The following is a 57,671-nucleotide window of genomic DNA, read 5'->3' on the forward strand; positions in this document are numbered from 1 at the left end:
GTAATTTTACAAGCAACAGTTTGTTTTCCGTTTTCGGTAAATTTAATTTTGAATGGACTGTTGGTAGTAACCGTTTTCCATTTTTCGTTTTCGTTGGCCTGGATGGCTATAGCCTGAATGCTTCTTTGAGTAGTATTGAAAATTAAATGGTCATTCAGGATGAAAGTAACGTGTTGACTTTTAGCTTTGGAAAGTAAAGGAGCCATCAAAGTAATGCTGTGCTTTTCCAAAGCGTTTTGGGTATTCGGTTTGACCTCAAACTGTTCGTTGCTGTTAAAAAATACATCGCCGTTTTCCATGGCTGTTTTGCTGATTTTTTCAAAATCAGTTATTAAGATACTTAATGGAATTTGTTGTTGTGCGAATCCTTTGTTAGCGGCTTCCCGGAGCGTTTCCAATTTTGGCAAGCGCTGCAAGAAATCGGCACGTTGCATCTCATGATACACCTGTAAGAAATGGCTGGACGTAATCTCTGATTTTCGCTGCTCAGTAGCGTTAGAAATGCCAAATACACGGTCGTAGAGTATTTGAGTCTCACTTTTATCTTTCAGCAAATCATAGGTTTTGTCTTGAGCGAAAGTCAAGCACGAGATAAGCAAAGAGAATAGTAGTGTAATTTTTATTTTCATAATGGTTGGTTTGTTGGTTTTGACACCCGAATATACAAAAAATTAACAATCAACAACATAAAAAAAGTCCGAGTATAACCCGGACTCTTTTTTTTCAGTTCTCTTTATGCAATTATTCGCCTAAAAAAGGATAGCGATAATCAGCCGGAGTCACAAAAGTTTCCTTAATGGTTCTTGGGGAAACCCAACGCAACAAGTTTTGCATCGAGCCGGCTTTGTCATTCGTTCCCGAAGCTCTGGCGCCTCCAAAAGGCTGCATTCCTACTACGGCTCCGGTAGGTTTGTCGTTAATGTAAAAGTTTCCGGCGCTGTTTTGCAAGGCCAAAGCAGCTTCTTCTATGGCATAACGATCTCTGCTGAAAATGGCTCCCGTTAGCGCATATTCCGACGTTTCGTCTACCAATTTCAGGGTTTCAGACCATTTGGAATCTTCATACACATAAACGGTTAATACCGGTCCGAATAATTCGGTTTCCATGGTGGTGTATTTCGGGTTCGACGTTAAAATGACTGTCGGTTCTACAAAATACCCTTTGGATTTGTTATAATTACCGCCAAAAATCACTTCGGCATCAGCATCTTTTTTCGCTTGGTCAATATACTTGGCTAACTTATCAAAAGAGCCTTCATGGATTACGGCTGTGACAAAGTTGGAGAAATCTTCTGGACTTCCCATTTTAATAGTGGCCAGTTCTTTGCCCATTTCTTCTTTAATGGCCGGCCACAACGATTTCGGAAAATAAGCACGTGACGCTGCCGAACATTTTTGACCCTGGAATTCAAAAGCACCGCGAATGGTATTGGCTACCACTTGTTTTACATCGGCACTCGGATGTACCATCACAAAATCTTTACCACCGGTTTCACCCACGATTCTCGGGTACGTTTTGTAGGTATGGATATTTTCTCCGATTTTTTTCCAGATTTCTTTGAATACAAAAGTGGAACCGGTATAGTGTACTCCGGCGAAATCGGGATGCGTTAAAATGGTGTCGGTAATCATCACAGGGTCGCCAAAAACAACATTTATGACACCATCGGGAACGCCGGCTTCTTTGAAAACATCGATAATAACTTTGGCCGAAAAAACTTGACTGTCACTGGGTTTCCAAACAACGGTATTGCCCATTAAAGCCGCACTGGCCGGAAGGTTGGCCGCAATAGCGGTAAAGTTAAAAGGTGTAATGGCATACACAAAACCTTCCAACGGACGATATTCAACGCGATTCCACACATCGGAAACCGATTTGGGTTGATCGCTGTAGATTTGTGTCATGAATTCAACGTTGTAGCGCAAGAAATCGATAAGCTCACATGAGGCATCAATTTCGGCTTGGAAAATGGTTTTGGATTGTGCAATCATAGTCGCTGCGTTGATTTTTGCACGGTAAGGTCCGGCAATTAACTCAGCGGCTTTTAAAAAGATGGCAGCTCTTTGTTCCCAGGCCATATTTGCCCATTTTTTTCGGGCTTCCAATGCAGCAGCGATGGCTTGCTCAATATGTTTTTTTTCGGCCAAATGGTAGGTGCCAACCACATGTTGATGGTCGTGCGGAGCCGACATGTTTCGAGTATTTCCGGTGCGAATTTCTTCGCTGCCGATATAATTGGGAACATCGATGGTTTCGTTCCACATTTTTTGGTACGCTGCTAATACGGCCGCTTTTTCGGGTGAATTAGGAGCGTATGATTTTACAGGTTCATTGACCGCTTTCGGGACATGAAAAAATCCTTTTGGCATATTTTAGAATATTATAGTGTTAGACATCTTAGAATTTTAGATAATCAGAATCTAAAAAACTGACACAAAAGTACAAAGGAATTTCCGATTTCTTAATACGGGGAGTCAAAGATTAATTTGTAGAAACCACACTTTAATTTAAGGCAAACGGTGCGCTTAACTTGAAAGTCGGCACAATTACTTTGAATGTTTTAGTAGTTGTAAAATTAATCATGTTGAAGTACCCGCTCATGGCACCGAAAGGAGAGGAGAGCAAACAGCCCGAATTGTAAGTGTGTTTTTCTCCCGGCTTGAGTACCGGTTTTTTACCGATGACTCCTTCGCCATCCACAATTTCCTTGTCGTTGAGCGAGTCGAGGATTTCCCAATGACGGGAATTTAACTGTACGGAGTCCTTACTGTGGTTTTCAATGGTGATTTCATAACTAAAGGCAAAATGAATCTTGTAGTTCTTGAAGTAGGTGCCTTCAAAACTAGTTAAAACAGAAATTTTAATGCCTCTTGTTATTTGCGAAACCATGTAGTATTCATTCGATTACGTTGTCAAATTTACAAAAAATACGAAACGGTAGGTGAATTAGATGTTAATTTTTCTAATTTGTAGTGTCTATCGAACTGGCAATTCCCTTACCGATGACACGATCAAATCGCTGATTGTTTTCGCGGTAGTACACCAAAGCAAAGTAATTGTTTTCTGTTTGGTGGAAATTACCGTCAATGGCATTTTCTTCGTCTATTTTTCCGTTAGCATCGGCAATGACGTATTGGTAATTGGTAAATCCTTGTTTGATCATGAGGGCTTTCTCGTACACCCCTTTTTCGGCATTGTACTCCATTTTATTTTCCTCGCCAAGGGCATAATTATTAAACATACCGTTGACATAAATTGATTTTTTACCATAATAATTCGGTGCCGAAAGCGTAAAGAAAACCCAAGCATAATCGGCTTCAATCTCATTGTTTTGCGCACTGATGTTTTTGACGATGAAATTGCCGTTAATGTCAGGATAGTAAGTGTACGGCATATTCGCTCTGGCTTCGTTTCGATACAAATGTGCATTGTAAATTCCACCGTTAGAATCGATACGCGCTATAGTATTATTGGCTGCCCGGATGTCTTTGTTTTCAAAAAATAAAAATTCGTTTCCGGCCCAGAATTGGGTTTCGGCATCGTACTTATAAATCAAATCGTTACCAATGGTATACTGCGGTTTGATGTTGGTAATGGCATTGTCGAATTTGCCGTTTTGCAACAATAGTACTTTGACATTTTGTAGTGGACTTTGAAAGTTAATGGTGGCCGATTTAATGGCAAAATCCAAATTGTGTTTTTGGTTTACTACCGCTAAGTTTCGCGTTCTTCTGACTTGCATCGGAACCGATACTAACTCTTCATACAAGATAAATTTTCTCGTGAAAACCACTTCTTTGTCATCATTTAAAATTTTAATCACATAATTACCGCTCACTCTGAACTGGGTGAATCGATTGGGAAATGAAACCCTATAATGCGAATACAATTGCAGGGTAGTTAATGAGTTGGTATAATCTTGAATTCTTTGATCATCAAAACCGTTAATGTATTCTTGCTTCACTAATTGCGAAGGTTGCCAATTGTAATCGCAGTGGGTAATGGTGTAAAAATAATTCGCTTCGTTGCCATACAAATCATCAAATTGCAATTGGAAACTGTCGCCTAATCGAAAAATCGGAATCGTATTTTGTCCGTTCTGAACAAAACTGATTGTTTTAATATTGTAAGGAGGAACAATTTCTTTTTCTACTTGAGAAAAAGATACAAAGGAAAAGAGTGCTAAACAAAGGGTAAATATTCTTTTAATCATAGCATATAGTTGAGAATAGTAAAGATACTAATTATTCTGAACCAAGATTATGCCAAAAGCAATAATTATTTGAAACAAACCGGAATAATTTCACCTTTAGCCAAGCAGTATTTTTCTACTAACTCGGGAGCAATTTTGTGGGTATAATCTTCCTCAACTACTTTAAACCCGATACTTCTCAATTTGTCGAAATAATCTCTGCCGTATACGCGAACGTGATCGTATTGCCCGAAGATTTTTGCCCGCTCTTTTTGGTCGGTGATACTGTCATCCGAAAAAGTTACCGCTCTCGACAAGTCTTGCGGAATTTGGAAAATTCCCATACCGCCGGGTTTCAACACGCGGTACAATTCCTTCATGGCTTTGGTGTCATCCGGAATGTGTTCCAATACGTGGTTGCACAAAATAATATCGTATTGGTTGTCTTCAAAAGGCAAGTTGCAAATGTCGGCTTTTACATCGGCCAGCGGTGAAAGCAGGTCGGTTGTAGTATATTCGATGTTGGGTTGCTTTTTGAAACGTTTGTAAAATTCTTGTTCCGGAGCAAAGTGCAATACTTTCTTTTTTTCTTTAGCCGTAAAAAAATCGGTTTCATTTTGCAAATACAACCATAACAAACGGTGTCTTTCTAAGGAAAGCGTGCTGGGAGACAACACATTGTTCCTTTGGGTTCCGTAACCGTAAGGCAGAAACATGCGAAAGCTTTTGCCGTCAATCGGATCGGTGAAACGATTGCCTTTCAGCAAAAAAGCCAATATCGGCCGTACCACAATACTCAATCGTATTAGTATTGGTCGCGGGATAGTATTAAGGATGAATTTGAACAGTTTTTTCATTAGAGTGCTAAAGGTTTTTGACGAAATTCGTCTTCTTCATTACTTTCGATACCTAAAGCTTTGTAGATGTACGCAAAGGTCGAAAGCAATTCCGGCTTACCATTTACCAAGGCTACATTGTGTTCAAAATGGGCACTTGGTTTTTTGTCGGCAGTTACTATGGTCCAACCATCTTTCAAGGTTTTGATGTTGCGACTTCCCATGTTAATCATCGGTTCGATGGCGACCACCATGCCTTCTATAAACAATTTGCCGCGCCCTTTTTTACCGTAATTCGGCATTTCTGGGGCTTCGTGCATCACGCGTCCTAAACCGTGTCCGACTAATTCTCGCACTACACCGTAGCCATGCGCTTCGGTGTATTTTTGAATAGCATTCCCTACATCTTCCACGCGATTCCCGATTTTAAATTCGCGAATGCCCACATACAAGCTTTCTTTGGTAACCTGCAATAATTTTTTAGTCGCCGGTACTACTTCACCGATTTCAAATGTATAGGCGTGATCCCCATAGAATTCGTTTTTCAAAACACCGCAATCTACCGAAACGATATCGCCTTCTTCAATCGGACGATTGGTGGGTAACCCATGAACTACCTGCTCGTTTACACTGGTCAGCAAGGTTGACGGACAACCGTACAGTCCTAAAAATCCCGGAACCGCCTGGTGGTCACGGATAAATTGTTCGGCTAATTTGTCGAGATGTAACGTTGTAACTCCCGGTTTTATTTCGGTGGCTATCATGCCCAGGGTTTTGGAAACCAGTAAGGCACTTTCGCGCATCAATTCAATTTCTTCTGCGGTTTTTTGAATAATCATCTGCTGTAATTTAACATTTGCATCGGGTTTGTCGCCGTGAATGCGGTTGCAAAAGTAATTATTTTACGCTTATTTATTCAGGATTGGCCATGATTTTAAACAGCTTGGCATTCGAATCGAAGTAGCGGTTTTCGATTTGCAGTTTCGATAATTGGGCAGAAACCAAGTTGTTTTCTCGTGCATTGATTAAGAAAATAGAGCTTTCTCCAAACGAAAACAACCGTTCTTCCGACGTCAGCATCGTACTGTAATCTACGACCAAATTGTCTATCAATTGTTTTTGTTTTTCCAACGAATTGATTTCGGTTTGTTGCGCTTTAATTTTGTTTTTTAACGAAACACGCTCCAAATCCAAATCGAATTTTACGTCTTGTACCTTGAACTTAGCCAATTGCAAACTACCGCGCTCTTTTCTTAAAAACAGCGGGAAGTAAAAGTTGACGCCGACTTTATAATCTTGCAAGCGATAGTTGTCGAAGTAACTGGGTTCGGACAAATACGAATAGCCCAAGTCGATTTTGGGCAGCAACATATTGGCCTTGAGTTTTCGCTCTACTTCAAGCATTTCAATTTTTTGTTCCAAAGCATTGATTTTCGGATGGTTTTCCAAAGATGGATTGTCCAACATCAAGTCGTTGGTGCGTAGGGTTTCTTTAATGGTCAACGCCAAATTTTCCTCCGGAATGATGTCGTCTTGCAATTCGAGCGGTACATTGTTTTCCAACCACAGGAAGTTGGCCAATTCCAATTTGGCTTTGGCCAGTTTTAGCTGTGATTCCTCCAAACTCAATTTTCTGTTTCTAACGATAATGCCGGCTTCCACACTGTCAATAGCGGGTTTGTCACCTTGTTCAATCGATTTGGCAATGCCTTGGTAACGGATGTTGGCATTGTTAAGATAGGTTTGATATAGCGTGACCTCGTTGTAGTTTCGCTTCCAATTGAAATACGCCACCGAAGCATCATACAAGACCGAAACCGCCGTCAAGTTTCGCTCAGCCTGACTCAATTTTACCTGAATTTTGGCCTTTCGCAAATCGGCCATACGCTGATTAATGAACAACCCTTGTCCCAGCGGAACCGAAATACCCAAAGAAGTTAAGCCCTGGTTAGGCACGGTGTTTTCGGGGTTGAGGTAAATGCCTTCGTTATTGTCGAATCCGGCTTTGATTTCCACGCCGTACCATGTTGGGATTTTAAAACTACTGTTTAAAATCGAATAGTATTCGTTGTCTTTGAATTTTTTTTGTTCAAAATCGACTTCAATCTTCGGGTCGAAGCCACCACGGGCCATCATCAAATTGGCTTGTGCCTGATTGATTTCCAAGTTGGCACTTTTAACCAACGGATGGTATTTTTTGACATACCCCAAAAACTCATTGTAGGTGAGCTCTTTAAGGGAGTTTTGACTCCAAGCTGAAAATCCGAACAATAAAAAACCTATGAGAATCGATTTCATTATTTTTTATCTTTTGGAATATTGTTTTTAGGTTGATAGTAATTTGGAGGGAATCCGTTGAGGGTTCGCCAAATTTCAAACCAAACCGGGACATTGTCGAGTAAAGCCAAGGTTTGCGCACCCGAACCAATGCTGATTTGTTTCGGCCACGGCTCTTCGTTTTCATCGGGCGCTATTAATACTCGAAATTTCCCGTTATCACTGATGAAGTTTTCGATGGCTACAATTTTGCCGCCGAAAGTACCATAAGACATGTTCGGCCAACCCGAAAAAACAATGGTCGGCCAACCGTCGAACCAAACCCGTACTTTTTCCCCTTTGTGTAACAACGGTAAATCGGTGGCAGAAACAAAGGTCTCTACAGCAATGTCGTATTTGGCCGGCATGATGCTTACTATTTGAGTACCTTCTTTAATGGTTTCCCCAATTCCCGATTGCAACGCACGGTTTACGTAACCGCTCTGCGGCGCTTTGATGTAATACATCCCGTTTCGAATTTGGTAATTGGTGTATTGGTTTTTGAGTTTGTTCACTTGGGCTTTAGTGTCGTACTGACTGCTGAGTGCCGTAAATTGATCGCTTCGGGCTTTTTGTTCTTTCTCATTGTATTCGGCTACAATACGATTTACTTCTACTTTAGCATTAATCAATTCGTTTTCGCTGGCCAATAATTTGTTTTCCTGCGTGATAATTTTGGCTTCGGTTTCCTGTAATTTCAAGCGTTTTTCTTCTACATCGGTCATCGGTTTCAAGCCTTCTTTATTGAGTGCCAACGAGCGATTGAATTGTGTAGTGGCAATTTTAATTTGCGTGCGCACGGCCACCAAATCCATACTGTCGCTCTTTACTTTCAGTATCGATTGTCTGATTTTATTCGTGGCCTGTTGCAGTTTTAATTGCCGCTCATTTCGGATGGCTGCGATTTGTGCCTCCAACGAAGTCACTTTCCCTCCGTAGGATTGCTCGGCCAGTTCTTTGGCTTTGAGTTGGCTTTCGGTATTTTGCACTAAATTCGGATCCAGATAATCTTCTTTGGTCTCTGAAATAAAAAGAATAGTATCCCCTTTTTGTACAAAATCACCTTCTTTAACATACCATTTTTCAATTCTGCCGGCTATGGCAGAATGAATGGTTTGCGGTCTTTGATCGGGCTTTAAGGTGGTTACCGCACCCGACCCGGAAATGTTTTGTGTCCATGGCAAAAACAAAATCAGCAAGCCGAACAGCGAAACACCGGCAATAATTTTATTCAAAACTTTATAGTGCGGGCGATTACTCAGCGTTTTGTAAGTGCTGTACTTTTCTATGCTTTGACCGATACGATTGTTGTTAGAAATGTTAAGCATTTGGATTATTGTTTAGTATCGTTGATAATTTTTCCGTCGCTCATGGTAATCTTACGAGTACATTTTTGTTTCCAATAGTCGTTTTTAGAGGAAACAATTAAAGTCCATTTGTTCTCATTTGAAGTGATAAAATCAATCACTTCCTGAGCCGCGTCGTTATCCATTTTATCTAAAGCGTCTTCATAGAATAAAATTTTAGGACGATTGATAATACTTCGTGCCAACAGAATTTTTTGGGCGTTGGAAGAAGACAGTTGTTTGCCTTCCGGATAAATTTTGGTATCCAATCCTTTCGGTAACGATTTGATGAAATCACCCAGTTTGACGCTTTCAATGGCCCATTTCAAATCTTCTTGAGAAATCAATGGGTTATTGAAAGTGATGTTTTCCAAAATGGTTCCTTCGAATGGTGTTTCGCCGGTGATAATGGTGCTGATTTGCGAGCGATACTGCTCCAAATCAATTTTTCTATAGGTGTCATCGTTGATGTAAAAGGAACCGGAATTGGGTTTTATGAGACCGGAGAGAATTCGGATAAGCGTGGTTTTTCCGGAGCCGTTATTACCTTCTAAATATATTTTTTCGGATTGCTCAATGGTCAAATTGATTTTTTCCAACACATAATCGGTAGCATCCGGAAACTTGTAGCTTAAGTTCTCGGCCGCCAATTGAATATTGGTGTAACAATAATCGGCCGGTTTAGTGGTGGTTTCCTCTATTTCCAAATCGGTTATTTGCCCGATTTTTTCCACAGCAGTCAATACATCGTATAAGGTTTCCAAACCAATTACAATTTTTTCTACCGAATTAATGACCAATAAGATAATGATTTCTGCTGCCACAAATTGACCGATATTCATTTTTTGGTTTAAAACCAAATAACCGCCAATAAGCAATAATCCTGCAGTGATGATGATTTTAAAGACAATCAGTTGGGTAAATTGCCTTTTGATAACACTGAAATGTCTTTCCCTTTGAATCAAGTATTCCGAAACCAAACGATCGTTTTTGGTTAAGGCATAATCGAAATTAGATGCTTTTTTAAAACTGAAGTTGTTGCGTGCCATTTCTTGCAACCAGCTCACCACTTTATACTTGAATTTGGATTCTTTTAAACTACTGGACAGTCCCGAATTGTAAGAGAATTTGAAAATAATGTACAACAAAATGATTAGAAAAACGCCAAAGAAGATAAAAAACGGATGGTATAACGATAACAAAATTATACCGAAAGCGATTTGCAATAATGCCGAAGAAAAATCAATCAATAATTTCGAGGCGCCTTTCTGAATCGTTAAAGTGTCAAAAAAGCGATTGGCCAATTCCGGCGGATACTGATTGTGTAAAGCTTCAAATTTTATTTTAGGCAATCGAAATCCAAATTCAAACGAAGCGCGAATGAATATTTTTTGCTGTAAGTTTTCAGTGATACGCAATTGCATCAGCGATAGGATGCCTACCAAAGCAACCCCGGCTATTACGATAAAAACCAATACAATCCAGGACACGCTTACTCTGCCGGACTGAATTAAGTTGATAATGGCCTGAATGCCGAGTGGTAAAGACAAACTGACCAATCCGGCGAAGATGGCATAAAACAATACCTGAAGGATGTCTTTCCTGTCTAGTTTGAGCAGATTTATCAATCTTTGTGACGCTGTGAGTGCCATATTATTTGCTTAAGATTTTTTGAGCCAAATCAATATAAAACTGGGTTGGCGAATTGTTTTCATTACAATTGGTGATTGTTTTTAAATGGTCTTTCAGAAAGTGTTGGTGCAACGAACCTTCCACTATAGAAGAAGCCAAACTTTTGGCATAACCGTACTCCGGATTGACTTCTTGAATGATGTCAATAATTCGGTTGATGACACGCTTGTATACCAAAAAGAAGCCCTCTTTATTTTCTTCGTCGACTTCTTTCGTTAGTAACGTTTTGGTGAATTCGGCAATGATGATTTTGTTTAAAACCGATTCATTGATGTGCAAGGTAGCCGAATCATCTTCAATTTTTTCAGTGACTATCGTAATGGCTCTTTTAAGCTTTTCCATGGCATCGTTGATATTAGTGGTGGATAACACCATACGGTATTCCATCCATCCCCAATACCAAGAAGACAAATAAAGCAATAACTTGTGTTTGTTTTCAAAATAGCGATACAGCGAGCTCTCATTAGAACCAATCCGCTCCCCCAGTTTTTTAAAGGTGAAATCTTCAAAACCAATTTCATCCATTAACAAAATACTTTCTTGGATGATTTTTTTTCCCAAAGCAGAAGTCTCCGGATCTTTTACGTAAATCTTTTCGTTGACTTGAATCTTTAAGTTGGATAATACCGAATTCATGGTAATATATTTTTATGCAAAAATAATAGTAAAACTATTAATATTGAAATTTTAACTTTTATTTAAATATATTTCAACCCTGCTTTATGAGAAATGTCATATTTTTATAAGGATTTGGGGAATAATTTTGAACAAAATTTTAGTTATGAGCAAATATGTTACCGCTGCGGAAGCAGTCCAAGTAGTCAAATCAAACGACAGAGTGTATGTTCAAGCCGCTGCGGCCACGCCGTCTGTATTAACCAAAGCCTTAGCCGAAAGAGCTTCCGAACTCCGCAATGTGGAAGTTTGTCACCTGCATACCGAAGGCCCGGCGCCCTATGCCAATCCCGATTTAGCCGAAAGTTTTCACGTGAACTCCTTTTTTATCGGAGCCAATGTGCGCCACACCTTAAAAGCCGGGAACGGTTCCTACACGCCGGTTTTTTTAAGCGAGTTACCGCATTTGTTTCGCAAAAAAGTTTTGCTGATAGATGTGGCTTTTATTCACGTTTCACCACCGGATAGACACGGCTATTGCTCGCTGGGTGTTTCCGTTGAAGCCACTTTAGCAGCCATTGAAAATGCCAAAATAGTTATTGCACAAGTCAATCCGCAAATGCCGCGAACCTTTGGTGACGGTATTCTGCACGAATCCGAAATCGATTATTTAGTCGATGTCAACGAACCTATTTTCGGTCACGAGCCATCGCCTTTTTCCAAAGAAGAAGAGAAGATTGGCGAGTACGTGGCTTCTTTAATTGATGACCGAAGTACTTTGCAAATGGGTATCGGTTCCATCCCTAATGCGGCGTTAAGCAAATTAAAAAACCACAAAGATTTGGGATTACATACTGAGATGTTTTCCGACGGCGTTATCGATTTAATTGAAAGTGATGTTATTAATTGTAATTACAAAGGTACCTTGCGCGGTCGAGTGTTAGCCACTTTTTTAATCGGTTCGAAACGACTGTACGATTTTGTGAGTGACAATCCGTTTATCGAAATGAAAGAATCTTCCATGGTCAACGACACGGCTCGTATTCGTAAAAACCCAAAAATGGTGGCTATCAATTCGGCTATAGAAGTCGATGTCACCGGTCAGGTTTGTGCCGATTCCATAGGAGCACACATGTATTCCGGCGTAGGCGGTCAAATGGATTTTATCCGCGGCGCTTCACTCAGCGAAGGCGGAAAAGCCATCATTGCACTACCCTCAATCACCAAAAGAGGCGAGAGCCGCATTGTACCGTACCTCAAACAAGGCGCCGGCGTAGTCACCACGCGTTCTCACGTGCAATACATCATCACCGAAAACGGCATAGCTGATTTGTATGGCAAAACCCTAAAACAGCGCATTGACGAGATGGTGAAAATTGCCCATCCAACCCATCAGGAAAACATCGAAAGAAGTTATTATGAAATGTTGAAATAAAAAAAGCCCCGAATCTTCGGGGCTTTTTTATAGTCTTACTAAAAGTGATTTTCCGGTCATCACTTCCGGTTTCGGAATGTCCATCAATTCTAAAACGGTTGGCGCAATATCCCCTAAAACACCGTCATGCACTCGAATATGGTCTTTGTCGACTAAAATAATCGGCACCGGATTCGTTGTATGTGCCGTGTTAGGGGAGCCATCCGGGTTAATCATGGTTTCGCAATTGCCGTGGTCGGCTATGATGATCGTGGTGTAATCGTGGGCTAAGGCAGTTTCGACAACCTCTTTTACGCAAATATCGACGGCTTCACAAGCTTTAATGGCCGCTTCCATAACGCCGGTATGGCCTACCATATCGCCGTTGGCAAAATTCAAACACACAAAATCAACTTCGCCTTTTTCCAATTCCGGAATCAAAGCGTCTTTCAACTCGTAAGCACTCATTTCGGGTTGTAAATCGTAGGTGGCTACTTTGGGTGAATTTCTCAAAATACGGGTTTCCCCTTCAAACGGCACTTCGCGTCCGCCCGAAAAGAAGAACGTAACATGCGGATATTTTTCGGTTTCGGCGATGCGAATTTGTTTCTTTCCGGCTTTCTCCAATACTTCGCCTAAGGTTTCGGTGATGTTGTCTTTGTCGTAAATTATGTGTACGTTTTCATACGTATCGTCGTAATTGGTCATCGTTACGTAATACAAAGGAAGCTTGTGCATGTTCTGCTCGTGGAAATCTTTTTGGGATAAGGCTTCGGTTAATTCCCGACCTCTGTCGGTTCTAAAGTTGAAGAAAATCACCACGTCTTCGTTTTGAATCGTAGCCAAAGGCTGGTTGTTGGCATCTACTTTCACCAAAGGTAATATGAATTCATCGGTAATGTTTTCAGCATAACTGTCGGCGATGCTTTGTGCCAAATCCGTAGTGTGTTTTCCGATACCATTCACCACCAAATCGTAAGCCAATTTTACCCGTTCCCAACGTTTGTCTCGATCCATAGCATAATAACGCCCTACCACCGAAGCTATTTTTACTGAAGTATTTTCGATGTATTTTTCTAGGTCTTCAATATAGCCTTTGCCCGATTTCGGGTCTACGTCACGGCCATCGGTAAAGGCATGAACAAATACGTTGGTTAAGCCAAACTCCTGAGAAGCTTCAATCAAACCAAGCAAGTGGGACGTATGCGAATGCACACCGCCATCGGAAACCAATCCTAAAAAGTGTACGGTTTTGTTATTTGCTTTGGCGTATTGAAAAGCATCTACTAACGGTTTTTCCTGCGCCATGGTTTTGTGGGCAACCGCCAAGTTGATTTTGGCCAAATCCTGATACACGATTCTTCCGGCGCCGAGGTTCATGTGACCGACTTCGGAATTACCCATTTGTCCTTCAGGCAATCCTACATTAAGGCCATCGGTTCGGAGTTGGGCATTTGGATAGTGTTTGTATAAACTATTAATAAACGGTACGTTAGCATTGTCAATGGCGGAAACTTTCGGGTCGGGCGATTTTCCCCAACCGTCTAAAATCATCAGGATTACTTTCTTGTTCATGAGTAAAATTTTACCCGACAAAGATAAGGGATAAAATTGATTTTTTAGAAGCGCTCTCTCGTTTTGGGTTTGGTAAACGAATTGTAAAAACGCGAATTTTTGACCGAATTGTAATCGATAAAATAACGAACACTGATGGAGAAAACATGGTTCAGATTCTCATTATTTACCGCGTCGCGGAGATTGGATTCAAACTGGCGGCTGAAATCACGACTGAATAAAAAGGAATTGTTGCGGTACAAAACAGAGACCTGACTGCCCGGGGCAAACCACCAGGAATAGGTTAAGTCCAAATTCCACAAATTGAGGTTGGAGTTTCGGTTTTCAGTATAGGTGGTATTTTCCGTAAATCCGCCATCATCTTGCAAGGTAAGGATATCATGATTAGTCACAAACGACCAGTAATGGCGCACATTCAGATTAAAATTCATTTTATTGTTAATCGAATATTTACCTTGCAGCGTGTTGGTGTAGGTAATTCGGTTTCTTCGGGCGAAAATGGTATTGTCGTTTTCATCAAAAGCAATCCATCCGATATTGTTGTTTTGTCGGTTAAATGTAAAATTGTAAATTAATGCCAATCGGTCGCTGAAACGGTATCTCGGACTAAAAACAAAACCATAATTAATGCGTCCTTTTTCGTTGAATTTGGTCACAAAGGGATTGATGTCGATGGCCCACTTTCGATTGTAGTTACTTGAAAAATAAACGTACGCATTGTAGTTATCCGGAATCATTACAAATTTCTCTTCGTTAAAAGAGCGCGGCTCATAAAAATCGTATACTTTCAAAGGGCTGATAGTTGCCCCGAAACCGAAGTAGTCGTTTTTTTTATCGGTCGTGTTAAAATTCAAACGCGAGTAACCCGATTGAATGCGGCCGGTTCTATTGTCAAATTCTGTGTAATTGTTTAAGTTGGCAAAAAAAGTATTAAAAACGCTGTTTGGCTTTAGAATACGGTAGCTCGAGTTAAAATACAATCCGTGATAGTGGGTTTGAAAATTAATACCCAAGTCGTTATTGTCAAAATCGTCTGAAGCATAAACGCCGCCAAAACTATGACGGAATTTACCACTGGTTTCTCCAAAGTTTAAATAAGCACTAATCCCTTTTTTGTCTTCGAGGTCAAAGTGATTGTTCACATAACTGTATTTAATATTCCCCGAAACATTGTAGGTGTTTTTCTTGGTGTTCAAATCCCAAACCAAAGCCGAAACATTGGCATCACGGAACTCTCCGTTGCGCGTGACATTGGTGTTAACCAAAGAAACCGAAGAATTTTTGCGAAAACGTTGGTCGAGTACGAATACATTGTAATTGGTTAAAGGCGATAGCGTTTCGAGTCGGGTAGTGTTGGTATCGTTGTTCTTAATATGGACGCTGGTTTTCTCGGAAACGGCATTCAACACGCCAATACCCAACCCGCTTTTGGTTCGCCCCGATACTTTTAAAGCGTTGATAAGTTTAATGGTACTCGGTAGGTCAATCACTGTTTCGTTATCGGCTACCGTCAAATTATCCGGGGTTTCCCCGATTCTTCGGGAGTACAATAAATCACCTTTGTTAAACAGGTCAGTTCCTTCGGTAAAAAACGGTCGGTTTTCGGCAAATTGTTGTTCAAAAGCGGTAAGGTTTAATTCCACATTGTCAAACTTCGTCTGACCAAAGTCGGGAATCAAAATCGCATCCAAGGTAAAAGCATCGTTAATACCGTATTTAATATCCATACCGCCGCGAAATTCCCCGAAGGTTTTCTGGGAAGTATTAGCGTACAAATACTGAGAAGCATAGGGAATCAAAAACAATCGTGTAGGGGTTTCAATATTTTCTATGCCCTCTAAAACGCCGGCTTGTACGCTTTCGTTTTCAATTTTTCGATCCAACAACGACCAGGAATACTGTTGGCGATCCCGACGAATTTCCCGGTAAAAATTCAAACCCCAAGTTTGTTTTTTTTCCGACGGAAAACGCAATGCTGCATAAGGAATACGCATTTCAACGGTCCAACCGAAGTGGGTAATTTCCACATGACTGTCCCAGATGGCATCCCACGAAAAATCTTCGCCATACGCTTCCGTATACATCCCGTCTTGTTGTACTCCGGCCGCACTCACAAAAAACCGAAACTCTTGTTGACCGTCGTTGTATCCGTTGATAAGAACCCCAAAATGATCGGCGACCGAAAAATCATCGCGTAAGGTAAATTCTTTTAAAATTTTATCCGGTTCATCATCGTACAGCGTAGCCGCAATATAAACAGCACTGTTGTCGTAAATGATTTTGACTTCCGTTCTTTTTTCCTGAGCTATGGGTTTGCCGTTGTTGGGTTCAATCATGATGAAGTCGGTGGCGATATCGGCATTAGCCCATGAAGCTTCCGTAAACCTGCCGTCGATAACAATCTTTTCCGAAGTGCTTTTGGTGAAAAGTGTTTTCTTCTGACCCACAACCACACTTGAAAAAAGCATAGCGAAGCAGAAAAAAAAGTAAGAAAGTTTCGACATCGGAGTTTTCGTTTGACAGACAAAAGTAACCATTTAATTCAGATTTGCAACTTCAAGAGCGATAAAACAACTTGATTTTAATGGATTTAAACGGCTTAAAATTGGCTTAATAAAATTAGAATTATTTGGTTTTGGGAAAATATAATTTATATTTGTCCAACCCGAGTCTAATTTTAAACCTATAGATTTCAATGAATTATAAAGTTTTCCCCGTACTGCTTTTCGTGCTGTTGATGTCTTTCAGCACTGTGCCCGATAAAACAATTCCGACAATTTATACCAATACAAAAGCGCTTCATTCCGTGGACGGCAATAGGTCTGTTTACAATCAAATTGATTTTAAGTCGTTTTCTATGCCGAGTTTTGAGAGTTTCAATTTGGCGCTGGATGGTTTTCATTACCTTAAAGAAAAAGGAATTATTCAAAAAAATATTTTGACCATCGTAGATTTCAGTTTGTCTTCCAATACCAAAAGATTGTGGGTCATCGATTTGGATAAAAGTGAAGTACTCTTCAATACTTTGGTGGCACACGGCAGAAATACCGGAGAAGAGTTTGCCAAAATATTTTCCAACCAAGCCGAATCCTTCCAAAGCAGTTTGGGCTTTTATGCTACTGCCGAGGTATACAATGGTAAACATGGCTTGTCTCTTAAACTAGATGGGTTGCAAAGAGGTTTAAACGACAATGCGCGCAATAGAGCGGTGGTAATGCATGGTGCCGATTATGTGTCGGAGTCCTTTATCAAACAAAACAAAAGATTGGGCAGAAGCCAGGGTTGTCCTGCCGTTCCGGTAGAAATGAATCAAAAAATTATCAATGTCATCAAAGACAAATCGTGTTTGTTCATCTACCACCCGTCGGCGACACAACAAATCGTGTCCAAGCTAGCGGTCTAATCGTTTCCACATCACATAGTGCTTTCCGATATTGGGGATTTCAAACGAATCGCCAATAATTTCATAGCCTAATTTTCGGTAAAAATCCACGGCGCTTTCTCGGGCGTTAAACCAAATGATATCGGTGGCACCTTGCCGCAATACCGTTTCACAATGTTGTACCAACAGACGTCCGTAGCCTTTTCCTTGTTGGTTTTCCAATACCGCCATTCCTCTGATTTGCACCTGATTTGGGTTTTCAAACGCAGCATTTTGTTGTTCAAAAAGCGAAATAACGCCTTTCAATTGATGGTTTTCATACAAGCCGAAATGATGTGTGGTTGCTAAATCATCGCCGTCAAACCGGCAACTCTCCAAGGGTTTTCCACGCCGCAGTACCGGATGTCGCACTTCAAAAGTGTCTTGAGCCGTAATTTTTAGTATCGTTGGCATATGCATTTGGGGTAACTGAATGGTTTTCTATATGTTATCGGTAACATTATTTTCTTCGATAATTTTTTTTCAAAAAATTTGCATCAAAGTAAACTTATTCTATATATTTGCACTCGCAATGCGGAAGTAGCTCAGTTGGTAGAGCTCCAGCCTTCCAAGCTGGTTGTCGCGAGTTCGAGCCTCGTCTTCCGCTCTAAGAAAAGCCTTAACGAAAGTTGAGGCTTTTTTTATGGGTTTTAGGGCGTTGCCCTGAAACACGTTCAGGGCCGCGCTTTCCGCAGTACAAGCCAGCCTGCCGGCAGGCTGGGTACAAGCTGCAATCGCTAACGCGGGTTTTACTTTATCCAAGACAAATCGCTGCCGGTTTCTAATTCTGTAGGCATTTCATCTTGCCGGAACAAGCGGGCGCTTAAATTTCCTTTCAATACTATCTCTTCGCCGTTTACTTCCAACCAACTTCCCTCACGCAAACCCAAAACCGGAGTCCTATTGTACTCATGAAATTCCTTAATACGCGTTTCGCGGGTTTCACCCATATGCTTGCTTTGGGCATCGGCATCCAAGTAATGCGGATTCAAATTAAAGGGTAGTAACCCCAACGTTTTAAAACTCGGCGGATACACAATCGGCATATCATTGGTGGTTTGCATGGTTAATCCGGTAATATTGCTGCCGGCGCTCGTGCCCAAATAAGGTGTGCCTTGATTCAAAACGTCAGCTAAAACTTCCATTACACCGTTTCGGTACAATTCGTTAACCAATACAAACGTATTGCCTCCACCGGTGAAAATTCCTTCCGCGTTTCGAATGGCTGCTTCCGTCCCGAAACTTTGGGATTCAAATTCGTGTAACCCTTTAACCGATTTATTTATTTTGGCAAATGCCAAACGAACATTTTCGGTATAACCGTCATGCGAAATGCCACCCGGTCTGGCATACGGAATAAACAGAATTTCTTTGCATGAGCTGAAATGCTTTTCCAATTCGGGTAATAAATAGTCAAGATAGGTACCGCCGTAAACAGTAGAGGTGCTGGCAATAATTAGTTTTTTCATTTTTCCGATGATTCTCCTCCAAAAGTACTGTTTTTCCCGCATTTATTTAACATAAAATTACCAACTCGTTGGCATTTATTTGGGAACAACCTCTTATACTTTTACTCGGAACAATGGCCACTATGAAATCTTTTGCACGGGTAACCTTTATCTTTTTTTCTTTTCAGCTGGCTTGGGCGCAGAATCATGATGAGAGCGTGCTCAAAGGCAAAGCAGTCGTTTCCGATGTGGATTTGAAAGGTATCTATATCATCAACCTTCGAACCGAAGCCACCACCAATACAGAATCCGAAGGGTTTTTTACCATAAAAGCGGCGATAGGCGATACGTTAATGTTTTCCGCCATTCAGATAAAAGGAAAGAAAGTAGTGCTTACGGTCAAAGATTTTCAAACCGACTTGGTTCTGATTCCCCTGGAACCGATGATTAACCGTTTGGATGAAGTAATTGTCAAGCAATACAAAAACATCAATGCCGTAGCGCTCGGGATTATTCCGGCGAAAGCCAAACAGTACACGCCGGCCGAACGAAAGTTGCGAACGGCTTCGGGTGATGGTTTTGACGAAAATACCGACGGTACTTCGGGTGGTTCGGTTGGCCTGGATCCGTTATTCAACTGGATGTCGGGACGAACAACCATGCTCAAAAAAGAGTTGGAAGTCGAAAGAAAAGAATCGCTCTTGCAACGATTGGAAGCTCAATTCGGGGTTGATTACGTTGTTCAAAAACTCAAAATCCCGGCCGATTATGTCAAGGCATTTTGGTATTTTGTGGTGGAAGATTCCCGATTTGTTCGAGCATTTATGGCTAAAAACAGCGCCATGACTAAATTTGTACTCGCAGAATTAGCCGCAAAATATTTGGAATTGCAAAAAACAGAGCCTAATTAGTATTATTTTTGAAAGCCACTAGGATGTTGTTGCTATGAGAATCAAATTAGTAGTGTTTCTTTTTATCCTGCCAGCCATCGGATTTTCGCAATCGGATGAATTGGTTTTATTACGAGGTAAAGTTATTTGTCCTATCAAAGAGCTGGGCGAAATCAATATTTTCAATCTTCGTTCTGAGTCGGGCACCACATCCGACACCAACGGTAATTTTACTATTTTCGTTAAGGCAGGCGATACTTTGCAATGCTCCGGCTTGCAAGTGGAAACCAAAAAAACAGCTTTGCAAAAATCCGATTTGGCCAAAGCGCTTTTTGTCATACAATTGGTTCCTAAAACCATTAATCTCGATGAAGTAGAAATCAAGGACTACGGTCATATTAATGCCGTTTCGCTGGGGATTTTAGATAAGCCGGCCAAAAAGTACACGCCGGCGGAGCGAAAATTAAAGACAGCAACCGATTTGGATGCCACCGCTAATGCGGGTTTGATGGCAGGCGGATCCATCGGTTTGGATCCTATTTTAAATGCCATTTCAGGACGCACTGCCATGCTCAAAAAAGAGCTGGAAGTAGAGAAAAAAGAGCGCCTCATGCTAAAAGTGGAAGCGCAATTTAAACCGGAGTATTTTACCGAAAAATTAAAGATTCCGCAGGAACATGTAAAAGGATTTTTGTACTATGCCGTAGAGGACGAAAAATTGGCCAAGTACATCAACGCCAAAAACAAAGGATTGGCACGATTTCGATTAGGCGAATTAGCCACACAGTACCTAACCTTTTGGCAAGAATCTAAAAAGTAAACTATGAAAAGAGGAATAACTATTTCAATTTTGATGGTGTTGTTTGTCGGATTGTCCGCAGCAGCGATTCATCAGTTTTACGTGGCGATTTACCAAATAGATTTTGTTCCCGAAAAAAAACGACTCGAAATAACGGCTCGTATTTTTGCGGATGATTTAAATGAGGCCTTACAATCGGAATACCACAAAAAAACGGATTTAGGAACCAAGGATGAATCTGTCGAAGACGTCGCCTTGCTCCAAAAATACCTGAGTGATAAATTCAAAGTTTTCGTTAACAAAGAACAGAAAGTTTTTAAATATCACAGTCATGAAGTCGAAAGCAATGTAGTGATTTGTTATCTGAGTGTCAGAGATATTTCAAAAATAACCAGTTTGAGTATCGAAAATACCGTTTTGATAAAGCAGCATCCCGAACAACAAAACATCATCCAATACCATAACAAAGGCAAGAAGCAAAACCTTTTGTTGACTTCATCAACCACTAAAGGAATGTTAAAATAAAAGGCATATTCTCCTCAGAATTAAATTTATTTTACATTTATAGCTTTAAAAAAGTAGCTATGAATACTATGACTAAAGTTTTTCCAATTTTAGTATCGTTGATTTTTGGGGTTGCTCAAGCACAGGAAACTTCAAAAACATCCAAAACGGAAGAAAGAAATCCCGACAAGTTTAAACAGATGTACGATCTGTTGGCCACACCCAATATGTATCGCACGGCAGCCGGTGCGCCGGGACCGGAATACTATCAGCAACAAGCCGATTATAAAATTGATATCGAACTCGATGACCGAAATCAAAAATTATACGGTACCGAGACCATTACATATACCAATAATGCCAAGGAGTCACTCGACTATTTATGGTTGCAGTTGGATCAAAACGAAAAAGCCAGAAATTCCAATTCTCCTTTAGTGGAAAGCAATAAAACCGATCCGGCCATTTCAGCCTCATCGTTTTCAAGAAGATATCTGGAAGAAGATTTTGACGGCGGTTTCAAGATAGAATATGTCAAAGATGCACATGGCAATCCCATGCGGTATACCATCAATCAAACCATGATGCGTATCGAGTTGCCAAAAGTTTTAAAACACAAAGAAAAAATTTCGTTCTCCGTAAAATGGTGGTACAACATCAATAATTACATAATCGACGGCGGTCGTTCGGGTTATGAACATTTTGAGAAAGATGGTAATAATCTTTATATTTTGGCTCAGTTTTATCCGCGAATGGCGGTGTATAATGATGTAGAAGGCTGGCAAAACATGCAGTTTTGGGGTTCAGGTGAGTTTGCGTTGCCCTTCGGAAATTTTGAAGTCAACATCACCGTTCCTGCCGATCATATCATGGAAGCAACCGGAACCTTGCTCAATCGCAATGAAGTATTTACTCCGGAACAGGTAAAACGATATGCCGAGGCTGAAAAATCGTTTGACAAACCGGTAATTGTGGTGACACAAGCCGAAGCCGAAGCGGCCGAAAAAGGGTTTTCAGATAAGAAAAAAACCTGGAAATTTAAAGCCGAGAACGTACGCGATTTTGGAATTTCCACGTCCAGAAAATTCATTTACGATGCGATGGCGGTGAAAACCGGCAGTACTACATCGATGGCGATTTCCTTGTATCCCAAAGAGGGCAATCCGTTATGGGGCGAATATTCAACCCGAATGGTAGCACATACACTCAAAAGTTATTCGAGTTATACCTTTGATTATCCGTACCCGAAAGCGGTTTCGGTCAATGCCCGTGATCAAGGTATGGAATACCCTATGATTTGTTGGAATTTTGGGCGCCCCGACGAAAACGGCAAGTATTCCGACAATACAAAGTATGGTATGTTGGGGGTGATTTGTCACGAAGTAGGGCATAATTTTTTCCCGATGATTGTGAATTCCGATGAGCGTCAATGGACTTGGATGGATGAAGGCTTAAATACGTTTATGGAATATTTGGCGGAGCAATCGTTTGACCCTAAATTTCCCTCGCGTCGCGGACCGGCCAAAAATATTATTCCGTACATGAGCGGCGACCAATCGGGCTTAGAACCCATAATGACCAATTCCGAAAATCTCAGACAATTTGGGAACAATGCCTATGGTAAACCGGCTACAGCCCTGAATATTTTACGCGAAACCATCATGGGACGTGAGTTGTTCGATTACGCTTTTAAAACCTACGCCAATCGTTGGAAGTTCAAGCATCCGACCCCTGATGATTTTTTCAGAACCATGGAAGATGCTTCGGCAGTCGATTTGGATTGGTTTTGGCGCGGTTGGTTTTTTACCACCGATTACAACGATATTGGGATTAAAGAAGTAAAAAAATATTTTGTCAGCAATGAATCGTCAAGAGAAGTGAGCGATTTTATGAAAACCCGTCGTCGACGTGATTCTAAGCCCGGCGCCATGGTATACATGATTGCGGAAGGCAGTCCCGATTACAAGCCGGAGTTGAATAAACCCTTCAAGATTTCCGACTATCAAGCTTTAGAAGATTATGTCAATCAGCGGTTCACTCCTGAAGAAAAGGCCAAGTTGACCCAACCAAAATACTTTTATCAAGTTACTTTTGATAAACCGGGCGGTTTGGTCATGCCGATTATTGTAGAAATTACTTTTGAAGACGGCACGACGGAGAATCATTATTTTCCGGCGCAGATATGGCGTATGAACGATAAAGAAGTCAGCCGTACTTTCGCCGTGAATAAAGTGATTTCCAAAATTGTGGTCGATCCGAAAGAAGAAACAGCCGATATCAATACCGTCAATAATTCTTGGCCAAAAACCGAAGAAAAATCAAAGTTTGATTAACTTAACTTTGTAACTTTGCATCTTTATTAAACAGCAATTTATTTACTATGTTTGGAATAGGCGGTGGCGAGTTAATTTTTATCATTTTTATTGCACTAATGCTTTTCGGTTCCGATAAGATTCCGGATATCGCACGCACCTTGGGCAAAATTATGTCGCAACTCAAAAATGCCACCAACGATATCAAATCGGAAATCCAAAAAAGCGCCGAGGTAAAAGAGTTGAACAATTCGGTAAAAGAGTTGACCGGAACGTTTAACAGCGAAGTGGAAAAGGTAAAAAGCAGTGTTGAAGAAAGTGTTTTACCCGAAGTAAACCAAGCTACAGAAGATATCGATTCTCTAACCGGACCTATTAAACGCCAAATGTAATGCTCGAAAAGATTGTCCAACTCGACAAGCAAGTCTTGGTTTACCTCAATGGTTTAGGGTCTGAACAATGGGATGGCCTGTGGTTGATTATTACCAAACAAGTGTATTGGGCCCCGGTGTTTTTATTGGTTTTTTATGTACTACAACAAAAAATCGGATGGAAGAAATTCGGGTACTATGTATTGTTTATTGCGGTTTTGATTCTCATTTGCGACCAAACCGTGAATCTTTTCAAATACGGATTTGAACGCTTACGTCCGTGCAACGACCCGGACATAAATGACGTTATCCGTTTGGTAAAAACAAGTAAATCGTTTAGTTTTTTCTCAGGTCATGCCACCAATTCCATGGCGACAACCGTGCTGACTTTCCTGATTTTAAAACGATACTATAAACACGCTTATCTGCTGTTTTTGTTTCCGTTGATATTTGCCTACAGCCGTATCTATTTGGGATTGCATTTTCCGTCAGATATCCTAACCGGCTATTGCTTTGGCGGAACAATGGGCTTGGTAGCGTACCAAGTTTACCAAAAGTACATTCTTAAAAACTAAAGTACGCGCGACACGGTTAAACCATCGCGAATCGGTAACAACACCGTCTCTACTCTCGGATCGTTTTTTAACAAAGCGTTGTATTCCAATAAAATTTTAGTCGATTTGTCATTGGGTTTTACCGGTTCCAACACTTTGCCGCTCCACAATACATTATCCGATAAAATAATGCCGCCTTGACGCATCATCGGCACGATGAGTTCATAATAGTTGATGTAGTTTTCTTTGTCGGCATCGATAAAAACCAAGTCGTATTTTTGGGTTAGCGTTGGAATGATATCCAAAGCATTTCCTAAATGTTGGATGATTTGAGGGCCAAAACCACTCAAGTCAAAATATTTTCGCTGAAAATCGTACAATTCTTCATTGTTGTCTAAAGTATCGATCGTACCGTTTTGTGCCAAGCCCTCGGCCAAACACAGTGTAGCATAACCGGTATAGGTTCCGATTTCCAGAATGTGTGTAGGTCGAATTATCTTCGACAATAAACTCAACACCCGTCCCTGAAAATGACCGCTGAGCATACGAGGCTGCAGTATTTTTTGATGGGTTTCCCGATTGAGTTTGGCTAACAACTCGGGTTCGTCTTGCGAATGACGCGCGACATAATTCTCTAATTCTTCGGAAAGGAAATGCATAGGAGTAAGTTTCAAAACCCAAAATTACAAATTCCAACTTTATGACTAACTTTGCCGCATGGAAATCGAGAAAAAAGACATCCGAAGTTTGACCAAACAACAACTGCGCGATTTTTTTGTGGCCAATGGCGACAAAGCGTTTCGAGGCAATCAGGTGTATGAATGGTTGTGGAGCAAGGCTTCCCACAATTTTGACGACATGACAAACGTGTCTAAAGAAACGCGTGCCATGCTCGAAAAAAACTTTGTGATTAATCATATTAAAGTCGATACCCTACAGCGCAGCGAAGACGGTACGGTCAAAAATGCCGTTCGTTTGCACGACGGTTTAATCGTGGAAAGCGTTTTGATTCCTACCGAAACCCGAACCACCGCCTGTGTTTCGAGCCAAGTGGGTTGTAGTTTGGATTGTAATTTTTGCGCCACGGCGCGTTTAAAGAGGATGCGCAATTTGGAGCCGGGTGAAATTTACGACCAAGTGGTAGCTATCGATAAGGAAAGCCGCCTGTATTATGGTCATCCGTTGTCTAACATAGTGTTTATGGGCATGGGCGAACCGCTCATGAATTACAACAATGTGATGAAAGCCATCGATATGATTACTTCGGAAGAAGGTTTAGGCATGTCGCCCAAACGCATTACGGTTTCTACCTCGGGCGTTTCCAAAATGATTAAAAAAATGGCCGACGATGAGGTTAAGTTTAAATTAGCGGTTTCGCTGCATTCCGCTATCGAAGCAACACGTAATCGAATCATGCCGTTTACCAAAAACTTTCCGCTGACCGAATTGCGCGAAGCGCTCGAATATTGGTACCGAAAAACCAAAAGCAAAGTTACCTACGAGTATGTGGTTTGGAAAGGCATTAACGACGACAAAGCGTCAATTGACGCCTTGGTTAAGTTCTGCAAATACGTGCCGTGCAAAGTCAATCTTATCGAATACAATCCTATTGATGACGGCGAGTTCCAACAAGCTTCCGATGAAGCCATAGACAATTACATCAAGGCTTTGGAGCGCCACGACATAGTCGCCAAAGTACGCCGAAGCCGCGGTAAAGACATCGATGCGGCCTGTGGGCAATTGGCCAATAAATCCTAAAAAAAGCGCTCCGAGAGGAGCGCTTTTTCTTTTTATAACTAAGTCAAAAAAAATTAATTTCCTAAAAAGATGGTAGTGGTTGTTCCGTTAACGGTCAAGGTAGCCTGATTATCACAGTCGCCGTTTCCGTAGTCTAAGGTAGCGGTATTGTTAGGACCAACAACAGTAATCACACCACTCACCAAGTACGGGCAAGTCGCTTCGGCAACCAGCGGTGTTGTAATGGTTGAAGTTCGGGTTCCGCTCGGAAAAGTAGTAGTCCAACTTCCGGTAATAGAGAATACATTATCGAGCCACAAAAGCGGAGTGTTGAATCCGGCAATCATTTCACGAACGCGGTTGCCTACTCTGTGGTAGGTGTTGCCGTTCGGGAAGGTCAGTTGCATATCGAACGCAACATTGGCTACCGGATGAATCGTGGCCAATGCAGCAGTACTTTGCAGTGTTCTTACCATACTGCGGTTGCCTTCCACCAAAATATTGTTGTGATGGAAGTTTACAAAAGAATAATTAATGGTCTGTGTCGGCGCATCAAAATCGGTGCTGCCGCTGATGATAATGGTCCCGTCTAATACATTGCCGTTTGGCATGGTGCAATTGGCAAATACCAAGGTTCGTGTCCAAGAAGAAAGGTCTCCCGTCACAGTAACGGTAACACAATCGGGTAACGCTAATTCTTGTGTTTGAGCATTTCTTCCGGCCAAATTGGCGGCTTCATAATATTCTTTTTCTACGATATCCGAGACATCGTCGGCTATAGCATCAATTTTAGCATTAATTTTCGCTTCCGATAGGGTGCTGTTTTCACCATCTTCTTTACTACAGCTCCATATGGTAAAAGCCAGCGCCAATCCCAAGATCATTTTTGTTGTTTTCATATTCTATTTTTTTATGGTTTCTTAAATTAGAGTTAATAGGAATGCAAAGGTTTAATCGAAAGTAAAATTTTTTTTGAAACGATTCATTGTCGTATCTTTGAAAGCGATGAATATTACGTCACAAATAAAAAAACCGATTCAGGAAGAAATGGAACTTTTCGAGAAAAAGTTCTACGAATCGATGACTTCCAAAGTGGCGTTGTTAAACAGAATTACCTATTATATCGTAAACCGGAAAGGGAAACAGATGCGTCCGATGTTTGTTTTTTTGGTCGCCAAAATGCTTTCCGAAACCAACCGGGTTAACGAACGGACGTATCGTGGCGCTTCGGTTATCGAATTAATTCATACCGCTACATTGGTTCACGACGACGTAGTTGACGACAGCAACCGCCGTCGCGGATTTTTTTCGATCAATGCCTTATGGAAAAACAAGATTGCCGTTTTAGTGGGTGATTATTTGTTGTCTAAAGGCTTACTGCTTTCCATTGACCACGGTGATTTTGATTTGCTTCGCATCATATCGGTTGCAGTGCGCGAAATGAGTGAAGGCGAATTGCTTCAAATTGAAAAAGCCCGCCGATTGGATATTATCGAAGAAGTGTATTACGAAATCATCCGCAAAAAGACGGCAACTTTAATTGCCTCTTGTTGTGCTTTGGGTGCCAAATCGGTTTCTGATGATGATGTTCAGGTGGAAGCAATGCGAAAATTTGGCGAACTCATCGGAATGGCTTTCCAAATTAAAGACGATTTGTTCGATTATACCGATGATGCCATCGGCAAACCTACCGGGATTGACATCAAAGAACAAAAGATGACCTTGCCTTTGATTTATGCGTTAAACCATTGTACCGATTCTGAAAAAAGTTGGTGTATCAATTCGATTAAAAATCACAACAAAGACAAAAAGCGCGTTAAGGAAGTCATCCAATTTGTAAAAGACAAAAACGGTTTGCATTATGCCGAACAAAAAATGATGCAATTCCAACAAGAAGCCCTCCAAATCCTCGACAATTTTCCCCAATCCGACTATAAAAATGCCCTTTCACTCATGGTGAATTACGTGATTGAAAGAAAAAAATAATATTTTTTTGCTTTGGAAACCCTTGTATTTAAAGGGTTTTTTCGTTTTCAGATTTTTAAATCGAAAATTTTTCACATCATCATGCAACCATTTCGCAACGACATTCGTCTATGCTCATAGAAACACTAACCCATAGGTTTTGAAGGTAATCAACTTACATAAGGATGAAAAAGAATTAATCGAGCTGGCCGTCGACCATAATCGTCACGCACAGCATCAGATTTATTCCAAATTCGCACCGAAAATGTTGAGTGTTTGTCGTCAGTATATCAAAGATGTGCATCAGGCGGAAGACATTATGATTACCGCTTTTATGAAAGTGTTTACCAGTTTGAAAAATTTTGAACACAAAGGCAGTTTTGAAGGTTGGATTCGCCGAATCATGGTAAACGAATGCATTTCGTTTATCAGAGCTGATAAAAAAGTCAAGTTTATTGAAGACGAAACTTTTTTTGAAGAACGACATAACAATATCGAAAGTCAGTTCTCCGTCGATGACATTCAGTTTTTAATAGACAGTTTGCCGGAAGGGTACAAAATGATTTTCAACTTATACGCCATCGAAGGATTCAAACATCAGGAAATTGCCGCGATGTTGGGCATCAGCGAAGGCACTTCCAAATCGCAATTGTCGCATGCCCGAAAAATGCTGCAGGACAATATCAATAAATTAAAAAATTATGAAAATGGAACCGAATAAAATAGAAAAACAGTTCAGAGAAAAACTGAACGCCAGAGAAATTCAACCTTCGGCTCAGGCTTGGGACCGTTTGGATGCGATGCTTTCGGTGGCCGAAGAAAAAAAAACAAGAAAACCTTTTGGCTTTTTATTTATTGCTGCGAGCATTTTGGTATTCGCAACACTTGGTACGTTTTTGTTCAATCAAAACGGTTCCGAAATTAACACCACTAACCCAGTAGTGGGCACAGAAACTAAAATTGATAGTATTCAAAACAAAACAGAAAGTTTTCAATCACCACTATTAGAAAGTCAAAAACAAAATGGTGTTGTAGCTACTTCGGAAGTCCAACCGACAACCGACAACCGACAACTGACCATCAAAAAAGAAGGGGTTTCAATCAACAATCAATCAGCAAACAATCAAAATCCAATTATCAATCGGGAGAAATCAATCGAGTTTCAAAATTCCTCCGATGTAGCCCAAAAAGAGTTGCCTAAAATCATGGATACCAAAGAGATTGTTGTCGGAAAAAAAGAAATCAACAGCAAATCTGACGAAAGTTTGTTAGCCGATTTGGACAAATCGGCGAAGGCAACGGCCAACCAAAAATCAAATCTGAAAGTGGATGCCAAAAGTTTACTTTCACAAGTGGACGGTGAAGTAGAGCATTCGTTCCGGGAAAAAGTATTTACCAAAATCAACAAAAATTATCAGGAAATCAAAGTGGCTCTGGCCAACAGAAACAACGAATAATCATCCATTAATCATCATCAATCAAAAATCAAAAATCATGAAACACTTACTCTTAATCACAGTAATGGTGTTCGCTTTATGTCCTGTGTCCAAAATGCAAGGTCAAAGCGCCATCGAAATCAAACCCTTGTTTAGCGATGTTTCCGAACTCACGAATGACAACGCTGAAAATCGCCAATTTGAAATTTTGGCTCACGAAGACATGGAAGTCGACCTAAATTTCAGCCTCAAACTCGAGGGTAATGTAACCGTTTCGGTTACCGACCAATACAATCACTTGGTTATGTCCAAAAAAATTAAAAAGAATGAGAAGAACCCATTAGTCTTTTCGATGGCACAAAATCAAAGATATATTGTAAAAGTGACCGGCGAGAAGCAAACGAATTTAATCGTTCAACTCTCCGAAAAATAAATAGCAATTCTCCATAAACACCTGTAGAAAGCAGGCATAATTTTAAATTTTAATCATCATGAAAAATTTTATCATTTACGCATCATTATTACTTAGTCTCTTGGCCGGAAAGCTTTCGGCACAAGAAACCTTTGAAGCTAAGGCCAGAGCCATAGCCGATAAAATAGAAAATATTACCAAAGAAGAAAAAGCCGCTTTAAAAACCGAAATCGAATCGGTAAACAAAGAATTGGAAGCCGGAACCATTACTAAAGATCAGGCCGACGAGAAGAAGTTGCAATTTGCCGAAATTCGTTCTAAAAATATCGAAACCCGAGTAGGTCAGGCTCAAGACGAACTTAAAGAATTGGTGAAACAAAAAGTAGACGGTAAAATCAAGCAGTCTAAAAACAATTACATTTCCATCATCATCAAAAATGATTCTATCCGAAAAAACAGAGGTGAGCGCAGAACGACATCGCAATTTGTTTTTGCCGCCGGAGTGAATAACTTGGTAACCGATGGCAGTGTGGCCAATTCCGATTTCAGATATTGGGGATCACATTTTTACGAATGGGGATTTACATCAAATACCCGTTTGTTTAAAAATGACAATTTATTGCACTTAAAATACGGTTTGTCGGTTATGTATAATAATTTGCGTCCTACTGATAACCGTTTGTTTGTAGTCAATGGTAACCAAACCAATTTGGAAACCAGTCCGGTGAATTTGAAAGATTCTCGTTTGCGAAACGTATTTGTAACCTTACCGGTACATTTGGAATTCGACTTTACCAAATCCAAATCCAAAGACGGAAAAAAGATTTTCAGAACGCATGAGAGTGTTCGCTTCGGAATTGGCGGTTATGCCGGATTCCGCGTAAAATCGAAACAAAAATACTGTTACGAACTTGACGGGCATGACTATTCTGTAAAAGAGAAAGGGGATTTTAATGTTAACGATTTTATTTACGGAGTCAGCACCTATATCGGGTACAAAGAAACCAGTTTGTATTTGAAATACGATTTGAATCCGATGTTCCAAGACAACGCCATCAAGCAAAACAACATTTCCTTAGGTATTCGCTTCGATTTGAATTAAAGGAATTTATTTTATTCCGCTGCGCTCCATCCAGTTCGGCTGCGCCTCGGGTAGGGTTAGATTATACTTCGAAAAAGTGTTTCCGTTTTGGGAACACTTTTTTTATTGTAACTTTAAACCCTCAAACTGTAACTCTTTTACACTGAATTTTGATTAGCCGTGAAACCATAGACCGAGTATTTGAAACCGCACGTGTGGAAGAAGTCATAGGTGATTTCGTTCAGCTCAAGCGTGCCGGGAGTAATTTTAAAGGATTGAGCCCGTTTTCGGACGAGCGCTCACCGTCTTTTATGGTATCACCGGTAAAGCAAATATGGAAAGATTTCAGCTCCGGAAAAGGCGGAAGTGTGGTGACTTTCTTAATGGAACACGAGCATTTTACCTATCCGGAAGCCATTCGGTATTTGGCCAAGAAATACAATATCGAAATTGAAGAAACCGAGCAATCCCAAGAAGATAAATTAGAAGCCAACGAAAAAGAAAGCTTGTATTTGGTTTCGGAATTCGCTAAAAGCTATTTTCACGATACCCTTTTGCATACCGAGGAAGGTAAGGCGATAGGCTTGACTTATTTTAAAGAAAGAGGTTTTACCAATGAAACGATTGCGAAATTTGGCTTAGGCTATTCGCCCGAGACTTGGGATGCCTTTACCACAGAGGCTTTAGCCAAAGGCTACCAATTGGAGTTCTTGGAAAAAACAGGGTTGACCATAGTGAAAGACGACAAAAAGTTTGATCGTTTCAAAGGCAGAGTGATGTTTCCCATCCAAAGCTTGTCCGGACGTGTGTTGGGTTTTGGCGGCAGAATTTTAACCAACGATAAAAAGGCAGCCAAATACCTTAATTCACCCGAAAGTGATATTTACCACAAGAGTAAAGTATTGTACGGGATTTTCCATGCCAAGCAAGCCATCGCCAAGCAAAACAACTGTTATTTGGTCGAAGGCTATACCGATGTGATTCAGTTGCACCAAGCCGGTATTGAGAATGTGGTAGCGTCATCCGGTACCGCGTTAACACCCGATCAAATTCGATTAATCAACCGTTTGACCAAAAATATTACGGTATTGTTTGATGGCGACGCCGCCGGTTTGCGCGCATCCATTCGCGGAATCGATTTGATTTTGGAAGAAGGTATGAATGTTAAAGTGTGTACGTTTCCCGATGGCGATGATCCCGATAGTTTTGCCCGTAAAAATTCGTTTGAAGATTTGGTCTTGTATTTAGAGAGCAATGCCAAAGATTTCATTCAGTTCAAGGCATCGTTGTTGATGAACGAAGCGCAAAACGACCCGATTAAGAAAGCCGATTTGATTCGGGATATGGTGGTGAGTATTTCCAAAATCCCCGACCGCATCAAACGCGAAATCTACATTCAGGAAACGGCGCGTATTATGGATATTTCCGAGCAGGTTTTGCTCAATACCTTGGCCCAATTGGTGCAGAAAGACATTACGGAAGCGGGCAAGAAACTCAAACAAGAGCAGCAAAAAGCGTTTGAAGTTGTCAAAAGCGAAGTACATACGCCGCAGGAAAAAATTGATATTATCTACGAGCTCGAAAGAAAGATTATTGAAATCTTGTTACTATATGGTTCGTTGGAAGCCGATTTTGATGATTATATCCTGAAGGCTAATGAAGAAGGGGAAATGATTGAAGAAAAGGAAACCCGTACAGTTAAGGTTTTTCAGCGTATCTTTTTGAGTCTGCAAGAAGATGAAGTCGAATTGGCTAATCCGGTATTTTATCAAATTTATACCGATTTAATCAATTACTACAATCAAACAGAAGCGTTTTCTATTGAGCAGTACTTGATGCAATTGTCGCCCGAACATGCTCAAATAGTAACCGATATTTTGATGTCAGAGGAGAAAGAATTATTGCACAACTGGGAAGCCAAGCACATTTATGTAAAAACCAAATCACATAATGTGAGTCAGTATGTTTCGGAGATTATCATTTCGCTTCGAGAGTATTTGATTAACAGGCTTATTTCCGATTTGATGCAGCAGTTCAACAGCGAAATACCAGACGATTTGGAAGAAATCAAAACAACCATTAACGATTACAATAAGTTGAAAGTCAGCCTTACCAACAAAATAGGCCGCATCCGCTCAACATACCTATAAAAAAACCCCCGAAATTTTCGAGGGTTTTGTTTTTTAAACGATTTCCAAGGTTTTGGCTTTGTTTACTAAATCAACCAAGTTGGTCACGTTGAGTTTCGTTAACAAACGAAGCTTGTACGTACTGATGGTTTTTTCATTCAGTGCCAAAATTTTGGCAATCTCATTGTTTTTCTTACCGTCGCTGAGGAAACGCAGCACCTCGATTTCACGGTTGGATAGCTTGCGATACAAACGCTCCGATTTGTTTTGTTTAGCGATAAGCGCCAAGTTACGCTTGATTTCTTCATTTAGGATAATTTGTCCTTGGTGTACTTTGACAATGTTTATACCTAAATTTTCAAGTTTCGAAGACTTGTGAACATACCCGGCACAACCGGCTTTGATGGCATTGGGTGCATAGATGTGCTCAGACAGACTGCTGAACACAACAACTTTGGTCTTGGGGAAATTTCGGATGATTGACTTAAGTTCATAAATACTCTTAAGTCCGTCAAGCTCTAAGTCGATGACTAAAACATCAATCTCTTTGTTTCTTAAAGCATCAGGCACCATGAAAAAATTTCCTACGTTCGAAACAATACTTATTTCGGGATGATCCTTGAAATAAGCCTTTATTCCGAAATGTACGACCGGAAAGTTATCAGCAATACATACATTTATCATAATTGTGGTATTTGATAAAAAATTAATAGAAATTTAGTGTAAAGTTAAAAAATAATATTGTAAAAATGTTAATAATATTTATCTTATTTATATTGTTCCGGAACCAAACAAACCGGTATCGGATTCATCTTATGTTGATTTGCCGAATGCAATCGGGTGTAGATATCGAAGACTTCTTTTTCTCTTCCCGAAAAATCAGTGCTTTTTTTATTCTTTTCAGCCTCCAACATGGCCCATTCCAATTCGTCATAACTGGCACCTAACTGGTCTTCATCGGTTCTCGAATCACCAAACAAACCATCGGTTGGTGCCGCTTTTTGTATCGACATCGGGATTTCTAAATAAGCACCCAAAGCATATACATCACTTTTCATTAAATCGGCAATCGGACTCAAATCAACGCCGCCATCGCCGTATTTGGTGTAAAACCCAACGCCGAAATCTTCCACTTTGTTTCCCGTTCCTGCCACTAATAATCCGTGAATCCCGGCAAAATAGTATAAGGTGGTCATGCGCAATCGAGCTCTGGTATTGGCTAAAGACAAATGCAATTTGGCCTCATTATCGGTCACAGGAACATTCTTTTTGAACGTTTCAAAAGTGGCTGTCAAATCGGCTTCCGCATGTAGCACATTTGGAAATCGCTGCTGCAACTGTTTGATATGTTCGCGACCCCTGCTTACTTGAGTCGGATCTTGATGTATCGGCATTTCCACGCACAAGGTCATCAAGCCGGTTTGGGCACACAAGGTTGAGGTTACCGCCGAGTCAACGCCGCCGGATATTCCTACAACAAAACCATTCACTTTCGCTTTTGCAGCATATTCTTTCAACCATGTAACAATGTGGGTATTAGTTTCCCCTACCTTAATTGTACTTTTTTTAGCCATTTTTTTATGAAAGTTTTTAGAAACTGAAATGTATATTTGCAAATGTAAAGAAACACAAACTTTTCGCTGTCTTTTTTCTGATATTAAATCCTTATGATAAAAAAGTATTTCACAATAGTAATGATGGTCTTTTTATTGGTTTCTTGTGACCAAAAATCCAAGGTGGAAAAAGCTGTGGAAGAAATTCCCGTTTCACTCAAAGTACACCGGTTTGACAAAGCTTTTTTTGAAGCTTCGCCACAAGAACTCCCTAACTTAAAAGCAGAATATCCTTTTTTCTTTCCCGAAGGCACGCCGGATGCGGTGTGGATTGAGAAGATGCAAAACAAAGACTGGCGTGATTTGTATACCGAAGTGCAGCGAAAGTATCCGGATTTTAGCAAACAAACCACAGAGATTGAAGACTTGTTTAAGCATTTCAAATATTATTTTCCCGAAACGGTCATGCCCGAGATTTATACGGTCATAGCCGAAATGGATTATAATAACAAAGCCATTTATGCCAACGATAAACTGATTATTGCTTTGGAGTTATATCTGGGAAAAGAAGTCAAATTTTATACATTTCCCGAGTACATCAAGCAAAACTTTGAAGCGCGTCAAATGATGCCCGATATTGTGTCGAGTTTTGCTATGCGAAAAATTCCGCCGCCAACGGAGAAGGATTTGTTGGGTGAAATGATTTATTACGGCAAAGAGTTGTACTTGAAAGACTTGATGTTGCCCAATTATACTGATGCCGAAAAAATAGGATACTTGCCTGAACAAATAATATGGTGTCAAGAGAATGAGAGTTATATGTGGCGCTATTTTATTGATGAAAATTTATTGTTCAGCACCGATTCAAAATTGTCCAATCGCTTTATCAATTTGGCTCCCTTTTCAAAATTTTATTTGGAAATAGATAACGAGTCGCCGGGAAGAGTAGGTCAATGGATTGGCTGGCAAATTGTAAAATCGTACATGGAAAATAACGAAGTAAGCTTGCAGGATATGCTTAAAACCGATGCCCGCCAAATCTTCGAAAAATCAAAATACAAACCTAAGAAAAATGAGTAAAACCATCCGTTCCGAAATAAAATTCAATGTTGAATTAGACGAAAACCGCATCCCCGAAAGACTGACTTGGACTGCCCAAGACGGTGGTGTTAACCAAGAAGAAGCCAAAGCGATGTTGTTGTCCATTTGGGATAGTAATGCCCAGGAAACACTTCGGATTGATTTGTGGACCAAAGATATGCCGGTGGATGAAATGAAAAAATTCTTTCATCAAACGCTGACCGCTATGGCCGATACGTTTCAAAGAGCTACTGCCGATGAAAAAATGGCCGAGACCATGCGCGATTTTTGCGATTTTTTTGCCGAGAAAATGGAATTAAAACAATAAGAAGAGCGGTTAAGGCCGCTCCTTTTATAGGGTGTTGTTCTTAAAAACCTCATCGTTAATACCGTCAATGAACTCTAAAAGTTGATCTCTGCCGGTCGCTTCTAAAGACGAAGTGACAAAGTACTGCGGCATTTCTTCCCAATTATTGGCCAACAATGCTTTGCGGTAAGCGGCTACATGTCCGTCAATTTTACCGCGACTGATTTTGTCGGCTTTGGTGAAAATGATGCAAAACGGCACTTCAATTTCGCCCAAATAATTAATAAATTCCAAGTCTATTTTCTGTGCTTCCAAGCGAATGTCAATCAGCACAAAAGCGCAAACCAATTGGGCTCTTTTTTCAAAATAATCGGTAATGAATTTTTGAAAAGTCTCTTTGGTTTTTTTGGATACTTTGGCGTAACCATACCCCGGTAAATCGACCAAAAACCAATTCTGATTGATTTTAAAATGATTAATAAGTTGCGTTTTTCCCGGTTTACCCGAAGTTTTAGCCAAGCTTTTGCGGTCCGTCAACATGTTAATTAAAGATGATTTCCCAACATTGGAACGGCCAATAAACGCATATTCCGGAAGTGGTTCTTTCGGGCATTTGTCGGCGTCAGAATTGCTGACGATAAATTCGGCGGAAGTAATTTTCATGGTATTAAAATAAAAAAGTCCGAAACGGACTTTTGTTTATAAATGAACTTCTTTCAACCATTCGTGTAACAAGCGGTTAAATTCGTCTGGATGCTCCATCATCGCGGCGTGACCGCATTTGTCAATCCAGTACAAAGAAGAATTCGGCATCAGTTTGTGAAACTCTTCCGCAACTTCGGGTGGCGTCACTTGGTCATTTTTTCCCCAAATAATACAGGTTTTAACATGCATCTTGGGTAAATCTTTAGCCATGTTATGACGAATGGCGCTCTTGGCGATGGTCAAGGTTTTTAAAACTTTAATACGATCATTAACCACAGCAAAGACTTCGTCAACAATCTCTTTTGTGGCTACTTTCGGGTCATAAAAAACAGCTTCTGCTTTTTTCTTGATGTATTCATAATCACCACGTTTCGGGTAACTGTCGCCCATAGCACTTTCGTAAAGACCAGAACTTCCGGTAATTACCAAACCGGCTACTTTTTCAGGGTACATTTTAGAATGGTATAAGGCAATATGTCCGCCCAGTGAGTTGCCTAACAAAATTACACGGTCAAATCCTTTAAAGGTAATAAAGTCTTTAACGTATTTGGCAAACGCTTTTACGTTCGTTTTTAGTATGTTTTGCGTGTAAATCGGAAGTTCGGGAATGACAATTTTATATCCTTTGTCTGAAAAATAATTGGCCACACCGCTAAAATTACTTAAACCACCCATTAATCCGTGCAATACCACAATCGGCGTGCCTTCGCCAACTTCAAAATAGGAATAACGGCCTTCTTTTTTAAAATTTCCTTCCATGTATTTTTTTGACTTTTTGCCTCGGGAGCAAATATATGATTTTATACCTAAAAATGCTTTACATCATCAATATTTACCGTAAAGACTTGTTTTCATTAACAATATGTTCTCCGGAGCAAGCCAAAAAAGAGTGAGTTGAATTAACAAGCCAAGGGTGTTAATAAAATAGATTTTATGCAATAAAGTTATTTAAAATGAGGTTTTTATGTGTTTTTTTCGACGTAAATTCTGTTTTGCTAACTATTTGTTAAAGAAATCCAAAATGCTGTGTTTCTTGTTTTTTGCAGACCGAGTTAAAAAGTGGTAAAACTTATCAACAAAGTGGTATTTTGTGGTAAAATGTGGTAATTATTTTTATATTTTTGCTCATTATCAAATGAAAAGCAATTGAATTCAATCATCGGAACATATGAATGTAAAGTTGATGCCAAAGGAAGGCTCATGATTCCAGCGGCATTGAAGAAGCAATTGGCTGGATCTCTGCAGGATGGGTTCGTTTTGAAACGTTCTGTATTTCAGGCGTGCTTAGAGTTGTATCCGATGGCTGAATGGAATTTGATGATGCAAAAAATCAATAAACTGAATCGGTTTGTGAAGAAAAACAACGATTTCATCCGTCGCTTTACGGCTGGTGTAAAAATCGTTGAAGTGGATGATTTAGGACGGTTGTTGATTCCGAAAGATTTAATGGTTTTTGGTCAAATTTCAAAAGACATAGTGCTGTCATCGGCAGTGAATATTGTGGAGATTTGGGATAAAGACTTGTATGAGAAATCAATAGCCGGTGATGATATTGATTTTGCAGATTTGGCAGAGGACGTAATGGGTAATGTAAATGATGACGGCGATGGACTATCATAATCCGGTTTTGTTGACCGAAACAGTAGATGGGTTGAATATAAAACCCGATGGGGTTTATGTTGATGTGACTTTCGGTGGCGGAGGTCATTCCAAAGAAATCCTGAAGCGGTTGGGAGTCAATGGAAAGTTGTTTGCTTTTGATCAGGATGAAGATGCCTTGGCGAATGCATTGCCGGATGAGCGTTTTACGCTGATTCATGAAAATTTCAGATACCTCAAACGATTTTTACGATTTCACGGGGTGAAAAAAGTAGATGGCATATTGGCTGATTTAGGCGTTTCCTCGCATCAGTTTGATGTGCCGGAAAGAGGGTTTTCGACTCGGTTTGATGCCGATTTGGATATGCGAATGAGCAAAAGAAATGAGTTGGATGCGTATAAAGTGATTAATGAGTATGATGATGCTGAATTGCGCAGAGTTTTTTCGGACTACGGCGAATTGAAATCAGCACCCGCTTTGGCCAGAACTATTGTAGAAGCCCGGAAAAAAAAAGCCATCCATACTACCGATGAACTCAAAAAAGTCTTGGCGAAATACTTGCCCGAAAAAGTAAAGAACAAAGTGTTGGCGCAAATATACCAAGCCATTCGCATCGAGGTAAACCAAGAGATGGAAGCGCTGAAAGCGTTTTTAGAGCAAAGTTTAGAGGTTCTAAATCCGGGAGGCCGATTGAGTGTCATCTCGTATCATTCTTTGGAAGACCGATTGGTGAAGCGTTTTATGAAAAACGGACTTTTCGAAGGCGAGCCGGAGCGTGATTTTTTCGGGAATTATTCGGTGCCTTTTAAATTGGTTGAAAAGCTGATAGTTCCAACCGAAGAAGAAATTAAAGTAAACAACAGAGCACGCAGTGCCAAATTACGTATAGCGGAAAAAATCTAGCCACATGAAAAATGGAGTCTACAGCATATTAAAAGCCCGTTTTTTAGTTAATGAAGATGCTACCAAAAATTGGCGTTTTATCGTGTTCCTGATTTTATTGGCCATTTTGATGATTGCCAATGAGCATCGGTATGATCAGAAAATTTTCCGTATCGCCGAACTAACAAGTGAAGTCAAAGAATTACGTTCGGAGTTTGTCGACAAGCGTTCGGCATTGATGAAATTAAAAATGGAATCGACAGTGTCGGAAAAAATGATAGAGCGAAAAATTTTCCCGTCATCGGTTCCGCCTCAAAAAATAAAAGTTAAAAAACCGGTAGAAAAAAGTTTCTTTCAAAAAATATGGCAGTAGAAGATAAACATATCTCTTACCGAATATACGTAGTGGCCTTCTGTCTCTTTCTGATGGCTTTGGCGATTACCTTCAAACTATCCAAAATACAGTGGGTAGAAGGTGATTATTACCGAAAATTAGCCAAAGAAAGAACGGTAAAAAACTTTGTGATTCCGGCCAATAAAGGAAATATCTATTCTGCCGACGGCAGCTTGCTGGCTACCTCAATTCCCAATTATAATATTCGATTTGATGCCGTGGCGCCTAAAAGTGAAGATTTTGATAAAAACATTCGCGCCTTAGCGGATTCGTTGTCGGTTATGCTGGGCAAACCCAGCAGTTTTTATCATTCGCAAATGAAAGTGGCGCGCCTCAATAAAAATCGCTATTTGCTCATTGCTCGTGATTTGAGTTATACCGAGTATATCAAAATCAAAAGTTTTCCGCTCTTTAATTTGGGAGCCAACAAAGGGGGTATGATTACCGAGCAGGAAACCATCCGCGAGCATCCGATAGGTAAAATTGCCGAGCGAACCATTGGGTATGAAAGAATCAACGAAAACGGTCAGCTCGTAGGGAAAGGCATTGAGTGGTCGTTCCGAAAGTACTTGAACGGTAAAGACGGGAAAGTGCTCAAGCAAAAAATTGCCAAAGGGCAGTGGAAGCCCATACGCGACCAAAACGAAATTGATCCGCAAGACGGCTATGATGTTATTTCTACCATTGATGTGTATATTCAGGATATTGCGCACCACGCCTTGTTAAAACAACTCAAAGACTACAATGCCGAGCACGGTTGCGTGGTCGTGATGGAAACCAAAACCGGAAAAATCAGGGCGATTTCCAATTTGGGGAAACTCAAAGAATCCGATTCGACCTATTTTGAAACCCAAAATTATGCGGTAGCCGAATCGCATGAACCGGGTTCAACCTTCAAATTGGTCGATATGATTGCGTTATTGGATGACAACAAGGTTGATACCAGTAAAGTATATGACAGCAACGGTGGGGTCATAGAATACCGCGGCAAAAAAGTGCGTGATTCTCACGAAGGCGGTTATGGCCGAATTTCGTTAGCCAGAGGATTTGAAGTTTCTTCCAATACCGTATTGGTTCAGGCGGTATATGAGAATTACAAAAACAATCCCAAAGAATTTGTCGATCGCATCGACCGTATGGGTTTGAACAAACCACTCGGATTGCCGTTTCAGGGAGAAGGCAAGCCTTATATCCCGCAACCGGGAGACAAACATTGGAGCGCGATATCATTGCCTTGGATGGCTTTTGGTTACGGTGTATCGGTGACACCTTTGCAAACCTTAACGCTTTACAATGCAGTGGCCAATAATGGTGAAATGGTTAAACCGCAATTTGTTTCGGAAATCAAAGAATGGAACAAAACCATCAAAAAATTTGACAAAGAAGTCATCAATCCCAAGATATGTTCCGACGCAACCATCAAGGAGCTGAAAGCCATTTTACAAAATGTAGTTAAAAGAGGAACCGGAGCAAAATTGTATTCCAAAGATTTTTCGATGGCCGGAAAAACCGGTACCGCTCAAGCCAATTACGGGAAAAACGGCGGTAGCGATAAGCATTATATTTCTTCTTTCGTCGGATTTTTTCCGGCAGAGAACCCTAAATATTCTTGTATTGTTGTAGTACACAAACCCAATACCTCCGGTAATAATTATTACGGAGCCGATGTGGCCGGTCCGGTTTTCAAACGCGTGGCTCAAAAAATCTTTACCGATGCGCCGTCTACCAACGAGATTAAAAACCTGAATAAAAAAATAGCCAAGCAGGAAAAAGTATATGCCGAATTTGAGACGAAAGCCAATTCGGACATGAAAACCATCCCCAATGTAAAAGGGATGAGCGGGATGGATGCCGTAGCACTTCTCGAAAATATGAAAGTGAAAGTCAAAGTAATCGGTTTTGGAAAAGTAAAAAAACAATCCATCCAACCGGGAACGGCCTTAGTTAAAAATCAAACCATCATATTGGAGTTATCGTGATGATTTTAAAAGACATATTATATAAAGTGGCTATTGAAGTTGTAAAGGGTTCCACCGAAACAGCTATCAATAAAATTGAATTTGATTCGCGTAAAATTCAACAAGATGATGTTTTTGTAGCCATTCGCGGTACGGTTTCCAACGGGCATGATTTTGTCGAGAAAGCAATTAATCAGGGCGCTACCGTTATTGTTTGTGATACGATGCCGGAAATTATTGTAACGGGTATCACGTATATTCAGGTCAAAGATACGAATGCCGCATTAGCCTTTTTAGCGTCCAATTATTACGGAAATCCGTCGCAAAATTTAAAGTTAGTCGGAATCACCGGAACCAACGGAAAAACAACCATTGCTTCGTTGTTGTACCAATTGTTTAAAAAGGCGGGTTACAAGGTAGGCTTGCTCTCTACTGTGAAAATTTTGGTGGATGACATCGAGTACAAAGCCACACATACTACGCCCGATTCACTAACCATCAATCATTATTTGGCCGAAATGAGTGCCGCGGGTGTTGAGTTTTGCTTTATGGAAGTAAGTTCCCACGGCGTACATCAAAAACGTACCGAAGGCTTACAGTTTGCCGGCGGCGTGTTTACCAATTTGTCCCACGACCATTTGGATTACCACGCCACATTTGCCGAGTACCGCGATGTCAAAAAATCATTCTTTGACCATTTGCCTAAAACGGCATTTGCTCTAACGAATATAGACGATAAAAACGGGTCGTTGATGCTGCAAAACACAACGGCGCGTAAACTGACTTATGCTTTAAAATCGTATGCCGATTACAAAGCACAGATTCTCGAGAATCAGTTGTCGGGCTTGTTGTTAAAGATCAATGAGAACGAAGTTTGGGTGCGATTAATAGGCACGTTTAACGCCTATAACTTGTTGGCCATTTACGGTACGGCAGTCGAATTGGGATTGGATAAGTTGGAAGTATTGCGATTACTTTCCGAATTAGAAAGTGTGTCGGGCCGTTTTCAGTTTATTGTTTCCGATCAAAAAATCACAGCCATAGTCGATTATGCACATACACCCGATGCTTTGGAAAATGTATTGAAAACCATCAATGACATCCGGAGTAACAATGAAGAATTAATAACAGTGGTAGGCTGTGGCGGCGATCGCGACAAAACCAAGCGTCCTATCATGGCGCATATCGCTACCAGTATGAGTAATAAAGTCATTATTACTTCCGATAATCCGCGCACCGAAGATCCTATTGATATCATAGCCGATATGGAAAAAGGAGTAGAACCTCAGAATCACAAGAAAACACTTTCTATTGTCGACCGTAAACAAGCCATCAAAACGGCATGTCAGTTGGCAAGACCGAATGATATTATTCTGATTGCCGGAAAAGGGCATGAAACCTATCAGGAAATTCAAGGCGTTCGCTACGATTTCGACGATATGAAAACGGTAAAAGAACTATTAGAACAACTAAATAAATAAACGATGCTATATTATTTATTTGAATACCTCGACAAAACTATGGATGTTCCCGGAGCGGGCGTTTTCCAGTACATTACGTTCCGCTCGGCCTTAGCCATCATCTTGTCGTTGATGATTTCCACCATTTACGGAAAAAAAATCATCAACTTCCTGAGAAACCAACAAGTAGGGGAAACGGTCAGAGAATTGGGTTTGGAAGGACAAACACAAAAGGCCGGAACGCCAACCATGGGAGGGTTAATCATTATCATTGCCACACTTATTCCGGTGGTCTTATTAACCAAGTTAAATAATATCTACATCATCCTACTCATAGTGACCACGCTTTGGATGGGAACCATAGGGTTTATTGACGATTATATAAAAATATTCAAGAAAGATAAGCAAGGGTTAAAAGGTATTTTTAAAGTAATTGGTCAGGTAGGTTTAGGATTAATCGTGGGTTCTGTATTGTATTTTCACCCGGGAGTTACGGTAAGAGAAAGAGCCACGGGAGCCCTCACAATCAACCAAACCGAAAGTGTGGTGACGCAGGCACCGGTAGAACACAAGTCAACGACGACTACCATTCCGTTTATGAAAAATAACGAGCTCGACTATGCGCAAATTATCGCTTGGACGGGCGACGGTTATCAAAACTGGGCGTGGCTGGTATTTATCCCAATAGTCATTTTTATCATTACCGCCGTTTCAAACGGTGCCAACTTAACCGATGGTATCGATGGCTTAGCGGCCGGAACTTCGGCTATATCAGTATTGGCGCTGGGTATTTTTACCTTCGTTTCGGGTAACATTATATTGTCGAGTTACCTCAATATTATGTACATCCCGAATTCGGGAGAAATGACGGTGTTTATCTCTGCTTTTGTGGGTGCCTTAATCGGATTTCTATGGTACAATTCGTATCCGGCATCCGTATTTATGGGCGATACCGGAAGTTTGACTATAGGCGGAATCATAGCGGTTTTGGCGATTTCGGTACGAAAAGAAATGTTATTGCCGGTATTGTGCGCCATCTTTTTTGCCGAAAATCTATCCGTGATTTTGCAGGTTTCTTATTTCAAATACACCAAAAAACGATACGGTGAAGGCCGGCGCATTTTTTTAATGTCGCCTTTACACCACCATTACCAGAAAAAAGGATACCACGAAAGTAAAATCGTGACCCGATTTTGGGTAGTGGCTGTATTGTTGGCCATCGTTTCGATTGTGACTTTAAAATTGAGATAATGGCACGGTTGGTTGTATTAGGCGGAGGCGAAAGTGGGGTGGGAACCGCCATTTTGGGACAGCAAAAAGGATATGAGGTTTTTGTTTCCGATTTTGGAAAAATCACCGAAAAATACAAAGACGTTCTTAACAAATATAGTATTCCATGGGAGGAAGAGCAGCATACGGAAGCGCTGATTCTCAATGCCGATGTGGTAATGAAAAGTCCGGGGATACCCGATAAAGCCCCTATCGTGAAGAAATTGCTGGAAAAAGGGGTTTCAGTCATTTCCGAAATAGAGTTTGCCGCTCCTTTTACTCAAGCCAAAACCATTGGAATAACCGGGAGTAATGGTAAAACGACTACCACCATGTTGACCTATCATCTGCTCAAAGAAGGCGGTCTGAATGTAGGTTTGGGGGGTAACATCGGAAAGAGTTTTGCCTGGCAGGTGGCCGAGGGGAATTACGATTACTATGTGTTGGAATTGAGCAGTTTTCAACTGGATGGCATTGTCAAGTACAAACCGGAAATAGCCATTTTAACCAACATCAGTCCCGATCATTTGGATCGATACGAATACAAATATGAAAATTATATAGCATCAAAGTTCAGAATCACCATGAACCAAACCGAAAACGACTATCTCATCTATGATGCCGATGATGAAGCGATTTCCGAATGGTTGAAAAACAACAAAACCAAAGCAAAACTAATTCCTTTTTCATTAAAGCAAACTTTTGAAAACGGAGCCTTTATAAAAAACGAGTCTATGGATATTATCATCAACAACGAAGAATTTGAAATGAAAACCGCTGACATTTCATTAGAAGGAAATCACAACCTTAAAAATGCTATGGCCGCTACTTCAGTAGCCCAACTGATGAAAATCAGAAAGCAAACCATTCGCGAAAGCTTGTCCAACTTTCAAGGGGTGGAGCATCGTTTGGAAAAAGTACTCAAAATTCAAAATGTACAATACATCAACGATAGTAAGGCCACCAATGTTAATGCAACATTTTTTGCCTTAGACAGTATGACTGCGCCTACCGTTTGGATTGTGGGTGGTGTAGATAAAGGGAATGATTACAGCGAGTTGATGCCTTTAGTGCGCGAAAAAGTAAAAGCCATTATTTGCCTCGGATTAGACAATAAAAAAATCATCGACGCTTTCAGCGATGTGGTCGATATGATGGTCGAAGTGGATAATATGCGGGATGCCGTGAACACTGCCAAACATCTGGCCGAAAAAGGCGATACCGTGTTGTTATCTCCGGCTTGTGCGAGTTTTGATTTGTTCCAAAACTACGAAGACAGAGGCAATCAATTCAAAGCCGCCGTAAAGAATTTATAAAAACTTAGAATCGATAAGCTAAAATAAGAACCCGCAACTCATAAACTCGAAACGCGCAACCACATATTATGAAAGAACTCATTCACAGTTTAAAAGGAGACAAAGTCATCTGGGCATTCGTAGCCCTATTGGCCTTGTTTTCGTTTATGCCGGTGTTTAGTGCAAGTAGTAATTTGGCTTACATGCGTCACGGCTCCGGAAATGCGCTGACGTATTTGTTAAAACACGGTGCCCAAGTCTTTGTCGGATTTTTTATACTGTACAAAATCCACAAAGTACCCTATCATTATTTCCGTACCATTTCCAGGTTGTTGTTGCCGGTGGTATGGATTTTATTGGTCTATACCTTGCTCAAAGGAACCATTATCGACGGAGCCAATGCCAGTCGTTGGATTCAAATTCCGTTTATCGGAATCACGTTCCAAACGTCTACGTTAGCCTCTATCGTATTGTATGTTTTTGTGGCTCGATACTTGTCCAAATCCAGAGAAACGCCCATTACATTCAAATCGTCTCTATGGGATTTATGGACGCCGGTGTTCATCACCATCGCCCTTATCTTACCGGCCAATTTATCCACGGCAGCCCTCATATTTGCCATGGTTATTATGTTGGCCTTTATCGGGAAATATCCCATGAAGTACATCGGGATTATTCTGGCTGCAGGAATTATCGGGTTAACGTTCTTCATCTTAGTGGCAAAGGCTTTCCCGGATGCTTTCCCGAATCGTGTGGATACCTGGATTAATCGTATCGATAATTTTACCAGTGACAAACCCGATGAAGATGATTACCAAATCGAAAAAGCCAAAATTGCCATCGCTTCGGGAGGAATTTACGGGTTAGGCCCCGGAAAAAGTGTTCAGAAAAACTTTTTGCCCCAGTCGTCTTCCGATTTTATTTACGCCATCATCGTAGAGGAATACGGACTTTTCGGAGGTTTATTGGTTTTGTCGTTGTATTTGCTGTTGCTCTTCCGATTTGTGGTGGCGGCGCATAAAGCCAATTCGCTTTTCGGAAAACTGGTAGTTATCGGTTTGGGATTCCCGATTATTTTTCAAGCCATGACCAATATGGCGGTGGCGGTCGAATTGTTTCCGGTTACGGGTCAAACCTTGCCGCTCATCAGTTCGGGAGGAAGTTCTATTTGGATGACCTGTATTGCCTTGGGAATTATTTTAAGTGTGACGAAAAAAGAAGAAGAAATAGCCGAAGAGTTGGCCGAGAAACAAAAAAGAGAGGAGGCGTTGCAACGTCTTATCGATAAGCAACTCCAAGAAGAGGAAGCGGCATCCTTGGCTGCCGAACAAACCGAATTGGAGAATTATTCCATCGAAGACAAAGCCAATCCTTTGGAGCCCGTTTTGAAGAAAAATTAAAAAACAGTCGTGCATTCGTAGCGAATTATAAAAATACATGAGCAAACCTAAATTCATATTAAGCGGCGGCGGTACTGGCGGACATATTTATCCGGCCATTGCGATTGCCAATGAATTAAAGTCTCGTTTCCCGGAGGCGGAATTTCTTTTTGTAGGCGCCAGCGATAAAATGGAAATGCAAAAAGTGCCGCAAGCGGGTTACAACATCGAGGGGTTGTGGATTGCCGGTTTGCAACGCAAAGTAACCTTGCAAAACATGTTGTTTCCGTTAAAACTCATGAGCAGTTTGTGGAAATCCAGAAAAATTATCAGAAGATTTCAACCCGATGTAGTCATCGGAACCGGAGGATTTGCCAGCGGACCTTTATTGCAGGCGGCCAACAGTATGAATATTCCAACGGTAATTCAGGAACAAAATTCCTACCCCGGCATTACCAACAAGTTGTTGAGTAAAAAAGCCAATGCCATTTGTGTGGCGTATGAAAATTTAGAACGATTTTTTCCAAAAGAAAAGATTGTTTTCACCGGCAATCCGGTGCGTCAGGATTTGTTGGAAGTGGAAGCCAAAAGGAATGAAGGTATCAGTTATTTCAACTTAAATCCCAACCAAAAAACGCTATTAGTTTTGGGTGGAAGCCTTGGCGCCAGAAGGGTAAACCAATTAATCGCAAAAGAACTGGATTTTCTCTCAGAATGTGGTGTTCAGGTTTTTTGGCAATGCGGAAAATTGTATTTCGACGAATACCAACATTTCAATGAAAGAGAAAATGTTCAAGTGGTTGCGTTTATTGACCGCATGGATTTGATTTATGCGACTGCCGATGTAGTCATTTCGCGAGCAGGAGCTTCTTCGGTATCAGAATTGTGCTTGGTGGGAAAACCGGTCATTTTTATTCCGTCACCTAATGTGGCCGAAGACCATCAAACTAAAAATGCCAAAGCCATAGTAGAAAAAAACGGCGCCGTCCTTTTACGAGAAAGCGAGTTGGACGAACACTTTGAAACGACCTTTTCAAAGTTATTACACGATGAAAATTGGCAAAAAGAATTGGGTCAGAATATTAAAAAATTGGCCAAGCCCAACGCGACCAAAGACATCGTGGAACAAATAATTAAATTGATAAAAACGAAACCTTAAGACCTGAGCTCCTGAGCACCTTAGTACTTTAAAAATGAATCTAAACCAAATCCATAACGTCTATTTCATCGGCATCGGAGGCATCGGAATGAGCGCCTTGGCACGCTATTTCCGAAATATCGGAAAAAATGTTTCGGGCTACGATAAAACGCCAACCATGCTGACCGATGAACTCATAGCGTCCGGTATGGCCATTCATTTTGAAGACAATATCAATTTGATTCCCAAGGATTATTATATTGAAAATACCTTGGTCATCATTACGCCGGCGGTTCCGGTTACGCATTCGGAGTGGAACTATTTTTTAGAAAGAGAGTACGTCGTAAAAAAACGCGCCGAAGTTTTAGGGTTAATCACCAAGGATACCTTTTGTTTTGCGGTGGCCGGCACACACGGAAAAACCACAACATCCAGTATTTTAGGTCATATTTTATACGAAAGCGGAGCCGATGTGACGGCTTTTCTGGGCGGTATAGTCGAAAATTACCATTCCAATTTAATAGGAACCGGAAAAACCATATCAGTGGTAGAAGCCGACGAATTTGATCGTTCCTTTCTGCATTTGCACCCGAACATTGCTTGTGTGACTTCTATGGATGCCGATCATTTGGATATTTACGGTGACGCTACGGCTATTCAGGATTCTTTCCGCGAATTTGCCGATAAAGTAACCGATAAAAACAATTTATTTGTCCCGAAAGGACTGCCGCTCGAAGGATTGACTGTTGGTATCAACGATGAAGCAACGTACAAAGCGTTCAATATTCGCATCCAAAACGGCTATTACGTGTTCGATGTGCAAACGCCATCGGAAACGATTACAGATTTGCAATTTGGTCTGCCGGGCCGACATAATTTAATGAATGCCTTGATGGCTTTAGCAATGTCAAAGACTTATGGTACCCCAACCGAGTCCATTGCTAAAGCCTTGGCTTCATTCAAAGGCATACAACGTCGCTTTTCCTACCAAATTAAAACCAACGATTTGGTCTATATTGATGATTATGCCCATCATCCAACCGAAATCAATGCCGTGCATCAAGCGGTGCGCGAATTGTATCCGAGGCAAAAAGTACTGGCCGTTTTTCAGCCGCATTTATTTAGCCGGACTCAGGATTTTGCCGATGATTTTGCCCAAAGTTTGTCGCAATTCGACGAAATTGTTTTGTTAGATATTTATCCGGCACGCGAGTTGCCTATCGAAGGTGTCACCTCGTCTTGGTTGCTTTCTAAAATTGAAAATCCAAATAAAAGATTGGTTTCGAAAGGCGATTTAATTCCGACTATCCTGGAAAATAGTGCCTCTGTAATCGTGACCATTGGTGCGGGCGATATCGGTGAATTAGTTCCTAAAATTAAATTGGCACTCTCATGAAAATAGTAACGTGGACAAATATCAGATTGCTTTTGATGATTGGCTTGGTCATCTTCCTGTTTTCCTTTACGTCGCATCGAAATGCCGTGCGAAAAATAAAGAAAACCGAAGTGGTTTTTGTGGGTGAAAACAGTCTTTTTTTGGAGACCAAAACGGTTAATAAATTGTTAATAGAAAAAAATTACGACTTAAAAACTATCCGTAAAGATGGTTTAGATTTGAATAAATTGGAAAAGTCTGTCAACAGTCATCCGATGATTGAAGAAGCGGATGTATATGTCAGTGTTGACGGGGTTTTAAAAGCGGTGGTGAAACAAAAAACACCTCTGGGAAGGGTTTTTGACGAAGCGGGTTCTTTTTATATTGATTATGAGGGAAATAAAATGCCGTTATCGGATAATTACACGGCCAGAGTACCGCTGATTTCGGGGGAGATTACAGCTGTAAAAAAAGAAAAATTATCTGAAGTTTTGAAGATGATTGCCACAGATGATTTTTTGAAAAAAAACATCATTGGGGTGCAGGTGCTGCCTAACGGAAGCTTAATTATGGCTAACAGAAATTACGATTATCAAATCGATTTCGGTCGCGCCATCAACATCGAAAGAAAGTTTAAAAACTATAAAGCCTTTTTTCAAAAAGCCGTTTCAGACAGCATTTTGGAAAAATACCGAAGAATTAATTTAAAGTTTACCAAGCAAGTGGTTTGCATTAAATAGAAGCGTATGGAAAAAGAGAATATTGCAGTCGGATTAGACATTGGTACCACCAAGATTGTGGCCATGATTGGCAAAAAAAATGAGTATGGAAAGTTGGAGATTTTGGGTGTCGGTAAATCCAAAAGCCTTGGTGTGGCGCGCGGTGTGGTGAACAACATTACACAAACTATTCAATCTATCCAACAAGCGGTTTTAGAAGCAGAAAATAATTCGGGTTACAAAATCAACGACGTCGTAGTAGGAATCGCAGGACAACACATCCGCAGTATCCAACACACCGACTACGTGATCAGAAATAATGCAGAGGAAGTAATCAGTGGTCGCGACATTCAGTTGCTTATCGATCAAGTAAATAAATTGGCCATGCTGCCGGGCGAAGAGATCATCCATGTGTTGCCGCAGGAATTTAAAATCGACGGGCAATCGGAAATTAAAGAACCTATCGGAATGTACGGTGCGCGTTTGGAGGCCAGCTTCCATGTGGTGGTCGGACAAGCGTCTTCCATCAGAAATGTAGGCAGATGTATCCAAAGTTCAGGTATCGAATTATCGGGCTTAACGTTGGAACCTTTGGCTTCAGCCGATGCGGTGTTGAGTCAGGAAGAAAAAGAAGCCGGTGTTGCCTTAATTGACATCGGTGGCGGTACTACCGATTTGGCGATTTTCAAAGACGGAATCATACGTCATACGGCTGTGGTGCCTTTCGGAGGAAATGTCATTACCGACGATATCAAAGAAGGCTGTTCGATTATCGAAAAACAAGCAGAATTATTGAAAGTGAAATTCGGTTCGGCTTGGCCGGGCGAAAATAAAGACAACGAAATTGTGTCTATTCCGGGATTGAGAGGAAGAGATCCTAAAGAGATTTCGTTGAAGAATTTATCGAAAATCATTCACGCCCGCGTGGTGGAGATTATCGAACAAGTATTCACCGAAATCAAAGCGTACGGTCACGAAGATCCGCGCAAAAAATTGATTGCAGGAATCGTGTTAACCGGAGGCGGTTCACAGCTCAAGCACATCAAGCAATTGGTGGAATACATTACCGGAATGGATACGCGTATCGGTTATCCGAACGAGCATTTGGCCGGGAATTCGGGAGAAGAAATTTCAAGCCCGTTGTATGCTACAGCCGTAGGATTGGTAATGAACAGCATTCAAAACAATTCGAACAGTGCATACAAAATAGAACTGAAAGAAGTCGTGGCCGAAGCCCCGAGACCGGCTATGCAACAACCGGTTTTTGAACCTAAAACAGAGGAAGCACCAGTAGTTGCAGTTGCACCGCCGGCTGAAGAAAAAGAGGAAGCCGAAACCGCTGAAAAACAAATTAAACGTTCTTTTTTTGATCGTTATGTAGACAAAATCAAAGATTTTTTAGATAACGCCGAATAAAGGACAAGAAAGAAGCCCGATGTGTTTCACCTCATTTTGCTTCAACCGGAACAATAGAATACAGAATCAGAATAAAACCTAACAAAACCCAAAATAGTATGATGAGCAACTCAGAATTTGGAAGTATCTCATTTGATTTACCAAAGAATCAATCAAATGTGATTAAAGTAATCGGAGTTGGCGGCGGAGGAAGTAACGCCATCAACCACATGTTCAAACAAGGAATCAAAGGCGTAGATTTTATTGTTTGTAATACCGACTCACAAGCGCTTCAAAACAGCCCGGTACCTAATAAAATCCAATTAGGAGTCAACCTAACCGAAGGGTTAGGCGCCGGAGCCAATCCCGATGTAGGGCAACAATCGGCCTTGGAAAGTATTGCGGATATCGAAAAAATGTTGGATACCAATACCAAAATGGTGTTCATCACTGCCGGTATGGGCGGCGGAACCGGAACCGGTGCTGCTCCAGTCATTGCGCAATTAGCCAAAGAAAGAGACATATTAACGGTAGGTATCGTAACTATTCCGTTCCAGTTTGAAGGAAAAGTACGTTCCGATCAAGCCTTGTTAGGGGTTGAAAAATTAAGAAAACAGGTCGATTCTTTGATTGTAATCAATAACAACAAACTTCGTGAAGTATACGGCAATTTGGGTTTTAAAGCCGGATTCTCTAAAGCAGACGAGGTGTTGGCTACGGCCTCACGCGGTATTGCAGAAGTCATCACACACCACTACACGCAAAACATCGACTTAAAAGACGCCAAAACCGTATTGTCAAACAGCGGTACCGCCATCATGGGTTCGGCTACGGCCTCGGGGGATAACAGAGCGAAAGAAGCCATCATTTCTGCTTTGGATTCACCGTTGTTAAACGACAATAAAATTACAGGAGCTAAAAACGTATTGTTGCTTATCGTTTCCGGCTCTAACGAAATTACCATTGACGAAATCGGAGAAATCAACGATCATATCCAAACCGAAGCCGGCTACAATGCCAACATCATTATGGGTGTAGGAGAAGACGAAGCGTTAGGAGAAGCCATCGCTGTAACCATCATCGCTACCGGGTTCAACGTAGAACAACAAAACGGGATTGTGAATGTTGAGTCTAAAAAAATCATTCATTCGTTAGAAGATGACCAAAAATTAGTACGCGACTTAACCCAAAAACCGGTAGAAGTGTTTCAAACATTGACTGAAACACCATCGACTGATGCCAAAGAAGAGAAAGTTGTATTCGAACTTATCGAAGAAGAAACCATAGAAACACCTGTGGCAGCGGTGATTGATGATAACGAGCTTATCGCCATGAACCAGTTCATCCGCAACCTCGATGTGACTTTCGAAATCGTTTCGCCTATCAAAGACATCGATTTCAAAGTGACTACTCCCGAAGTGAAAGCTATGGAAGTGGTAGAACCGCAAAATATCGTTAAAGAGGAAGAGCAAATTACCTTTACGTTCGATTTGCCGACTCCCAAAGCTGAAGCACCGGTAGTTGAAGCGGCAGAAGAATCGAGAATCGTTTTTGATTTATCGGAAGCCAACGAAATTACCGTAAACGAACCGGTTCAATTTGTTCCGGTAACCGAACTCAACGAAGGCGGTGTGATTAAGTACTCTTTAGAGGAATACATGGAGTTGGAAAACGATTTGCTCAATTCCAAACCGGCTGCCAAAGTTGTAGAAGAGCCCATCGCCGAGGAATTGAACATTACTATGAAAGTGGAGACCGAAAAACCGCAAGCGGTAAATTATTTCGACGAAGTATCTCCGGTAGAGATGACCATCGAAGAAACGTTGAAACACAGAGCCGACGAGCGTCGAAGAAAGTTAAAAGAATTCAATTACAAATTCCATAACAATCCGTCACGCATCGAGGAATTGGAAAAAGAACCGGCGTACAAACGCTTAGGTGTTGACCTGTCAAACAACACCAACAATACTGCAAACTCCAGAATGTCTTTGGGTACCGATAGCAACGACGACTTGCAAATTCGCACCAATAATTCATTCTTGCACGATAATGTAGATTAGACTGCCATTTTTCTAATCAAACAACCCGGAAATTGCGTTGCAATTTTCGGGTTATTTTTTTACCTTCGCAGTGCTTTTTAGGTTTGTCCCAAATTTAGTTGGGAAGCGAAAGGTTCGGGCGGTTTCAGCTGTCCGTTTTCCCGCTGTCCGCGCTACACGGTAGCCGGCTGCCATCGGGGCTAGAAAGCTAACCTTTTTTAGCGTTTTCTAAAAATCTAATAATCTAACAATCTGAAATATGAGTTTAGAAACCCAAATCATGGACGAGATGAAAAACGCCATGAGAGCCAAAGATACTATCGCCTTAGAAGCGTTACGCGCTATTAAATCGGGGATTATCTTAGCCAAAACCGAAGCCGGTGCCAGCGATACGCTGTCGGCCGACGATGAAATTAAATTGTTACAACGTTTGGTGAAACAACGCAAAGACAGTGCGGCTATTTTCCAACAGCAAAACCGTCCCGATTTGGCGGAACCCGAATTGGCACAAGTAGCGGTGATTGAAAAATTCTTGCCGGCACAATTATCCGAAGCCGAAGTAGAAGCTGCCGTGGCTCAAATCATTGCTGAAGGCGGATTTTTAGGGATGGCTTCAATGGGACAAGTGATGGGGAAAGCCTCAGCGGCCTTAGCCGGGCAAACCGATGGCAAAACCATTTCCACTATAGTAAAAAAATTATTGACATAATTTTGATTATTAGACTACTTAGAAAGTTAGACTTCTCAGATGCTGTCTGACAATCTAAAATTCTAAGAAGTCTAATTTTCTAAAATGGCTGCGTAGTTCAACTGGATACCTGCCTGCCGGCAGGCAGGGAATATCAGATTTCGGTTCCAATGGAATATTATGTTTACATATTGAAAAGTGAAATCGATGGAAGACTTTACAAAGGTCACACTTCAAATATTGAAAAAAGAGTTGAAGAACATAATTTTGGGATGACTAAATCAACTAAAGGCTATAGACCATGGAGTTTAGTTTATTTTGAAAAGTTTCAAACTAGAGATGAAGCAATTGAAAGAGAAAAGTATTATAAAACAGGAATAGGGAGAGAGTTCATAAAGAACCTATTAAACAATAAATAAAATGGCTGCGTAGTTCAACTGGATAGAATATCAGATTTCGGCTCTGAGGGTTGGGGGTTCGAATCCCTTCGCGGTCACGAATAAATACTTAAAAAAGAAAAAACGCCAAGCTTGCTTGAGCGTTTTTTTGTTTTTAAGTATTTTCAAAGCGGAGCTTTGAGGGATGTTGCGTAGCAAAATCCCTATGTACAAGCTTGCTTGAGCGTTTTTTTGATAGTATTTACAATTTGTTAAACAACTTATCAATTTGTCTTTTGGTCAACCAAACCGTAACGCCGCCTTCTTGTCCGTTAGTATAGGTTACCTTCATCTTTACACTGGCAATATTCATTGCCTTGGTGTATTGAAGCGATACGGTTTCATTAGGCAACTCAATAACAATGTCCTCTTTAGGTAAGGTGGTAAAACCTTCGTTGATAACCGTGTAGAATCCTTCCAAAGCGCCATCCACATCTTTAAAGCTAAAGGTCTTGAATTCGGCTATTTGCGGTTTATTGTTGTTTTGGTAGGTAAACGTAACCAATTCGCCGGTTTTGGTAATTTCTACCGTACTTAAAGTAGGCGTGCCCACTTTACCAATAAGAACCGGTTTAACGTCAGTTTTTGTTACTTTGATTTGGGCTTGGGCTGCCAAAACAAAGAAAAGGAACGATAAGGAGATTAATTTCTTCATAGTGATGTAAGTTTTGATAAAAGTACTAAAAAAATGATAGCCGGAGAAATCTTCAGAACGCTCACAACAGCGCTGAAATTTCCGAAGCTTTTTATATCTTTAGCCAATGGAGATTATAATAGCTTTGTTTGCCTTGTCTGTGGTAGGCGCTTTTTTCTTGTATTTCGGCATGTTTATCATGAGTTTTTTGGATGACCTCTGGATAGCCGTTTTTCAAAAACCACTGTACATTCACCTCTATTTCAGAACCCAAAAAATCACGCCCGAAGAAGCCTATTATTTGCGTCAACATTTTCCGTTTTACCACAAATTGTCGCCCAAACACAAAACGTATTTTGAGCACCGTGTGGCTTCGTTTCACCAAAACTACCCGATTATTCCGCGCGATTCGTTTCAGGTCGATACCCAAGTGCAAACACTGATTGCCGGAACTTATGTGATGCTTACTTTCGGAATGCGACGCTATTTAGTCGACTCTTTTGATAAAATTATAGTATATCCCGAAGCCTATTATTCGACTTACAACGAGCAATACCATAAAGGTGAGTTCAATCCGGGATTGAAAGCGGTGGTCTTTTCCTGGAAAGATTTTGTGTCGGGTTACGAAGTCGATAATGACAATTTAAACCTCGGCATACACGAATTCGCGCATGTGATTCATCATCACAGTTTGAAAAATAATGATGGCAGTGCTTTGGCGTTCCGAAAACACTACGATAAGTTAAAACAAGAGGTCAATCATCCGCCAAACCGGCAACGACTCATCGACTCCGATTACTTCCGAATTTACGCTTACACCAATCCGTTTGAATTTATTTCGGTAATTATCGAGCATTATTTTGAAACGCCCGATGCATTTAAAAGTCATTTCCCGGAGCTGTACGGTCATGTGAGCAAAATGCTCAATCACAAACATTGAGTTTACCAAAATAGGGAATACAAAGCCGCTAACAGCGAAAGGATCACCAACATACCAACCGTAAAACTCGGCGACATTTTAAACAGGGCTTTGTCTACTTCCAAGCCATTAGGTGTAACACCTTTTTTGGTTTCATAAGTGCTGATGAAATACATCCCGATGACACATAGCCCAAAGACAAATCCCATGCGGTCGATAAACGGCATTTCATAAACGCCATCCGCATTAGGCACGGCAAATCCCATTGGATGTAAGAAAGCCAAATCGACAAACGCCGGCATAAACTTGAATAGGATTGACATCAGGAATCCGCCAATGGTGGCAAACAGCGCTGCATTGGAAGTAGTTTTTTTCCAGAAGAATCCCAAAATAAACATGGCAAACACACCCGGACTCACAAATCCGGTATACTCTTGTATGTATTGGAAGCCGCCTTTTTTATCGATGCCCATAAACGGAGCCACCACTACGGCGATTATCATTGCCGTAATTATGGTTAGTTTCCCGATACGAACCAATTTCTTTTCATCGGCTTCTACATTGATTTTTTCTTTATATATGTCCAAGGTAAAAATCGTAGCAATGCTGTTGGCTTTTCCGGCTAACGAAGCGACAATGGCAGCCGTTAAAGCGGCAAACGACAATCCTTTTAAACCAACCGGCAACAAGTTTAATAAGATAGGATAGGCTCTGTCCGGATTTACACTGCCGTCTTGGAGCATTTCGGTTTGGAAGTGCCCGCTTTGGTACAATACATAGGCCGCAATTCCGGGTAGAACCACTATGACCGGCATTAACAGTTTTAAGAAAGCGGCGAACAAGATACCGCCGCGCGCCGTTTTTAAATCGGCTCCCAAAGCGCGTTGGGTAATGTATTGGTTGCACCCCCAGTAATTTAGGTTGATAATTAACATTCCGCCGATAAGCACCGATAAGCCAGGTAAATCCATATAATTCGGATTGGATTTGTCGAATATCATGTGGAAATGGTCATCGGCTTTGTCTCTCATGAGATTAAATCCGCTGATGACACCTTCCGAACCGAACTCGGTTGCCACCAGGTTCAAGGCCAAATATGTGGTTACCAATCCGCCTAAAATCAAAAAGAAGACCTGAATCACATCGGTATAGCCAATTACTTTCATCCCGCCCAGTGTAATCATCACGGCAAAAATGGCCAAGAATACCATGCAAAATGTAATGTTCAATCCCGAAATACTGCTGATGGCTAAAGCACCCAAGTACAGGATAGAAGTAAGGTTGACTAATACATAGAGTAAGAGCCAAAATACTGCCATAATCATGGCCACATTGCTGTTATACCGCTTGTTCAGGTATTGGGGCATTGTGAAAATTTTATTTTTCAGATAGACCGGCATAA

At 40.9% G+C, this 57,671-nt stretch carries 55 protein-coding genes and 2 tRNA genes (2 of these 57 cut by a window edge); 35 read left to right on the top strand and 22 right to left on the bottom strand.

Annotated features, from left to right (window positions below; all coding sequences use genetic code 11):
* The 10 genes from QHT84_RS10130 to QHT84_RS10175 form a co-directional block, all read right to left on the bottom strand.
* On the bottom strand, positions 1-629 hold the 5' end (the start) of the coding sequence (locus QHT84_RS10130) for a T9SS type A sorting domain-containing protein (RefSeq protein WP_283239448.1). It extends 1,669 nt beyond the left edge of the window; 629 of the gene's 2,298 nt are visible here — the first part of the coding sequence; it begins with the start codon at positions 627-629; the stop codon falls past the left edge of the window.
* A 112-nt stretch (positions 630-741) separates the two neighbouring features.
* Entirely contained in the window at positions 742-2,370 is a 1,629-nt protein-coding gene (pruA, locus tag QHT84_RS10135; protein ID WP_283239449.1) for an L-glutamate gamma-semialdehyde dehydrogenase, read from the bottom strand.
* Between the two features lie 133 nt (positions 2,371-2,503).
* On the bottom strand, positions 2,504-2,890 hold the full coding sequence (gene apaG, locus QHT84_RS10140) for a Co2+/Mg2+ efflux protein ApaG (RefSeq protein WP_283239450.1): 387 nt from the start codon (positions 2,888-2,890) through the stop codon (positions 2,504-2,506).
* Between the two features lie 73 nt (positions 2,891-2,963).
* A complete protein-coding gene (locus tag QHT84_RS10145) occupies positions 2,964-4,214 on the bottom strand; it encodes a type IX secretion system plug protein (RefSeq protein ID WP_283239451.1) in 1,251 nt (416 codons plus the stop codon).
* Between the two features lie 65 nt (positions 4,215-4,279).
* Positions 4,280-5,050 carry a class I SAM-dependent methyltransferase gene (locus QHT84_RS10150; protein ID WP_283239452.1) on the bottom strand — a complete coding sequence of 257 codons (771 nt, stop codon included), beginning with the start codon at positions 5,048-5,050 and terminating at the stop codon, positions 4,280-4,282.
* Positions 5,050-5,868, bottom strand: coding sequence for a type I methionyl aminopeptidase (gene map / locus QHT84_RS10155; RefSeq protein WP_283239453.1), 819 nt, complete (start codon positions 5,866-5,868; stop codon positions 5,050-5,052). The genes QHT84_RS10150 and map overlap by 1 nt, the downstream gene beginning before the upstream one ends.
* A 73-nt stretch (positions 5,869-5,941) precedes the next feature.
* On the bottom strand, positions 5,942-7,327 hold the full coding sequence (locus QHT84_RS10160) for a TolC family protein (RefSeq protein WP_283239454.1): 1,386 nt from the start codon (positions 7,325-7,327) through the stop codon (positions 5,942-5,944).
* The gene (locus QHT84_RS10165; RefSeq protein ID WP_283239455.1) at positions 7,327-8,673 is read right to left on the bottom strand and encodes an HlyD family secretion protein; all 1,347 of its coding nucleotides are present in this window, start codon (positions 8,671-8,673) and stop codon (positions 7,327-7,329) included. Before QHT84_RS10165 ends, QHT84_RS10160 begins: the two co-directional genes overlap by 1 nt.
* A gap of 5 nt (positions 8,674-8,678) precedes the next feature.
* Complete coding sequence (locus QHT84_RS10170; protein WP_283239456.1) at positions 8,679-10,343, bottom strand: peptidase domain-containing ABC transporter; 1,665 nt, start codon at positions 10,341-10,343, stop codon at positions 8,679-8,681.
* Position 10,344: 1 nt separating this feature from the next.
* The gene (locus tag QHT84_RS10175) at positions 10,345-11,019 is read right to left on the bottom strand and encodes a TetR/AcrR family transcriptional regulator (RefSeq protein WP_283239457.1); all 675 of its coding nucleotides are present in this window, start codon (positions 11,017-11,019) and stop codon (positions 10,345-10,347) included.
* A 145-nt stretch (positions 11,020-11,164) separates the two neighbouring features.
* On the opposite strand from QHT84_RS10175, the gene QHT84_RS10180 reads away from it, so the two are divergent.
* Positions 11,165-12,433, top strand: a complete 1,269-nt coding sequence (locus QHT84_RS10180) for an acetyl-CoA hydrolase/transferase family protein (protein ID WP_283239458.1) — start codon at positions 11,165-11,167, stop codon at positions 12,431-12,433.
* A 27-nt stretch (positions 12,434-12,460) separates the two neighbouring features.
* On the opposite strand, the gene gpmI is transcribed toward QHT84_RS10180, so the two are convergent.
* Both gpmI and QHT84_RS10190 read right to left on the bottom strand, forming a co-directional pair.
* Entirely contained in the window at positions 12,461-13,987 is a 1,527-nt protein-coding gene (gene gpmI, locus QHT84_RS10185; protein WP_283239459.1) for a 2,3-bisphosphoglycerate-independent phosphoglycerate mutase, read from the bottom strand.
* Positions 13,988-14,031: 44 nt separating this feature from the next.
* Positions 14,032-16,491, bottom strand: a complete 2,460-nt coding sequence (locus QHT84_RS10190; RefSeq protein WP_283239460.1) for a DUF5916 domain-containing protein — start codon at positions 16,489-16,491, stop codon at positions 14,032-14,034.
* 191 nt (positions 16,492-16,682) lie between these two features.
* Here QHT84_RS10190 and QHT84_RS10195 point away from each other — a divergent pair, with 191 nt between their 5' ends.
* Positions 16,683-17,390 carry a murein L,D-transpeptidase catalytic domain family protein gene (locus QHT84_RS10195; RefSeq protein WP_283239461.1) on the top strand — a complete coding sequence of 236 codons (708 nt, stop codon included), beginning with the start codon at positions 16,683-16,685 and terminating at the stop codon, positions 17,388-17,390.
* Here the strand turns inward: QHT84_RS10195 and QHT84_RS10200 are convergent.
* A complete protein-coding gene (locus QHT84_RS10200) occupies positions 17,379-17,822 on the bottom strand; it encodes a GNAT family N-acetyltransferase (RefSeq protein WP_283239462.1) in 444 nt (147 codons plus the stop codon). The genes QHT84_RS10195 and QHT84_RS10200 overlap by 12 nt on opposite strands.
* 120 nt (positions 17,823-17,942) lie before the next feature.
* Here QHT84_RS10200 and QHT84_RS10205 point away from each other — a divergent pair.
* Positions 17,943-18,015, top strand: a tRNA-Gly gene (locus tag QHT84_RS10205).
* Positions 18,016-18,157: 142 nt separating this feature from the next.
* On the opposite strand, the gene pepE is transcribed toward QHT84_RS10205, so the two are convergent.
* Positions 18,158-18,877: a dipeptidase PepE gene (pepE, locus tag QHT84_RS10210; protein WP_283239463.1), complete on the bottom strand. Its 720-nt coding sequence runs from the start codon at positions 18,875-18,877 to the stop codon at positions 18,158-18,160.
* A gap of 122 nt (positions 18,878-18,999) precedes the next feature.
* On the opposite strand from pepE, the gene QHT84_RS10215 reads away from it, so the two are divergent.
* The 6 genes from QHT84_RS10215 (at position 19,000) to QHT84_RS10240 (ending at position 24,304) form a co-directional block, all read left to right on the top strand.
* Positions 19,000-19,767, top strand: a complete 768-nt coding sequence (locus QHT84_RS10215; RefSeq protein ID WP_283239464.1) for a peptidase associated/transthyretin-like domain-containing protein — start codon at positions 19,000-19,002, stop codon at positions 19,765-19,767.
* 34 nt (positions 19,768-19,801) lie between these two features.
* A complete protein-coding gene (locus tag QHT84_RS10220) occupies positions 19,802-20,566 on the top strand; it encodes a peptidase associated/transthyretin-like domain-containing protein (protein ID WP_283239465.1) in 765 nt (254 codons plus the stop codon).
* Between the two features lie 3 nt (positions 20,567-20,569).
* On the top strand, positions 20,570-21,070 hold the full coding sequence (locus tag QHT84_RS10225) for a DUF6702 family protein (protein ID WP_283239466.1): 501 nt from the start codon (positions 20,570-20,572) through the stop codon (positions 21,068-21,070).
* A 68-nt stretch (positions 21,071-21,138) separates the two neighbouring features.
* Complete coding sequence (locus QHT84_RS10230; protein ID WP_283239467.1) at positions 21,139-23,379, top strand: M1 family metallopeptidase; 2,241 nt, start codon at positions 21,139-21,141, stop codon at positions 23,377-23,379.
* 47 nt (positions 23,380-23,426) lie between these two features.
* Positions 23,427-23,750, top strand: a complete 324-nt coding sequence (locus tag QHT84_RS10235) for a Sec-independent protein translocase subunit TatA/TatB (protein ID WP_283239468.1) — start codon at positions 23,427-23,429, stop codon at positions 23,748-23,750.
* Positions 23,750-24,304 (top strand): phosphatase PAP2 family protein, encoded by a 555-nt coding sequence (locus tag QHT84_RS10240; protein ID WP_283239469.1) that lies wholly within the window; start codon positions 23,750-23,752, stop codon positions 24,302-24,304. Before QHT84_RS10235 ends, QHT84_RS10240 begins: the two co-directional genes overlap by 1 nt.
* Here the strand turns inward: QHT84_RS10240 and QHT84_RS10245 are convergent.
* The gene (locus QHT84_RS10245; protein ID WP_283239470.1) at positions 24,301-24,942 is read right to left on the bottom strand and encodes an O-methyltransferase; all 642 of its coding nucleotides are present in this window, start codon (positions 24,940-24,942) and stop codon (positions 24,301-24,303) included. The two genes, QHT84_RS10240 and QHT84_RS10245, sit on opposite strands and share 4 nt — an antisense overlap.
* Positions 24,943-25,000: 58 nt before the next feature.
* Here QHT84_RS10245 and rlmN point away from each other — a divergent pair, with 58 nt between their 5' ends.
* A complete protein-coding gene (rlmN, locus tag QHT84_RS10250; protein ID WP_283239471.1) occupies positions 25,001-26,041 on the top strand; it encodes a 23S rRNA (adenine(2503)-C(2))-methyltransferase RlmN in 1,041 nt (346 codons plus the stop codon).
* 53 nt (positions 26,042-26,094) lie between these two features.
* Here the strand turns inward: rlmN and QHT84_RS10255 are convergent, their stop codons facing one another.
* Positions 26,095-26,919, bottom strand: a complete 825-nt coding sequence (locus QHT84_RS10255) for a hypothetical protein (RefSeq protein ID WP_283239472.1) — start codon at positions 26,917-26,919, stop codon at positions 26,095-26,097.
* 106 nt (positions 26,920-27,025) lie between these two features.
* Between QHT84_RS10255 and QHT84_RS10260 the strand changes: the two genes are divergently transcribed.
* The 6 genes from QHT84_RS10260 (at position 27,026) to dnaG (ending at position 33,064) form a co-directional block, all read left to right on the top strand.
* Complete coding sequence (locus tag QHT84_RS10260) at positions 27,026-28,006, top strand: polyprenyl synthetase family protein (protein WP_283239551.1); 981 nt, start codon at positions 27,026-27,028, stop codon at positions 28,004-28,006.
* Between the two features lie 139 nt (positions 28,007-28,145).
* Complete coding sequence (locus tag QHT84_RS10265; protein WP_283239473.1) at positions 28,146-28,706, top strand: RNA polymerase sigma factor; 561 nt, start codon at positions 28,146-28,148, stop codon at positions 28,704-28,706.
* Positions 28,687-29,442 (top strand): hypothetical protein, encoded by a 756-nt coding sequence (locus tag QHT84_RS10270; protein ID WP_283239474.1) that lies wholly within the window; start codon positions 28,687-28,689, stop codon positions 29,440-29,442. The genes QHT84_RS10265 and QHT84_RS10270 overlap by 20 nt, the downstream gene beginning before the upstream one ends.
* 37 nt (positions 29,443-29,479) lie before the next feature.
* Positions 29,480-29,854: a hypothetical protein gene (locus QHT84_RS10275; RefSeq protein ID WP_283239475.1), complete on the top strand. Its 375-nt coding sequence runs from the start codon at positions 29,480-29,482 to the stop codon at positions 29,852-29,854.
* 58 nt (positions 29,855-29,912) lie between these two features.
* Positions 29,913-30,935 (top strand): hypothetical protein, encoded by a 1,023-nt coding sequence (locus QHT84_RS10280; protein WP_283239476.1) that lies wholly within the window; start codon positions 29,913-29,915, stop codon positions 30,933-30,935.
* A gap of 149 nt (positions 30,936-31,084) precedes the next feature.
* A complete protein-coding gene (gene dnaG, locus QHT84_RS10285) occupies positions 31,085-33,064 on the top strand; it encodes a DNA primase (protein WP_283239477.1) in 1,980 nt (659 codons plus the stop codon).
* 33 nt (positions 33,065-33,097) lie between these two features.
* Here the strand turns inward: dnaG and QHT84_RS10290 are convergent, their stop codons facing one another.
* Together QHT84_RS10290 and nadE are read right to left on the bottom strand one after the other, a co-directional pair.
* A complete protein-coding gene (locus QHT84_RS10290; protein ID WP_283239478.1) occupies positions 33,098-33,727 on the bottom strand; it encodes a response regulator transcription factor in 630 nt (209 codons plus the stop codon).
* A gap of 83 nt (positions 33,728-33,810) precedes the next feature.
* Positions 33,811-34,617 (bottom strand): NAD(+) synthase, encoded by an 807-nt coding sequence (gene nadE / locus QHT84_RS10295; RefSeq protein ID WP_283239479.1) that lies wholly within the window; start codon positions 34,615-34,617, stop codon positions 33,811-33,813.
* A 96-nt stretch (positions 34,618-34,713) separates the two neighbouring features.
* On the opposite strand from nadE, the gene gldB reads away from it, so the two are divergent.
* Both gldB and gldC read left to right on the top strand, forming a co-directional pair.
* The gene (gldB, locus tag QHT84_RS10300; RefSeq protein WP_283239552.1) at positions 34,714-35,676 is read left to right on the top strand and encodes a gliding motility lipoprotein GldB; all 963 of its coding nucleotides are present in this window, start codon (positions 34,714-34,716) and stop codon (positions 35,674-35,676) included.
* Positions 35,669-36,004, top strand: coding sequence for a gliding motility protein GldC (gldC, locus tag QHT84_RS10305; protein ID WP_283239480.1), 336 nt, complete (start codon positions 35,669-35,671; stop codon positions 36,002-36,004). Before gldB ends, gldC begins: the two co-directional genes overlap by 8 nt.
* Before the next feature lie 24 nt (positions 36,005-36,028).
* On the opposite strand, the gene yihA is transcribed toward gldC, so the two are convergent.
* Together yihA and QHT84_RS10315 are read right to left on the bottom strand one after the other, a co-directional pair.
* Complete coding sequence (gene yihA / locus QHT84_RS10310) at positions 36,029-36,646, bottom strand: ribosome biogenesis GTP-binding protein YihA/YsxC (protein ID WP_283239481.1); 618 nt, start codon at positions 36,644-36,646, stop codon at positions 36,029-36,031.
* A gap of 36 nt (positions 36,647-36,682) precedes the next feature.
* On the bottom strand, positions 36,683-37,447 hold the full coding sequence (locus tag QHT84_RS10315; RefSeq protein ID WP_283239482.1) for an alpha/beta fold hydrolase: 765 nt from the start codon (positions 37,445-37,447) through the stop codon (positions 36,683-36,685).
* Positions 37,448-37,834: 387 nt separating this feature from the next.
* On the opposite strand from QHT84_RS10315, the gene mraZ reads away from it, so the two are divergent.
* The 16 genes from mraZ to QHT84_RS10395 all read left to right on the top strand — a co-directional run bounded on the left by mraZ (position 37,835) and on the right by QHT84_RS10395 (position 54,775).
* The gene (gene mraZ / locus QHT84_RS10320; RefSeq protein WP_283239483.1) at positions 37,835-38,308 is read left to right on the top strand and encodes a division/cell wall cluster transcriptional repressor MraZ; all 474 of its coding nucleotides are present in this window, start codon (positions 37,835-37,837) and stop codon (positions 38,306-38,308) included.
* Positions 38,283-39,191, top strand: a complete 909-nt coding sequence (gene rsmH / locus QHT84_RS10325) for a 16S rRNA (cytosine(1402)-N(4))-methyltransferase RsmH (RefSeq protein ID WP_283239484.1) — start codon at positions 38,283-38,285, stop codon at positions 39,189-39,191. The genes mraZ and rsmH overlap by 26 nt, the downstream gene beginning before the upstream one ends.
* A 4-nt stretch (positions 39,192-39,195) precedes the next feature.
* A complete protein-coding gene (locus tag QHT84_RS10330) occupies positions 39,196-39,543 on the top strand; it encodes an FtsL-like putative cell division protein (protein ID WP_283239485.1) in 348 nt (115 codons plus the stop codon).
* Positions 39,534-41,543 carry a penicillin-binding protein gene (locus QHT84_RS10335; protein ID WP_283239486.1) on the top strand — a complete coding sequence of 670 codons (2,010 nt, stop codon included), beginning with the start codon at positions 39,534-39,536 and terminating at the stop codon, positions 41,541-41,543. Before QHT84_RS10330 ends, QHT84_RS10335 begins: the two co-directional genes overlap by 10 nt.
* Positions 41,543-43,003 carry a UDP-N-acetylmuramoyl-L-alanyl-D-glutamate--2,6-diaminopimelate ligase gene (locus tag QHT84_RS10340; RefSeq protein WP_283239487.1) on the top strand — a complete coding sequence of 487 codons (1,461 nt, stop codon included), beginning with the start codon at positions 41,543-41,545 and terminating at the stop codon, positions 43,001-43,003. Before QHT84_RS10335 ends, QHT84_RS10340 begins: the two co-directional genes overlap by 1 nt.
* 3 nt (positions 43,004-43,006) lie before the next feature.
* Positions 43,007-44,233, top strand: coding sequence for a phospho-N-acetylmuramoyl-pentapeptide-transferase (gene mraY, locus QHT84_RS10345; RefSeq protein WP_283239488.1), 1,227 nt, complete (start codon positions 43,007-43,009; stop codon positions 44,231-44,233).
* A complete protein-coding gene (gene murD / locus QHT84_RS10350; RefSeq protein ID WP_283239489.1) occupies positions 44,233-45,567 on the top strand; it encodes a UDP-N-acetylmuramoyl-L-alanine--D-glutamate ligase in 1,335 nt (444 codons plus the stop codon). Before mraY ends, murD begins: the two co-directional genes overlap by 1 nt.
* Positions 45,568-45,635: 68 nt before the next feature.
* Complete coding sequence (locus tag QHT84_RS10355) at positions 45,636-46,946, top strand: FtsW/RodA/SpoVE family cell cycle protein (RefSeq protein ID WP_283239490.1); 1,311 nt, start codon at positions 45,636-45,638, stop codon at positions 46,944-46,946.
* A gap of 37 nt (positions 46,947-46,983) precedes the next feature.
* Positions 46,984-48,084 (top strand): undecaprenyldiphospho-muramoylpentapeptide beta-N-acetylglucosaminyltransferase, encoded by a 1,101-nt coding sequence (gene murG / locus QHT84_RS10360; RefSeq protein ID WP_283239491.1) that lies wholly within the window; start codon positions 46,984-46,986, stop codon positions 48,082-48,084.
* Between the two features lie 34 nt (positions 48,085-48,118).
* Positions 48,119-49,459 (top strand): UDP-N-acetylmuramate--L-alanine ligase, encoded by a 1,341-nt coding sequence (gene murC, locus QHT84_RS10365; protein ID WP_283239492.1) that lies wholly within the window; start codon positions 48,119-48,121, stop codon positions 49,457-49,459.
* Complete coding sequence (locus tag QHT84_RS10370; RefSeq protein ID WP_283239493.1) at positions 49,456-50,178, top strand: cell division protein FtsQ/DivIB; 723 nt, start codon at positions 49,456-49,458, stop codon at positions 50,176-50,178. Before murC ends, QHT84_RS10370 begins: the two co-directional genes overlap by 4 nt.
* Before the next feature lie 6 nt (positions 50,179-50,184).
* Positions 50,185-51,573, top strand: a complete 1,389-nt coding sequence (gene ftsA / locus QHT84_RS10375) for a cell division protein FtsA (RefSeq protein ID WP_283239494.1) — start codon at positions 50,185-50,187, stop codon at positions 51,571-51,573.
* A 98-nt stretch (positions 51,574-51,671) separates the two neighbouring features.
* Entirely contained in the window at positions 51,672-53,612 is a 1,941-nt protein-coding gene (ftsZ, locus tag QHT84_RS10380) for a cell division protein FtsZ (protein ID WP_283239495.1), read from the top strand.
* A 238-nt stretch (positions 53,613-53,850) separates the two neighbouring features.
* Positions 53,851-54,300, top strand: a complete 450-nt coding sequence (locus QHT84_RS10385) for a GatB/YqeY domain-containing protein (RefSeq protein ID WP_283239496.1) — start codon at positions 53,851-53,853, stop codon at positions 54,298-54,300.
* A gap of 149 nt (positions 54,301-54,449) precedes the next feature.
* Complete coding sequence (locus QHT84_RS10390) at positions 54,450-54,698, top strand: GIY-YIG nuclease family protein (RefSeq protein WP_283239497.1); 249 nt, start codon at positions 54,450-54,452, stop codon at positions 54,696-54,698.
* A gap of 3 nt (positions 54,699-54,701) precedes the next feature.
* Positions 54,702-54,775, top strand: a tRNA-Arg gene (locus QHT84_RS10395).
* A gap of 143 nt (positions 54,776-54,918) precedes the next feature.
* Here the strand turns inward: QHT84_RS10395 and QHT84_RS10400 are convergent.
* The gene (locus QHT84_RS10400; protein ID WP_283239498.1) at positions 54,919-55,371 is read right to left on the bottom strand and encodes a hypothetical protein; all 453 of its coding nucleotides are present in this window, start codon (positions 55,369-55,371) and stop codon (positions 54,919-54,921) included.
* 106 nt (positions 55,372-55,477) lie between these two features.
* On the opposite strand from QHT84_RS10400, the gene QHT84_RS10405 reads away from it, so the two are divergent.
* Positions 55,478-56,290 carry a zinc-dependent peptidase gene (locus QHT84_RS10405; RefSeq protein WP_283239499.1) on the top strand — a complete coding sequence of 271 codons (813 nt, stop codon included), beginning with the start codon at positions 55,478-55,480 and terminating at the stop codon, positions 56,288-56,290.
* A 2-nt stretch (positions 56,291-56,292) separates the two neighbouring features.
* On the opposite strand, the gene QHT84_RS10410 is transcribed toward QHT84_RS10405, so the two are convergent.
* Positions 56,293-57,671 carry the 3' portion of a sodium/sugar symporter gene (locus tag QHT84_RS10410; protein WP_283239500.1) on the bottom strand. It continues 292 nt past the right edge of the window, so 1,379 of the gene's 1,671 nt are visible here — the last part of the coding sequence; its start codon lies beyond the right edge, outside the window — the gene reads right to left on this strand; its stop codon occupies positions 56,293-56,295.

Source organism: Flavobacterium sedimenticola (genome assembly GCF_030053345.1).
Taxonomy (GTDB): domain Bacteria; phylum Bacteroidota; class Bacteroidia; order Flavobacteriales; family Flavobacteriaceae; genus Flavobacterium; species Flavobacterium sedimenticola.

What these genes read in the sequence shown, in the direction of transcription:
- QHT84_RS10165 (WP_283239455.1), bottom strand. Translation starts at nt 8,673, where the DNA reads ATGCTTAACATTTCTAACAACAATCGTATCGGTCAAAGCATAGAAAAG.
- murG (WP_283239491.1), top strand. Translation starts at nt 46,984, where the DNA reads ATGAGCAAACCTAAATTCATATTAAGCGGCGGCGGTACTGGCGGACAT.
- yihA (WP_283239481.1), bottom strand. Translation starts at nt 36,646, where the DNA reads ATGAAAATTACTTCCGCCGAATTTATCGTCAGCAATTCTGACGCCGAC.
- QHT84_RS10190 (WP_283239460.1), bottom strand. Translation starts at nt 16,491, where the DNA reads ATGTCGAAACTTTCTTACTTTTTTTTCTGCTTCGCTATGCTTTTTTCA.
- QHT84_RS10330 (WP_283239485.1), top strand. Translation starts at nt 39,196, where the DNA reads ATGAAAAATGGAGTCTACAGCATATTAAAAGCCCGTTTTTTAGTTAAT.
- QHT84_RS10145 (WP_283239451.1), bottom strand. Translation starts at nt 4,214, where the DNA reads ATGATTAAAAGAATATTTACCCTTTGTTTAGCACTCTTTTCCTTTGTA.
- QHT84_RS10240 (WP_283239469.1), top strand. Translation starts at nt 23,750, where the DNA reads ATGCTCGAAAAGATTGTCCAACTCGACAAGCAAGTCTTGGTTTACCTC.
- QHT84_RS10385 (WP_283239496.1), top strand. Translation starts at nt 53,851, where the DNA reads ATGAGTTTAGAAACCCAAATCATGGACGAGATGAAAAACGCCATGAGA.
- QHT84_RS10355 (WP_283239490.1), top strand. Translation starts at nt 45,636, where the DNA reads ATGAAAGAACTCATTCACAGTTTAAAAGGAGACAAAGTCATCTGGGCA.
- QHT84_RS10340 (WP_283239487.1), top strand. Translation starts at nt 41,543, where the DNA reads ATGATTTTAAAAGACATATTATATAAAGTGGCTATTGAAGTTGTAAAG.
- QHT84_RS10230 (WP_283239467.1), top strand. Translation starts at nt 21,139, where the DNA reads ATGACTAAAGTTTTTCCAATTTTAGTATCGTTGATTTTTGGGGTTGCT.
- ftsZ (WP_283239495.1), top strand. Translation starts at nt 51,672, where the DNA reads ATGATGAGCAACTCAGAATTTGGAAGTATCTCATTTGATTTACCAAAG.
- QHT84_RS10335 (WP_283239486.1), top strand. Translation starts at nt 39,534, where the DNA reads ATGGCAGTAGAAGATAAACATATCTCTTACCGAATATACGTAGTGGCC.
- pruA (WP_283239449.1), bottom strand. Translation starts at nt 2,370, where the DNA reads ATGCCAAAAGGATTTTTTCATGTCCCGAAAGCGGTCAATGAACCTGTA.
- murD (WP_283239489.1), top strand. Translation starts at nt 44,233, where the DNA reads ATGGCACGGTTGGTTGTATTAGGCGGAGGCGAAAGTGGGGTGGGAACC.
- QHT84_RS10370 (WP_283239493.1), top strand. Translation starts at nt 49,456, where the DNA reads ATGAAAATAGTAACGTGGACAAATATCAGATTGCTTTTGATGATTGGC.
- QHT84_RS10180 (WP_283239458.1), top strand. Translation starts at nt 11,165, where the DNA reads ATGAGCAAATATGTTACCGCTGCGGAAGCAGTCCAAGTAGTCAAATCA.
- gpmI (WP_283239459.1), bottom strand. Translation starts at nt 13,987, where the DNA reads ATGAACAAGAAAGTAATCCTGATGATTTTAGACGGTTGGGGAAAATCG.
- QHT84_RS10220 (WP_283239465.1), top strand. Translation starts at nt 19,802, where the DNA reads ATGAGAATCAAATTAGTAGTGTTTCTTTTTATCCTGCCAGCCATCGGA.
- QHT84_RS10315 (WP_283239482.1), bottom strand. Translation starts at nt 37,447, where the DNA reads ATGGAAGGAAATTTTAAAAAAGAAGGCCGTTATTCCTATTTTGAAGTT.
- QHT84_RS10170 (WP_283239456.1), bottom strand. Translation starts at nt 10,343, where the DNA reads ATGGCACTCACAGCGTCACAAAGATTGATAAATCTGCTCAAACTAGAC.
- murC (WP_283239492.1), top strand. Translation starts at nt 48,119, where the DNA reads ATGAATCTAAACCAAATCCATAACGTCTATTTCATCGGCATCGGAGGC.
- QHT84_RS10175 (WP_283239457.1), bottom strand. Translation starts at nt 11,019, where the DNA reads ATGAATTCGGTATTATCCAACTTAAAGATTCAAGTCAACGAAAAGATT.
- QHT84_RS10275 (WP_283239475.1), top strand. Translation starts at nt 29,480, where the DNA reads ATGAAACACTTACTCTTAATCACAGTAATGGTGTTCGCTTTATGTCCT.
- QHT84_RS10195 (WP_283239461.1), top strand. Translation starts at nt 16,683, where the DNA reads ATGAATTATAAAGTTTTCCCCGTACTGCTTTTCGTGCTGTTGATGTCT.
- QHT84_RS10280 (WP_283239476.1), top strand. Translation starts at nt 29,913, where the DNA reads ATGAAAAATTTTATCATTTACGCATCATTATTACTTAGTCTCTTGGCC.
- QHT84_RS10200 (WP_283239462.1), bottom strand. Translation starts at nt 17,822, where the DNA reads ATGCCAACGATACTAAAAATTACGGCTCAAGACACTTTTGAAGTGCGA.
- rsmH (WP_283239484.1), top strand. Translation starts at nt 38,283, where the DNA reads ATGATGACGGCGATGGACTATCATAATCCGGTTTTGTTGACCGAAACA.
- rlmN (WP_283239471.1), top strand. Translation starts at nt 25,001, where the DNA reads ATGGAAATCGAGAAAAAAGACATCCGAAGTTTGACCAAACAACAACTG.
- QHT84_RS10255 (WP_283239472.1), bottom strand. Translation starts at nt 26,919, where the DNA reads ATGAAAACAACAAAAATGATCTTGGGATTGGCGCTGGCTTTTACCATA.
- map (WP_283239453.1), bottom strand. Translation starts at nt 5,868, where the DNA reads ATGATTATTCAAAAAACCGCAGAAGAAATTGAATTGATGCGCGAAAGT.
- QHT84_RS10270 (WP_283239474.1), top strand. Translation starts at nt 28,687, where the DNA reads ATGAAAATGGAACCGAATAAAATAGAAAAACAGTTCAGAGAAAAACTG.
- QHT84_RS10245 (WP_283239470.1), bottom strand. Translation starts at nt 24,942, where the DNA reads ATGCATTTCCTTTCCGAAGAATTAGAGAATTATGTCGCGCGTCATTCG.
- QHT84_RS10390 (WP_283239497.1), top strand. Translation starts at nt 54,450, where the DNA reads ATGGAATATTATGTTTACATATTGAAAAGTGAAATCGATGGAAGACTT.
- pepE (WP_283239463.1), bottom strand. Translation starts at nt 18,877, where the DNA reads ATGAAAAAACTAATTATTGCCAGCACCTCTACTGTTTACGGCGGTACC.
- gldC (WP_283239480.1), top strand. Translation starts at nt 35,669, where the DNA reads ATGAGTAAAACCATCCGTTCCGAAATAAAATTCAATGTTGAATTAGAC.
- QHT84_RS10260 (WP_283239551.1), top strand. Translation starts at nt 27,026, where the DNA reads ATGAATATTACGTCACAAATAAAAAAACCGATTCAGGAAGAAATGGAA.
- QHT84_RS10160 (WP_283239454.1), bottom strand. Translation starts at nt 7,327, where the DNA reads ATGAAATCGATTCTCATAGGTTTTTTATTGTTCGGATTTTCAGCTTGG.
- apaG (WP_283239450.1), bottom strand. Translation starts at nt 2,890, where the DNA reads ATGGTTTCGCAAATAACAAGAGGCATTAAAATTTCTGTTTTAACTAGT.
- QHT84_RS10405 (WP_283239499.1), top strand. Translation starts at nt 55,478, where the DNA reads ATGGAGATTATAATAGCTTTGTTTGCCTTGTCTGTGGTAGGCGCTTTT.
- ftsA (WP_283239494.1), top strand. Translation starts at nt 50,185, where the DNA reads ATGGAAAAAGAGAATATTGCAGTCGGATTAGACATTGGTACCACCAAG.
- QHT84_RS10215 (WP_283239464.1), top strand. Translation starts at nt 19,000, where the DNA reads ATGAAATCTTTTGCACGGGTAACCTTTATCTTTTTTTCTTTTCAGCTG.
- QHT84_RS10225 (WP_283239466.1), top strand. Translation starts at nt 20,570, where the DNA reads ATGAAAAGAGGAATAACTATTTCAATTTTGATGGTGTTGTTTGTCGGA.
- QHT84_RS10290 (WP_283239478.1), bottom strand. Translation starts at nt 33,727, where the DNA reads ATGATAAATGTATGTATTGCTGATAACTTTCCGGTCGTACATTTCGGA.
- QHT84_RS10235 (WP_283239468.1), top strand. Translation starts at nt 23,427, where the DNA reads ATGTTTGGAATAGGCGGTGGCGAGTTAATTTTTATCATTTTTATTGCA.
- nadE (WP_283239479.1), bottom strand. Translation starts at nt 34,617, where the DNA reads ATGGCTAAAAAAAGTACAATTAAGGTAGGGGAAACTAATACCCACATT.
- mraY (WP_283239488.1), top strand. Translation starts at nt 43,007, where the DNA reads ATGCTATATTATTTATTTGAATACCTCGACAAAACTATGGATGTTCCC.
- QHT84_RS10150 (WP_283239452.1), bottom strand. Translation starts at nt 5,050, where the DNA reads ATGAAAAAACTGTTCAAATTCATCCTTAATACTATCCCGCGACCAATA.
- QHT84_RS10400 (WP_283239498.1), bottom strand. Translation starts at nt 55,371, where the DNA reads ATGAAGAAATTAATCTCCTTATCGTTCCTTTTCTTTGTTTTGGCAGCC.